This is a genomic window from Polynucleobacter sp. JS-Safj-400b-B2, from assembly GCF_018881975.1.
Lineage (GTDB): Bacteria > Pseudomonadota > Gammaproteobacteria > Burkholderiales > Burkholderiaceae > Polynucleobacter.
In genome coordinates this window covers 111896-168285 of the sequence record NZ_JACVPJ010000002.1, presented here as the reverse complement: position 1 = coordinate 168285, position 56390 = coordinate 111896, and the positions used below count along the sequence as shown (strand labels likewise).

Here is a 56390-nt window from a genome sequence, read left to right as displayed (position 1 = left end):
CCGGTGCGCTATATGGAGCGCACCCGAAGTTATTACTTGGGTTTGGGTTATGAGAACCCTTACGTATGGGCTCACTACATTGATGTGCCGTTTACCCCACTCAGAAAGCCGCTGACTCAGTCTGTAATAGGTTTAATTACTACAGCAGTTCCGTATGATCCTGATAAGGGGGCTCAAGGCCAGGGTGCACCCTACAATTCGGCGGCGAAGTTTTATCAGCCCTATCAAGAGCCTCTTGATGGAAATATAGATTTGCGTATTGCGCATGTAGGGGTTGATCGCAAGAATGCCAACATGGAAGATAGTCATTGCTGGTTTCCGCTGGACGCGGCGAAACGTGCAGTCGGAAGAATAAAGGCACTTTCACCAAATTTTTATGGTTTGCCTACCAATCGAAGTCAGCGTCATACATTAGAGATGGATGCCCCTCTCATTTTAGAAATGCTGAAAGCAGACGGTGTGGATGTGGCGATATTAATTCCGAATTGCCCAATCTGTCATCAGAGTCAAAGTTTGTTGGCGCGGTATCTGGAGTCTGCAGGCATTCCAACTGTGGTTATGGGTGCCGCTAAAGATATTGTGGAGCATTGCGGAGTGCCGCGATTTTTATTTAGTGACTTTCCATTAGGAAATGCAGCTGCAAGACCTAACGATACTATTTCACAGGATATCAATTTTGACTTAGCACTGCGTATTCTGGAGTCAGCTCCGGCTCCTCGAACAACAGTTCAATCACCACTGCAATGGTCATTAGACCCATCTTGGAAATTAGATTATTCAAATCTAGAAAAGCTGTCTTCACGAGAAATCGTACGATTACGTGAGGAGGCAGAGCAGGCGCGGATTACGGCGCGCGAACTCAGAGTCAGCAGCCTGGGGACTTAGGTTTGCCTCGTGAGCGAGTAAGCGCACAGGGCATGTAGTGCAGCACTAGCTTCGTTTTCTGGGAAGTTTTTTAGACAAGCTAAGGCCAGGTCAGCCTCACTTTTGGCTGCTGCTTGTGTGTAATCTAAAGCGCCCGAGTTTTGTACTGCAGCAAGGATTTGCGCAAACACATCATCTGGTAAATCTTGGTTTTGTTCAATGGCTGCGCGAACTAAAAAGCGCTCTTCGCTACTGCCGTTTTCAAGCAAGTAAATCAGTGGCAACGTAGGCTTGCCTTCGCGTAAATCATCACCAGCATTTTTACCCATCTGCGCAGCGTTTGCGGTGTAGTCCAGCAAGTCATCCATGAGTTGAAATGCCGTACCAATATGGCGACCGAATGCAGCAGCTTGTTCCCGCTGTACATTGGTAGCATTTGCCAGAATGGCGCCTAACTCAGTAGAAGCTTCGAAGAGCTTGGCTGTTTTGTAGCGGATGACTTGTAAGTAGCTGGCTTCATCTACTTCTGGATCATTCATATTGAGAAGTTGCAAAACTTCGCCTTCAGCAATCGTATTGGTTGCATCCGACAAGATTTGCATGACTCGGAGGTCATTTGGGCCAACCATCATTTGAAAGGCCCTGGAGTACAAGAAATCACCGACCAGAACGCTAGCGGCATTGCCAAAAGCAGCATTGGCTGTCTCTCGACCCCGTCTGAGGGTGGATTCATCAACTACATCATCATGAAGAAGGGTGGCCGTATGGATAAATTCGACAACAGCGGACATTTCCAGTGTGTGAGGCGTCTCCTTACCGTTAGCCAGGGCTTTGGCCACTAGCATCAGTAGAGCCGGCCTGACCCGTTTGCCGCCGGCCTGGATGATATAGCTTGAGATTTGGTCAATTAAGGCGACTTTTGAGGCCAAACGCTGATGGATGATCTCGTCTAAGGCCTTGAAATCTAAGGCAATTGGGGCCAAGATTTGGCTTAAGTCATTGATTTTGACAGTAGTCGTCATGCAAGATATAATAATGGGCTTAGCTAGTCCAGGGTGGATTAGCTTAAATGTAGATATTAATTGAGGTTTCAAACCATGTACGCGGTCATAAAAACCGGTGGCAAACAATATAAAGTTGCTGCAGGCGAAAAATTGAAAATAGAACAGATACCAGCGGAAATCGGCAGCGAAATCACTCTTGACCAAGTCCTCGCCGTTGGCGAAGGCGCTTCACTGAAATTAGGTGATCCATTGGTTAATGGTGCAGCTGTGATGGCCACTGTCGTCTCCCAGGGACGTCACGATAAAGTGACAATCTTTAAGATGCGCCGTCGCAAGCATTATCAAAAGCACCAAGGCCATCGTCAGAATTTCACTGAAATTTTGATTAACACGATTAAAGCCTAATTCAGGGTAGGAGAAAGATATGGCACAGAAAAAAGGCGGCGGCTCAACACGAAATGGCCGCGACTCAGAATCGAAACGCTTAGGCGTTAAGGTATTTGGCGGCGAGCATATTAATGCTGGCAGCATCATTATTCGTCAACGTGGCACACGTGTTCATCCGGGTGCAAACGTTGGTATTGGTAAGGATCACACTTTGTTCGCCTTGATTGACGGTCAAGTGGAATTCGGCGTTAAGGGTGCTTTGAAGAAGGCCCAAGTTTCAGTCTTGCCTCGTTCATAAGGCAGCCTGACTGAGATACGTTTGATTCAGATTTATTCCGAATTTAACTCTTAGGAACAGGCCTCGCTAAGCGAGGCCTTTTTTATTCATGAAATTTATAGACGAAGCACGTATTGAAGTGATTGCCGGGCAAGGTGGTGCCGGAAGCGCCTCTATGCGCCGCGAAAAATTCATTGAATTTGGCGGTCCTGATGGTGGCGACGGCGGCAAAGGCGGTAGCGTCTGGGCGATCGCCGATCGCAACATCAATACTTTGATTGATTACCGCTACGCGAAAACACACACTGCAAAAAATGGTGAGCCTGGTCGCGGCGCAGATTGCTACGGTCGTGCTGGTGATGATATCGAGTTGCGTATGCCGGTTGGCACGATCATTGCTGACTATGAAACCGGCGAGCCCATTGCTGACTTAACTACCCATGGCGAACGTCTTTGTTTGGCGCAGGGCGGTATTGGTGGTTGGGGCAATATTCACTTTAAGAGCAGTACGAATAGAGCGCCACGTCAAAAGACGAATGGCAAAGATGGTGAACGTCGAAAGCTGAAACTTGAACTAAAGGTTTTGGCTGACGTAGGTTTGCTGGGCATGCCGAATGCTGGTAAATCCACTTTGATTACTGCTGTGTCGAATGCTCGCCCAAAGATTGCTGACTATCCCTTTACAACACTGCATCCTAATTTGGGTGTAGTGCGCGTGGGAGCTGAACGAAGCTTTGTCATTGCTGACATTCCTGGTTTGATTGAGGGCGCAGCCGAAGGTGCTGGCCTAGGCCATCGTTTCTTAAGACACCTGCAGCGTACTGGCGTACTTTTACATCTGGTGGATGTTGCGCCATTTGATGAGAACGTAAATCCGGTAGCTGATGCCAATGCAATCGTGAATGAATTGCGTAAATACGATGAAGCTTTGGTTGAGAAGCCACGTTGGTTAGTCTTAAATAAAGTGGACATGATTCCTGAGGAAGATCGCAAGAAAGTAGTTGCAGACTTTATAAAGCGCTTTAAGTGGAAAGGCCCAGTATTTGAGATCTCGGCCTTAACGGGCTTAGGTTGCGACAAGCTTTGCTATTCTTTACAAGATTATTTGGACTCTGTACGTCGTGATCGTGATGATGCTGATGAGCGCGCTCAAGATCCACGTTATCAAGATCAGCCTGAAGATAAAAAACCAGATTAAATATTTGCTTGCCTTTTGCTATGAACGCTAAAAAAACTCAACGAATTGTTGTCAAAGTAGGTTCTAGCCTTGTTACCAATAATGGTGAAGGCTTAGATCATGCTGCGATTGCTATGTGGGCCGAGCAAATGGCAGGCCTGTTACAAGCTGGCCATGAGGTCTTGATGGTGAGTTCAGGCGCCATTGCTGAAGGTATGCAGCGTCTAGGTTGGACCAAGCGTCCACATGAGATCCATCAATTGCAAGCTGCAGCTGCAGTTGGACAGATGGGTTTGGTACAGGTTTATGAAAGCTGCTTTGCACGTTTTAATTTGCGTAGTGCTCAGATTTTGTTAACCAATGCAGACTTGGCTGATTCAGAACGCAATGCCAATGCAAGAGCAACTTTAGACACTCTTCTGAAGTTAGGCGTAGTTCCTATAATCAATGAGAACGACACCGTGGTAACCGATGAAATTAAATTCGGCGATAACGACAACCTTGCTGCTTTGGTAACGAATTTGATCCATGCTGATCTCTTGATAATTTTGACTGACCAGGGTGGACTATTTACTGCAGATCCACGTCAAAATCCAAACGCCACACTACTTACGGATGCTATTGCAGGAGATCCTGCCTTAGAAAAAATGGCCGGAGGTGCTGCTAGTGAGTTGAGCAAGGGCGGTATGTTAACCAAGGTATTGGCTGCAAAGATTGCTGTCAATACTGGCGCAGCGACAGTGATTGCTTCAGGGCACGAACCCAACGTACTAACTCGTCTAATTGCTGGCGAGAAAATTGGAACTCGCTTAAGCGCTAATTAGTCGAACTCTTACCGGGGTTTATATAGTTCCGTTTGAATTGGTTGGTTTAGTTCCGCCAGTAAATCCATTAGGGTTGAGCGACTGAAGAATTGTCTTGATACTCTTTTCTTGCGAAGTGAGGTTGCAAAATGCACCTTGAGCCAAAGCTGCTTGATATCGATTGGGCACATTACTTTGGATTGCGCGCCAATTAGATAGAGGATTTTCTCTCCAAGCATTATTCTCTAAGGTGCCGTATAGGCGCCACTGAAATGAATCGCAACGAATTCCTTCATATTGAGCTTGAACGCTACCGCTTGGGCTAGTCATCACCACGATATAGCGAGTTACTCCATCTGCGCCAATCAAGATCGAATTAGTATCTACAGCAAATTTAAAAATGGTATGTTGAGATACGTAAAAAGGTATTAGGGTTGCTTGGTTGGGTGGATTCAGAGGCATTGAAGTCGTACCTTCCTTGAATACCATGGGTGCAAAAGGATCAAGTCCGCTTTGCATTGGATCGCCTGCACAGGCAGATAGCCCCATACCAATAATGGCGGCGCAACAGCAAAGGTAAATACGTTTGAGGTAATAGGTCATTTAGAGAGGTCTTTTGGATTTTCATCTTCATTAGGGTGCTCTTGCGAGCCACCATAAAAAGATTGAATCAGGTCAAGAGGGGAACCCCAGGCAAGCTGCTGCATACGGATGCCGTGGGACAAGAAGCGGGCCAATTCGGAAAGTGCGAGCTGATAGACTTCGCGCTTAAAGCCAATTACTGCGTCCAATTGAATCCAGAAGGGGACCCAGCGCCAGGCATCAAATTCAGGATGTTCAGAGGCACGTAATTGAATATCACTATCTAAGCCCACTAGGCGCAGGAGAAACCAAATTTGTTTTTGGCCGCGATATGCAGCACGGTGCACTCTAGCGGAGTTTTGACGGCGTAAGTATTCCTCAGGGACATCGTAGCGAAGCCAATCCCTGGTGCGTCCAATAATTTGGACATGCTCCGGCAGTAAGCCAACCTCCTCTTGCAATTCGCGGTACATAGCCTGTTCAGGGCTTTCACCATGCTGAATCCCGCCTTGCGGGAACTGCCACGAATGCTGCCCAACGCGTTTTCCCCAGAAAACCTCGTTATGGCTGTTGAGGAGGACAATGCCGACATTCGGGCGATACCCTTCACGGTCAAGCATGATCGTGCCTCAAATCCTTTAAAATCAACGATTTGATTATATCCATACATGAAAGCCTCACAATCATTTCTCGCTACACTAAAAGAAGCCCCCTCAGACGCAGAGGTGGTTTCGCACAAACTCATGGTGCGTGCAGGTTTAATTCGCAAGCTTAGTGCGGGCATTTACAACTATTTGCCGTTGGGTTTGAAGGTTATTCGCAAGGTAGAAAACATCGTTCGCGAGGAAATGAATCGTGCAGGCGCAATTGAATTGCTAATGCCAATGATTCAGCCTGCTGAATTGTGGCAAGAGACTGGTCGTTGGGAAAAGATGGGTCCGGAGTTACTCAGAATCAAAGATCGTCATGATCGTGATTTCTTGATCCAGCCAACTTCTGAAGAAGTGATTACCGATTTAGCTCGTAATGAGATTAAGAGCTACAAGCAATTGCCAGTGAACTTCTATCAAATTCAGACCAAGTTTCGCGATGAGCGTCGTCCACGTTTCGGTATCATGCGTGGTCGTGAGTTCAGCATGAAAGATGCGTACTCATTCGACAAAGATGTTGAAGGCCTCAAGAAATCCTATCAAATAATGTTTGATGCTTATACCCGGATCTTTAAACGTATGGGTCTTGAGTTCCGCGCAGTGACTGCTGATAACGGTGCGATTGGTGGCTCAGGTAGTCAAGAGTTCCATGTGATTGCCGATACTGGTGAAGACGCAATTGTGTATTGCCCTAGCTCTGATTACGCCGCCAACCTAGAAGCGGCAGAGTCATTAGCTTTAATTGCTACCCGTGCTGCAGCCTCTGCACCGATGGTTAAAGTACCCACACCCGATAAGACTCATTGCGCAGATGTTGCGAAGTTCTTAAACACTCCACTTGAATCTACTGTGAAGTCATTATTGTTTGCAGCTGATCAAGAAAAAGGGTCAGCAAAACTCTTTATGTTGTTGGTGCGCGGCGATCACGAGCTCAATGAAGTCAAGGCTAGCAAGATTCCTGGCATGGCAGAGTCACGCTTTGCGACTGAAGCGGAAATTAAGCAGGCTTGTAATGCACCAGCGGGTTATTTAGGCCCTGTTGGAGTGAGTGCTGATGTGACCGTGGTTGCTGATCGTACGGTTGCCAATATGGCTGATTTTGTTTGTGGTGCTAACGATGCTGGACATCATTTGACTGGTGTGAACTGGGGCCGTGATTTGCCTGAGCCCTTGGTGTTGGATATTCGTAATGCAGTGATTGGTGATCCTTCACCTGATGGCAAAGGCGTTATCGATATTTGTCGTGGTATTGAGGTTGGACATGTATTCCAATTGGGCACGCGTTATTCAGAAGCGATGGGTTGTACTTACCTGGATCAACAGGGTAAAGCGCAGCCGATGGTGATGGGTTGTTACGGTATTGGGGTTACTCGCTTGCTTGGCGCTGCAATTGAACAGGGTCATGATGAGAAGGGTATTATTTGGCCAATCTCCATGGCACCATTTGAGGTGGTGATTTGTCCGATGGGTTACGAGAAATCAGAAGCGGTAAAGGTTGCATGTGATCAACTCCATGACGAGTTATTGGCTGCTGGCATTGATGTGATTTTGGATGACCGTAATGAGCGTCCAGGAGCGATGTTTGCTGACTGGGAGTTGATTGGCGCGCCATTTCGAGTGGTGATTGGCGACCGTGGCTTGGCAGATTCTCAGGTTGAATTTAAAGGCCGTACTGATGCTAAGTCTCAGAATATTCCGCTTGGCGATATCAAGGCAAAAGTCATTGCTGCAGTTCAAGCAGCAAAGAGCTTAGTTAATTAATTATTTCTTAAAGAGCCCGCCAATACCCTTGGCGGCTCCTTTTGCAGCCATGGTAGCCATGGTGCGCGCCATTTTTCCACCCTTGAATTGCTTCATCATGGTTTGCATTTGCTCGAACTGAGCTAGTAGGCGATTTACTTCTTGTACCTCTACTCCAGATCCAGCAGCAATGCGACGCTTACGACTGGCTTTGAGCAATTCAGGTTTTCTGCGTTCTTTAGGTGTCATGCTGTCAATAATTCCACGCATACGCGTAGTCTGTTTATCGGCATTACTGAGGTTTGCTTTGGAGGCCGCTTGGGCTACTTGACTTGGTAATTTGTCCATCAAGCTCGCCATGCCACCCATCTTTTGCATCTGCATAAGTTGATCCCGAAAATCCTCAAGATCAAAGCCGCCTTTAGAAATCTTGCTGGCTAACTTTTCTGCTTTGGCAACGTCAACGTGTTGTTGGGCTTGCTCAACCAAGGCCAGAATATCGCCCATACCCAGAATGCGGTTAGCCATACGTTCGGCATCAAATGCTTCCAGGCCGTCCATCTTTTCGGCAACGCCGATAAATTTAAGTGGAACACCAGTTACTTGGCGAACTGAGAGGGCTGCACCACCACGGGAGTCACCATCCAACTTCGTGAGAATCACGCCAGTGAGTGGGAGCGCTTCATGGAAGGCTTTAGCGGTATTGACGGCATCTTGACCGAGCATGGCATCAACAACAAATAAGGTCTCAATTGGATTGAGGCTGGCATGCAAAGTTTTGATTTCTTGCATGAGTACTTCATCAATGCCAAGACGTCCAGCTGTATCAACCAATACTACGTCAAAGTAATGACGGCGGGCCCAGTCAAGAGCGGCGAGTGCAATGTCATTCGGTTTTTGGTTAATGTCGCTTGGGAAAAACTCAGCACCAACTTGTTTGGTAACTGTCTCCAACTGCTCAATCGCGGCTGGACGATAGACGTCACAAGAAACAGTGAGAACTTTTTTCTCCTTTTTTTCTTGTAACCATTTGGCAAGTTTGCCAACGGAGGTCGTTTTACCAGCACCCTGCAAACCGGCCATCAATATTACTGCTGGAGGCTGGGTGGCTAGATTGAGTTCTCCGCTTTGATTGGTGTCACCCACCATGACCTGGGCAAGCTCGCGCTGTACGACACCAACAAGAGCTTGTCCAGGACTGAGGCTGCCAACCACTTCCTCGCCAAGGGCTTTAAATTTAATTTGTTCCAGTAAAGACTTCACTACCGGCAGCGCTACGTCGGCCTCCAATAAGGCTAAACGGATTTCCCGCAACATTTCTGCGGTATTGGCTTCAGTGAGGCGGGCTTGGCCTCGCATTGTTTTAACAACGCGAGATAGGCGGTCGGTGAGGTTTTCTAGCATTTATCGATTAGACTTTCCAGATGGATATTTTAGGTTACTCAAGTTACGGATGGCTGCCTTCCGTACTTTATTTAGCGCTTTTGCTTGTTTTGAGCTTCAAAGCCAAGAGCGGCGTGGAGTCTGGGCTTTCAAGCGGGCTGGTGCAGGCGGCAATTTTTGTGATTTTGGTGATTCATGGGGTGCAATTGCATGACTCAGTGTTCACTCCACGAGGCTTTGTATTTGGCTTTGCGCAAGATTTGTCCTTAATTGCCTGGGTTGGACTGGCTTTTTATTGGTTTCAATCTTGGTTTTTGCCGATCTCTAGCTTACGTTGGATGGCCTTAATGTTTGCGTTGATTTGCGCAGCCCTTCCTAATATTTTTCCAGGTACCTTAATTTCACCTAAGGCTGTTTCTGATCCTTGGTTTAAGGGGCATTTTGTAGTCGCTACGGTTTCAGTTGGTTTGCTGAGTCTGGCAGCGATGCATGCCATGCTGATGAGTGTTCAGGATCGCGCTCTACATCGTCAATTAGCTATTGTTCCTAATGGCCGCCTAGCCCATTGGTTAGAGGATTTACCTCCGCTAATGACAATGGAAAGTCTTTTATTCAATTTGCTTTATGTTGGCTTTGCGCTTTTGAGTCTGACGGTGTTTTCGGGACTACTCTTCTCGCAGACCTTATTTGGCAAACCCCTCGTTTTTGACCACAAAACCATTTTTGCTTTGGTCTCTTGGTTTTTGTTTGCTGGTTTATTAATAGCACGCTGGCGAGTAGGGCTTCGTGGCAGAGCTGCCATTCGATGGGTGTTAAGTGCCTACACCGCTCTGCTGCTTGCCTATGTTGGTAGTCGCTTTGTGCTTGAAGTTATTTTACAGAGGGCTTAATCCTTGTTTAAGTGGCTTTTATTATTTGCAGGTGTTGGACTTTTATATCTCTGGATTAAAGGCAAAAAGCAGGCGGAACTCAATACAGGAAATTCTTCCAAACCCAATAAAAATAAGCCTGAGAAGGTAGCTGCTGCGCCTGAGGCAATGATGCAATGCCAGTACTGCAAAGTACATCTGCCTAAGTCGGAGGCTATTTTTTTCGACGATCGTTTCTATTGCTCAAAAGAACATCTTCAAGCATTGGATTCAAAGGGCTGGGTTGGTGATGCGTGCTGGCGTATTTCACCCAATCAAAATGAGAGACCGGAGAACATTCAACCTGATTTAGCGGTTATTCATCACATCAGTCTTCCGCCGGGTGAATTTAGAAATCAATCGTCTAGCCATCACATCGTTGATTTTTTCCAAAATAAGCTTGACCCAAATGGACATCCTTATTTTGCGGAGATTGCCGATCAAAAAGTATCCAGCCATTTTTTAATTACGCGCTCAGGCGAGTTAATCCAGTTTGTATCGACCCAGGACAAAGCCTGGCATGCAGGCAAGTCGAATTTTCAGGGTCGTGAAAAGTGCAATGACTTTTCTATTGGTATTGAGCTGGAGGGGGATGGCGATACGCCATTCGAAGCTGCGCAGTATTTGGTCTTGGCAAAGCTTATTCAAAAACTGACGAGCACATATCCACTTTTGCAATTTGCCGGGCATAGCGACATCGCGCCCGATCGCAAAATAGATCCTGGAATTTCTTTTGATTGGAAAAAGTTCCAAAAAGAGACAGCAACTCCGATGGAGAAACTGCCTTTTGGCGTAAGTCCTCGATAAGCTCTTTTTGTATGTGAGCGTACGCTTACTTTTTTAGCCTTTGTATAAAAGGGCTAAAAATTCCGCACCAAAATGACCCCAAAATAAGTAGAAAACTTAGTAAAAGTACTAATAAATATTTGTCATAAATGGCTTACCAATTATCAAATATTTCCCTATACTTAGTGCCTAACGCGCTTCAAGACACTAAATGTAGTGTCTGAATCCAGCAATACCCCATTGTTTTTTAATGATATTTTGTCCAAATAACTATATATAAGCAGGAGCAACATGACATACGCCAATCCACAGACAGCAGGCCAGCCAGCTGGAGCGAATAATTCAGGAATGAGTCCTGCGGGGGCGGTAAATCAAGCCCCTTCTGCCAGCTTTGTGGCTGGTGGTGTTGGTGGCAACCAGGCAACCCAATTGTCTGACTACAAAATTATTCGTCGCAACGGTTCAGTTGTGGCGTTTGAGCCATCCAAAATTGCTATTGCTGTCACTAAGGCATTTCTAGCGGTTAATGGCGGTCAAGGTGCAGCATCTGCGCGTGTTCGCGAGCAGGTGGAGCAATTGACCCATTCAGTTGTGCGCGCATTGTTGCGTAGCCGTCCAAATGGCGGAACTTTCCACATTGAAGATATCCAAGACCAAGTTGAATTGGCTTTGATGCGTAGTGGTGAGCACAACGTTGCTCGTGCTTACGTTCTCTATCGTGAAAAGCGTAACCAAGAGCGTGCAGCACAGCAAGAAGTTTCACAAGAGGCTCAAACAGGTAACCAGGCTGGTGAGTCTGGTATCAAGGTAACTGACAATGGTGTCGAGAAGTGGCTTGATATGGCTGCTTTGCGTACTGTGATCGAGGCAGCTTGCGAAGGTTTGGGCACTCACATTGATGCGAGCCCAATCATTACTGAAACCATCAAGAATTTGTACGATGGCGTGCCTATGGCGCAAGTGTATGACTCCGCTATTTTGGCTTCACGTACCTTGATTGAAAAAGATCCTGCGTATAGCCAAGTAACAGCGCGCATCTTAATGCACGTGATTCGTAAAGAAATTTTTGGCAAGGAAGTATTGCAAGGCGACACACAGGCTGAGTACAGCACTTATTTCGCTAAGTACATCAATGAGGGTATCTCTGCTGAGTTGTTGGACCCACGTATGCGTGAGTTTGACTTACCGCGCTTGGCTGCTGCATTGAACGCCAGCCGTGACTTGCAGTTCAACTATCTCGGCTTGCAAACTTTGTATGACCGCTATTTCTTGCATATTGAAGAGCGTCGCATTGAAATGCCACAGGCATTCTTCATGCGCGTTGCAATGGGCTTGTCTTTGAATGAGATGGACCGTGAGCGTCGTGCAATTGAGTTCTATGAAATCCTGTCTACATTTGATTTCATGTCCAGCACCCCGACTTTGTTCAATTCAGCAACCACCCGTCCACAGCTCTCTAGCTGCTACTTGACGACGGTAGATGATGATTTGGATGGTATCTACGAAGCATTGAAAGAAAACGCTTTGTTATCTAAGTTCGCAGGCGGCTTAGGTAATGACTGGACTAACGTTCGTGCATTGGGTAGCCATATCAAAGGCACCAACGGTAAATCACAAGGTGTTGTGCCATTCTTGAAGGTAGTGAATGACACTGCAGTTGCTGTAAACCAAGGCGGTAAGCGTAAGGGTGCAGTTTGTGCGTATCTGGAAACATGGCACTTGGATATCGAAGAGTTCTTGGAGTTGCGTAAGAACACTGGTGACGACCGTCGCCGTACCCACGATATGAATACCTCCAACTGGATTCCTGACTTGTTCATGAAGCGTGTAATGGAGGGTGGCGATTGGACTTTGTTCTCACCATCTAACACTCCAGATTTGCATGACAAATTCGGCAGAGCGTTTGAAGAGGCTTATGTTGCCTACGAGCAAAAAGCGGATCGTGGCGAATTGAAGCCATTCCGCCGTATTCCAGCGCAGCAATTGTGGCGCAAGATGCTCGGTATGTTGTTTGAAACCGGTCATCCATGGATCACTTTCAAAGACCCTTGCAACATCCGTAGCCCACAGCAGCACATTGGCGTAGTTCACTCATCTAACCTCTGTACTGAGATCACTCTCAATACCAATGAGACCGAGATTGCAGTTTGTAACTTGGGTTCCGTGAATTTAACCGCTCACATGACTACAGATGCCAATGGCAAGATGATCTTGGATCACGAGAAGCTCCAAAAAACAGTACGCACTGCAATGCGTATGTTGGATAACGTGATTGATATCAATTACTACGCTGTAGCTAAAGCGCGTAATTCGAACTTAAAGCACCGTCCAGTCGGTATGGGCATCATGGGCTTCCAGGATTGCTTGCATATGCAACGTATTCCTTACGCAAGTGACGAGGCTGTGAAGTTTGCTGACTCTTCAATGGAAGCGGTTTGCTACTACGCTTACCAAGCATCCAACGAATTGGCAGCTGAGCGCGGCGTTTACAGTACCTACAAGGGTTCTTTATGGGATCGCGGCATCCTCCCACAGGATTCAGTAGCAATGTTGGCAGCTGAACGCGGTGGTTATGTTGAGGTAGATAACTCTTCTACTATGGATTGGAGCGGCTTGCGCGCAAGCATCAAGCAACACGGTATGCGTAACTCCAATTGCGTAGCGATTGCACCAACAGCAACGATTTCCAATATTATTGGTGTATCAGCTTGTATCGAGCCAACTTTCCAAAACTTGTTTGTGAAATCTAACCTTTCTGGCGAATTCACAGTGGTAAATGAGTACTTGGTGCGTGATTTGAAAGATCGCGGCCTTTGGGATGAGGTCATGATTGCCGACTTGAAGTACTTTGATGGCACTTTATCGAAGATCGATCGTATTCCTCAAGATTTGCGTGATTTGTACGCAACTGCCTTTGAGGTTGAGCCAAGCTGGTTGGTTGAAGCAGCTTCCCGTCGTCAAAAGTGGATTGACCAAGCTCAGTCACTCAATATCTACATGGGTGGCGCTTCTGGTAAGAAATTGGATGACACGTACAAGTTAGCTTGGTTACGTGGCTTGAAGACAACTTATTACCTCCGCACGATGGCTGCAACCCACGTTGAGAAATCAACTGTTGCCAGCGGTCAATTGAATTCTGTTTCAAGTGGTGGCGGCGTGAATGGAACGGATGCTGCTGCGGCAGCTCAAGAAGCGGATGGTCCAGTTTGCACAATGCGTCCAGGTGATGCTGGTTTCGAAGAATGTGAAGCATGCCAATAAGCCGTTTGCTTATTGGTTATTAATACAAGAATTAGGAGAGAGTTATGTTGAATTGGGAAGAGGAAGTTGCTCCAGCGCTGGCGAAAGCTGGCCTTGCACCGCAGCCGGTAGCAGTGGAGCCACAACGTCCACAACCAGATCAAGTTGCAATGGCGCCGCAAACTGCTGCACCTGCATCAGTACAGGTTGCCAATTTATCTGGTGGCACAGCCTTGCGTGTTAACGCTGCCGATAAGCGTGTGATTAATGCAAAAACTGACGTAAATCAGTTGGTGCCTTTCAAATACAAGTGGGCTTGGGAGAAGTATTTGGCCGGTTGTGCAAATCACTGGATGCCACAAGAGATCAATATGAATCGCGATATCGCGCTTTGGAAAGATCCAAATGGCCTGACAGAAGATGAGCGACGCATTATTAAGCGCAACCTTGGTTTCTTTACGACTGCTGACTCTTTAGCCGCAAACAATATTGTTTTGGGTACATATCGCCACATTACTGCCCCAGAATGCCGCCAATACCTATTGCGCCAGGCTTTCGAGGAGGCGATTCATACCCATGCATACCAATATATTGTTGAATCTTTGGGCTTAGATCAGTCCGAAATTTTTAATGCGTACAACGAGATTGAGTCAATTCGCGCCAAAGATCAGTTCTTAATTCCCTTTATTGATGTCTTAACTGATCCAAATTTCAAGACTGGAACATTAGAAGCCGATCAAAAACTACTTCGTTCGCTGATTGTTTTTGCTTGCGTGATGGAAGGTTTGTTCTTTTATGTTGGTTTTACGCAAATACTTGCAATGGGTCGTCAAAACAAAATGACGGGTGCTGCTGAGCAGTATCAATACATCCTGCGCGATGAGTCTATGCACTGCAATTTCGGCATCGATTTGATTAACCAAATTAAGCTGGAGAACCCACAGTTATGGACTTCCGAGTTTAAAGACGAGATCAAATCTATCTTCGAAAAAGCAGTCGAATTGGAGTACCGTTATGCTGAAGATACGATGCCTCGCGGAGTGCTCGGATTGAACGCTCCGATGTTCAAAGGTTACCTAAGATACATCTGTAATCGCAGATGTTTGCAAATAGGACTTGACGCGATGTTCCCAAATGAAGAGAATCCATTTCCATGGATGTCAGAAATGATTGATCTGAAAAAAGAGCGAAACTTTTTTGAGACACGCGTTATTGAGTATCAAACCGGTGGTGCGCTTAGTTGGGAGTAGTGGGGTAGTAGCAAAGCGCGTAACTGGCTAATTAGGAGATTAGACGGTTGGATAGTTTTAGAAGTCAGCAAAACCAGACTCAAATCCGAAAACCCTTGCTTAAGGGTGCCTGGGCTATTCTCTCTATTTTTTCCAACGTATTTAAGAAGCCGTTGTCCTTCGGGGCCACGGCTTTTTTTCCAGGATTCATTAGCGTGCAGCACTTAGCATCAAGCCGCGCGCCGATGAATGGCTCGCTCGTCAGATCCAAGAGGTTGCAAAACCAGGCGGAAATGAGTGGTCGGGTCTTCTTAATGTAGTTTGTACTAATCCTCACGTGAAGGAGCAATACTATGGCAATCGCCAAGAAAAAACCTGCTGCAAAGAAACCAGCTGCTAAAAAAGTAGCTGCAAAGAAGCCTGCTGCAAAAAAAGTAGCTCGTAAAGTAGCTGCAAAGAAGCCTGCTGCTAAAAAAGTAGCTCGTAAAGTAGCTGCAAAGAAGCCTGCTGCAAAAAAAGTAGCTCGTAAAGTAGCTGCAAAGAAGCCTGCTGCAAAAAAAGTAGCTCGTAAAGTAGCTGCAAAGAAGCCTGCTGCTAAAAAAGTAGCTCGTAAAGTAGTAAAAAAAAAGTAAGTAAGCCTGCTGCGAAGAAAGCGAGCTCTGCTGTAAAAAAGCTCGCGGCTAAGAAAGCTGCACCAGCGACTAGTGCGTTGAATCCTGCCGCTGCTTGGCCCTTCCCAACTGGCACACGTCCATAAGCTTCGGCTTCAGACGAGTGTTACTAGAAGGGGTCTCTCACGAGACCCCTTTTTTATTGCCTAAAGTTTGATTGACTCAGATTCGAGTCGGGCGCAAATAAAGCGCTTAGAAGCTAAAGCCAAACGCTGTTTTGAATTGCTCTGCGATTTGATCTTTGCTGAGTTGGTGGTTTTGTGGGCCTTGATGGGTAATTTTGATTGAACCCATTAGGCTAGCAAGGCGGCCAGTCGTTTCCCAATCCATGCCATTCTCTAAGCCAAACAACAATCCACCGCGGAAGGCATCGCCACAGCCCGTTGGATCAACTACTTTTGCTGCTGGTACTGGTGGAATGGCTATGCATTTACCTTCAAAGTAGATGTCCGCACCTTCAGCACCTTTGGTGACAATGAGTGCCTTAACGCGCTCGGCTACTTTGGTCAAACTTAAACCTGTTCTTTGAGAAAGCATCTCCCCCTCATAGTCGTTTACCGCTAGGAAGCTCGCAATATCAACCAATTCGAGAAGCTCTGGACCGTTAAACATTGGTAACCCTTGGCCTGGATCAAAGATAAAAGGAATGTTGGCGTCAGCCAATTGATGGCAGTGCTCCCACATACCTTGGCGCCCATCGGGTGCAACGATTCCTAATTTAGCCGGTCCCTTAGCATTCTTGCTACGTTCTGCCACAACTGCGGAGACTTGGTTGAGGTGAGACTCGCCCATGGCGCCTGGATGAAATGCGGTGATTTGATTATTGGCTTGATCCGTTGTGATCATCGCTTGTGCCGTAAAGGCATTTTCAATCTGGCGAATATGACTCGCATCAATCATGAGTTGTTCAAGGCGATTCATGTACGGGGCAGCATCACCACCAACCGTAGCCATGATGATTGGGTCGCCACCCAAGAGATTGAGGTTATAGGCGATATTGCCAGCGCAACCGCCGAATTCTCGACGCATGGTTGGTACAAGGAAGGCTACGTTCAGGATATGAATCTGCTCTGGCAGGATTTGATCGGCAAATTTGCCTTCAAAGTTCATGATGGTGTCGTAGGCGATAGAGCCACAGATCAAGCTAGACATAAATTACTTTCTGTACAGGGTAAATATGATGTTGGTGGATGAAATTAAGGGTAGAGCACTCGAACACGATAGCCAGCAGCATTCTGCGGCAATGCAATTGGCAATTCAACCTGCAGAATTTCGCCAGAAGGAATACCTTTTCTCAAAAAATCAGGATGTGCATCTTGCCAGACCTTAGGAAGCCATTCTTGCGGAGTAAATTGCAGTGATTTAATTTCAGATTCCTCTGCATCAGTCAGAGTAATTTCTATATTTGGTGGCAAAACGGTAATCGCTAGACGATTTTGTATCTCAACTTGCAACACAGATTGATTTGCAGGGCTTTTAAGCCCATCTCGCGCGTTTTCTGGTGCAAGGGTAGCTAAAGTTATTTTCCAAGCGGCAAAATCGCTTACAGCGCGATCTAAACATCCTAGTGCAGTACAAAGTTTTGCATCAATGCGTTGTAAAAGGTGAAACGCATGAACAGAAATTGAGTTCGATGAATTATCAATTCGTGGGGCTACTGCTGGAAGCAATGAATTTCGAGAAAGATGTTCTCCGAATACGAGCAACAACAGTAATAAAGCAGCGTAGAGAGCTAGCTTAAGACTTTTTTTTTGAGCAGGTGCAGCAAAAGCAACTTCTTGATGACTGTGCTTGTCCTGATTTAATGTTCCATGCAAGCAAACCCAGCCTTCGCTCTCTTTCCATACGGAGAGTGCGAGCCATTGGCTATAAGTCGCAATCACTTCCTCTGCTTGGCGGGCAAGTACGCCCGATAAAACAATTCTTCCACCTAATTTCATTTTATTAACCAATGCAGGAGCAAGAACTTGCAGTGGATTGGCCAAAATATTGGCCATCACGATGTCATATTTAGTTTCTGCAGCAAGTTCTACTGCGCCTTCGTTGGGAAGTACAAAGCGAATGGTCGTATTGTTGATTTCTGCATTGCTGCGCGCTGCAACCATGGCTTGAGGATCAATATCCGTGCCAATAACCGGACTGCAGCCTAATTTAGCTGCGGCAATAGCCAGAATTCCTGAGCCGCAACCGTAATCCAGCAAACTTTGATTCTGCAAATCGGTTTGTTGCTCAAGCCAAAGCAGGCACAAATGCGTAGTGGGGTGACTGCCTGTACCAAAGGCGAGGCCTGGGTCAACGGCGAGACAAATTGCATTGGGATCGCTCGGCGCATCATGCCAAGAAGGCACTACCCAGATACGTTCGCCAATCTGAATAGGTGCAAATTGACTTTGGGTTAAGCGAACCCAGTCTTGCTCTTCAACGGTTATTTCTTGAGGGGGGCTTAGATGAAAGCCTGCTTCTTTGAGAGAGGCAAGAAGTTCGGGAATAAATTCTGCACTTCCAGATGCATCAATTTCAGGATTAAAGAGGGCGGTTACTGACGATCTGTCCCATGCTTGTACTTCTGGATGAAGTCCAGGCTCTCCGTATAGTGGGTTTTCATCATAGCCACCAGCAGCGTCATCTTCAACTGTGACAGATAAGGCGCCCAAGTCTAAAAGCACATCACCCAAAGGCTCAGCGGTTTCAGCGGCTACCGTGAATACCAGTTCACGATAGGACATGAGATGCTCGCATTAAACGTATCAACTGCATTAGTTAGGATTTACCGCGACTTGCAGCTTGCTCTTCTAGGCGATGTTCCAAGTAGTGAATGCTAGTACCGCCTTCAATGAAGTTCGGATCTAGCATTAACTCACGATGGAGTGGGACGTTGGTTGTAATGCCGTCAATCACCATCTCAGAGAGTGCAATTTGCATGCGGCGAATCGCTTGCTCACGCGTATTGCCATAAGAAATCAACTTGCCAATCATGGAGTCATAGTTTGATGGAACCACGTAACCACTGTAGGCATGAGAGTCGACGCGAATACCAGGACCGCCAGGCATATGGAATGAGCCAATTTTTCCTGGGCTCGGGGTGAACTTGAATGGATCTTCGGCATTTAAGCGGCATTCAATCGCATGACCACGGAAAACAATGTCTTTTTGGCAATAACTGAGTTTGAGGCCAGCAGCGATACGAATTTGTTCTTGAACAATATCCACACCAGTAATCATTTCAGTAACGGGGTGCTCAACTTGAACGCGGGTATTCATCTCAATGAAGAAGAATTCGCCATCTTCGTAGAGAAACTCAAATGTTCCAGCGCCACGGTAGCCAATCTTGCGACAGGCTTCCGCACAACGTTCACCAATTTTAGCGATCAAGCGACGATCAATGCCTGGTGCAGGGGCTTCCTCGATCACTTTTTGATGGCGACGTTGCATAGAGCAGTCGCGCTCACCCAACCAAATGGCATTGCCATGGGTGTCTGCCAAAATTTGTATCTCTACATGGCGAGGTTTTTCTAAAAACTTCTCCATATAGACTTCTGGATTACCAAAAGCACGGCCGGCTTCTTCCCTGGTCATATTGACCGCATTGATGAGTGCAGCTTCAGTGTGCACCACTCGCATTCCGCGACCACCACCACCACCAGCAGCTTTGATAATTACCGGATACCCAACTTTTTTTGCTGTCGCAATAATTTCTTTTGGGTCCTCAGGAAGGGCGCCTTCTGATCCAGGTACGCAAGGCACGCCAGCTTTAATCATGGCGCGTTTTGCCGAAACCTTGTCACCCATTAAGCGAATGGATGCAGCTGTAGGGCCAATGAAAGCAAAACCAGATTTCTCAACACGCTCTGCAAAGTCGGCGTTTTCTGAAAGGAAGCCATAGCCAGGATGAATTGCTTCTGCATCGGTAACTTCAGCTGCAGAAATAATGGCTGGCATATTAAGGTAGCTCAGCGGGGATGGCGCTGGGCCGATACAAACTGCTTCATCGGCAAGCTTTACATATTTCGCTTCTTTATCTGCAGTGGAGTACACCACAACAGTTTTAATTCCCAACTCGCGGCATGCGCGTTGGATACGGAGAGCAATTTCTCCCCGATTGGCAATCAGAATCTTATCGAACATGTCGGCTCTGAGTTAAGTAACGGTGAATTGGAATAAATCTAAAGATCATCAAGAATGCAGTTTCATTAACCGATGATGAAAAGTGGCTGGTCAAATTCAACGCCTTGACCGTTTTCGCAGAGAATTTCTTTGATCACACCAGCTTGCTCGGATTCGATCTCATTAAGCAGCTTCATGGCTTCGATAATGCAAAGGGTTTGGCCTACTTTTACTGTATCGCCAATATTGACGAAGTTCGGAGATTCTGGATTTGGCGCACGATAGAAGGTGCCTACCATTGGCGAGCGAGCAACAAAACCCGTTTCAACCGCTGGTGCCTCAACAGCAATTTCAGCTGGAGCGCTTGCTACCGGTGAAGCTTGCATGGCTTGAGCAGGTGCTGGGCTGGCATAAACCATATGACCAACTGGAGCAGCAGATCCCGCGTTGACAATGCGAACGCGATCTTCGCCTTCATTTACTTCGAGTTCTGAAATGCCTGATTCAGATACCAAATCGATCAAGGTTTTTAGTTTTCTCAGATCCATACGAGTGCTTCCTCTCTTGTAATTCTTTAAATAGTTTTACTTCTGTAAGCGAGCGATGGCTGCTTGCAGAGCTAGCTCATAGCCAATCGCGCCAAGACCACAAATAACCCCAGTAGCAATATCGGACAAATAGGAGTGTTTGCGGAATTCTTCACGCTGATGAATATTGGATAGATGAACTTCCGTAAAGGGAATTGCTACCCCAGCCAAGACATCACGCAGGGCAACGCTGGTATGGGTAAAGGCGCCTGGGTTAATAATGATGAAATCAACCCCATCTAATTTGGCTTTTTGAATGCGGTCTATTAACTCACCTTCATGATTGCTTTGATAGGTGCCAAGATCGACAGACTGGGCTTTGGCTAGCTCCCCGAGCTTTTCATGAATGTCTTCCAGGGTAGTTTTGCCGTAAACATCGGGTTCACGGGTGCCTAATAGATTTAGGTTTGGACCCTGAATTACGAGAATTGAAGCTTTTTTCGACATAGATCCCTGTTTTTAGAGGCAGTTAAGCTTAAATTGCTAAATAACTTCATGCTCGAATGCTGCTAATGACAAGTATACCTTTTTAAGGGTTGATCAAGGCTCAAAAATTGCTTTGAAAAGAGGATTATTCCAGACCTTTAAAAGCAAGTAGTGAAAAATACTGAATTTATTGCTTATTAATTAGGCAGATTATAAAGACAGTTCAGAAGTAAAAATTCATTAAAAATGGCTATAAAGCAGATTTAATTGCACTTCTGATGTCATCTTCGCTTATCTTTCCTAATTTGCTATATGTTGCTTTGCCCTTAGCATTAATAATGATGGTGTAAGGAAGGGCGCCCTGGGAATTTCCCAACTGCTTAGATAAGTTACTTCCTTCAAGACCGCCAATCACGATTGGATAGCTAACGGGTGTTTTTGAGAGAAATTCACGAATATTAGAGGGTGAATCGATGCCAATGCCAACAAATAAGACATTTTGCTGCGAAAACTCTTGTTGGAGCTTGTCTAAGGTGGGCATTTCTTCAACACAAGGTGGACACCAGGAGGCCCAAAAGTTCACCACCAGGATTTTCCCTTCCCATTTTTGGGTATCGACGCTTTTACCGTCTGGAGTTTGCCAAGAATTTGCAAAAAATGCCTTTACAGCCGGGTCGCTTGCTAAGCCAGTCTTGTAAATCCACTGCGAAGTCAGAACGCCTCCAAGGAGGGCTAAAAGACTTATTGAGACGATGATGATCCACTGTCTGCGGTTCATTGCAACTCCTTCGCTAAAATTCGCTAATGCATATACATATCTTGGGCATTTGCGGTACTTTCATGGGCGGCATTGCCGCAATTGCGAGGCAAGCTGGACATCGCGTTACCGGTTGCGATGCCAACGTGTATCCACCAATGAGCACACAGCTTGAAGCTCAAGGCATCGAACTGATTGAGGGATTCTCACCTAACCAATTATCTCAGTTTGAGACCATGCCTGATTTATTTGTCATTGGCAATGTGGTCTCTCGCGGAAATCCCTTGATGGAGGCAATACTCAATCAAGGACTACCTTATATTTCTGGGCCACAGTGGTTGGGTGAACAAGTTTTATATGGAAGACATGTTCTAGCTGTTGCAGGTACGCACGGTAAGACAACTACATCAGCAATGTTGACTTGGATTTTGGAATTTAACGGTTACAAACCTGGCTATCTCATCGGTGGTGTGCCCCTCAATTTCACGGTCTCTGCTCGTTTAGGAGAGAGTCAATATTTTGTTATCGAGGCTGATGAATACGATACCGCTTTCTTTGATAAGCGCAGTAAGTTTGTGCATTACCGCCCACGCACTGCCTTGCTGAATAATTTAGAGTTTGATCACGCTGATATTTTTTCTGACCTTGCAGCCATCGAAACCCAATTTCATCATTTAGTTCGTACCGTTCCTAGTGATGGCTTATTAGTAGTGAATGGCGAAGAACCGGCGCTAGCAAGTGTGATGACGCGTGGCGCTTGGGCCCCTGTTGAGCGCTTTGGCCAAGAGTTAACCAATGAATGGTCATTGATTTCACAAGAGGGTGATGGCCTTATTGTGCGCAAGTCAGGCAATGAGGTTGCCTCAGTGAAATGGGCGCCAGATTCTGGGGTGATGGGCAGACACAATCAACTCAATGCGCTTGCAGCCATTGCTTGTGCAAATCACCTTGGTATTTCTCCAACAGATTCTGCGCGTGCTTTAGCTGAGTTCAAGAATGTAAAACGTCGCCTAGAAACTATTGGTGTTGTAAATGACATTACGGTCTATGACGATTTTGCGCATCATCCAACAGCAATCACAACGACTGTTGATGGTCTGCGTCGTCGTGTTGGTAAAGCGCGTATCTTGGCGGTATTAGAGCCACGTTCGAATACGATGAAGCTTGGCGTAATGAAGGCTCAGCTACCTGGAAGTCTTTTGGCTGCTGATAAAGTTTTTGCTTATGGCGCTAAAGCCGGAAAAGAATCTTTAGGTTGGGATTTAGCGGAGGTTTTATCTCCACTTAATACAAAGGAGCAGGGTAAGGCACATGCTTTCGATGATCTCGATACCTTAGTGAAGGCGGTTGCACAAGAGGCAAAACCAGGGGATCACATTTTGGTAATGAGTAACGGCGGTTTTGGTGGCGTGCATCAAAAAATATTAAAAGCTATTTCGGCGCATCAGAAATAAAAAAGCAACAACAAATAAAAAAAGAAAGTAAATCATGGGTGATAGATTAAAAGATAAAGTGGCCATCATTACCGGCGCCGCTAAGGGTATTGGGTTCGCTACAGCCCAGCGCTTTGCACAAGAAGGTGCAAAAGTCATCATTGCTGATATCAACCTTGAGGCGGTAAATGGTGCGGTTGCGCAAATACTTAATGCAGAAGGCTATGCCATGAATGTTACTGATCGCGCCAGCATTCAGTCGGTAGTGGATCAGGTAATGCAAAAACATGGACGTATTGACATCTTGATTAATAACGCCGGTATTACTCAAGATGCGCGCTTAGTGAAGATGACTGAAGCGCAGTTTGATACTGTGATCGATGTTAATTTAAAGGGTGTATTTAACTGCACCCAACTAATCGTGCCACACATGCTTGAAGCCGGTTCTGGCGCAGTGGTAAATGCCTCTAGCGTAGTGGGTCTCTATGGTAATTTCGGACAAACTAATTATTCGGCCACTAAATTTGGAGTGATTGGTTTTACAAAAACATGGGCGCGTGAATTAGGCCCTAAAGGCATTCGAGTAAATGCGGTTTGTCCTGGCTTTATTGCCACCGAAATGGTCAAAGCAATGCCAGAAAATATTTTGAAAGATATTGAAAAGCGTAGTTGGCTTGGGCGCTTGGGTACTCCAACAGAAATGGCTAACGTGTATTTATTCTTAGCGAGCGATGAAGCGAGCTATGTCAATGGGGTGGCATTAGAGGCCAGCGGCGGGATTTCGCTCTAAGCATGAATCTCTTATACGAAGAAGGTGGCGATATTAAGATCGCTACGGTCCAGTCTGCTTCAGGCTCTGGGGATACTGAGTCTTGGCAGGCAACCAGTCTTTCTGGAAAAAAGATCAAGCTCAAGACAAAGGAAGTATGGCTGCGTTTTGAAAAGCCAGATGCTCAAGCCGCAATGGATGAGGCCAATACCCTGACTGCAGATATTGATTTGCAGTTTCTTTGGGATTGTGCGCCTGATGAAGAGTTTGGTTTAGTTGATGTGGCACATGAGTACTTTGGTTCGCAAGCTAGCATTGCTCAACAAGTTGGGCTTGCGATCGCTTTACAAGGTGCGCCAGTATATTTTCGCCGCAAGGGTCGTGGTCGCTTTCAGAGGGCGCCACAAGAGCAGTTACAGGCAGGCCTAGCTGCTTTAGAGCGTAAGCAAAAAGAACTTGAACAACAAGTGGCCTGGCAGCAAGAATTGGTAGAGGGCACCTTCCCTGAGGTTCTGAAGTCTTTAGCCAAGCAATTACTTTTTTCACCAGATAAAAATACCTCGGCTTACAAAGCTCTGGTTGCTGCTTGCACGCAGACCGGCGAATCTCCAGCGCAACTCTTAATCCGTTGTGGTGCGATTGATTCGCCTTTGGCTTATCACCAAGGGATGTTCCTGAAAAGCCATTTCCCTAATGGTTCGGATCACAACCCGGCTATTAGCATTGATCAATCGGCATATGCATCAACGGTTGCTGAGCTACCTCTTGCTCAGGTCCAGGCATTCTCCATTGATGATGCCGGCACTACCGAGATTGACGATGCCCTGTCAGTCACACCAATTGATGGTGGTCATCGGGTGGGTATTCATATCGCTGCGCCTGGCTTGGCGATCACTAAAGATGATCCATTGGATCAAGTGGCGCGTAACCGGATGTCCACGGTATATTTTCCGGGCGACAAAATTACGATGTTGCCCGATTCAGTCATTGAGCAATTTTCATTAGATGAGGGTATACCAAGGCCGGCTCTATCGATCTATGTTGATATTGATGAGCAAGGCATTGCCAATCGAGACAGTCTGCAAATGCGTGCTGAAATGGTCCCAATGGCAGCTAACTTACGTCTAGAGGATATTGAGCATCTTGTGAGCGAAGAGAGTCTACTTGATGAGGGCGCAAACTATCCCTATCGCAAAGAGCTAGCGACTTTGTGGCAGGCTGCCAAACACCTGCATGCAGGACGACAAGAAAAGCGCTTAGCAAATGGTTTGCGTGCTGAGCAGTTAGGCCTTATTGATCCCAATGCGCTAGCGAGAGACTTTCATTTTCAGATTCGGGATGTTGATGGCGTAAAGCGTGTTGAAATCGTGCCACGTCAACGCGGATCTATTTTGGATACCATCGTTGCAGAATGGATGATTTTCTGCAATAGCGCTTCTGGGCAATTACTGGCAGATCATGGTCTTCCAGGTTTATTTAGAACCCAGAAGGGTTGGGGCCCATTACGAACTCGGATGCAAACTACCCCAGGGCCACATGAGGGTTTAGGTTTGGACTATTACGCATGGTGTACTTCTCCCTTGCGTCGATATTCTGATTTGGTAAATCAATGGCAGTTGATTGCGCTTGCAAAACATGGGGTAACTGCCAAAATGGTTGCTCCTTTCCCGCCACGTGATGCAACCTTAATGGGCATCGCTGCTGATTTCGAATCTTGCTATCAAGCGTATGGTGAATTTCAGGATCGATTGGAAAAGTACTGGTGTTTGCGTTGGATCACTCAAGACGGTGAATCGAAGTCAGTGTATGTTCGTCACCTAAAGGAAGGTATGTCTAGAGTGGAATTGGTTCCCTTACATTTACCTATTCCTGAGTTAGCTACCCATCCACGTATGACTCGTGCCGAGGTAGTGATTGCAGATGTCGATTTGCTGCAACTGAGTGCCGGTGTTCGTGTGCTCGAGATTGAAGCAAAGGCTGACGCTCCTGAAAAGGCTATAGAGCCGGAGTCCTCAGATGCTCCCAAAGAAGATGCTAGCTCAGATTAAATCGCTAGAATTTCCATTGCCCGCAAGACTGAGTCGGGCCTTGCGTTACCTGCATACGGCTTGGAGTCGCTATCCTTTTCGATTTGCCTTGTGCGTTTCGATTCTGATTCACATTCTTTTCCTATCGTTTCGTTGGGGCGTTACCGAGATCCAGAATCGCAGACTCAACACCCCCTTGAGCGTTGTATTGGTAAATGCCAGTAATAAAACTCCCCCTCAGAAAGCAAACAAGTTAGCGCAGGCTGATTTGCAGGGTGGCGGTAAAACAGAAAATCAAGAAGCTACCGCAATGCATCGTGCCAGATTAGGTGCGGAAGCTCGACTTGAGGTTTTAGAAAAACAGCAAAAGCAAATGCTCGCAAAGTTAGATGAGCAGCGCGCTCGTTCAGGTGGTCGAAAGAGTGGGGATGAACAAAAAATTACTCCCCAGCTGAATTCTTTAGAGGCTGAGTTGGCTAAACGGTTACAGGCTGATGGCAAGGAACCAAGGCGTAAGGTATTAACGGGCGCCAATACGAAGGCAGTTACCTTCGCACACTACTACGATGCTATGCGCCAAAAGATTGAGGCTTATGGGAGCGTATTTTTCCCAAGGGCGAATGGACGGCCCTTGTATGGAAGTTTGGTAATCGTGGTCAGTGTTGATAATCAAGGCAGAATCACGACCAATGCCCAAGGTAAGGATGGACTCTCTATTGGGCGCAGTTCCGGCAACCCTGAGCTAGACCGTCAGGCAATAGCCATTGTGAGAGCCTCAGCGCCATTTGGTCCTTTTCCATCAGAAATGCGTAATCAAATCGATGTTTTGGATTGGATCTCTACTTTTGAGTTCACGCGCGATGGCGTGGATCGTCTAGAACTACGTCATTAAAGCAATTTAACTAACTTCATAAATTCGCTTATTCTGTAGTCATTATGAGCTCCACTAATACCGCCTCCTTGCATACGGATCCAAGCCTCTTTGCTGGCGTAGACGTTTATGCTGTTGCCGGCCATCCTATTGCTCACAGTAAGTCTCCAGCAATACATCAACGTTTTGCAGAGCAAGCCAAGCAGCGTATGCACTATGGCCGTCTTCAGCCTGAGATAGGATCATTTGCCCAAGCAGCTAAATCTTTTTTTGCTGCAGGCGGCAAAGGTATGAACGTCACTGTGCCATTCAAGCTTGATGCCCAAAATCTAGCCGATGTATTAACCCCGCGCGCGCAATTGGCGGGTGCTGTGAATACTTTGTGGAAAACAGAGGGTAAGATTTTTGGTGACAACACGGATGGTGCTGGTCTAGTGCGTGATTTGCTTGCACAAGGCATTGCACTCCATAGCGCCCGCATTTTATTGATTGGTGCTGGTGGGGCTGCCCGTGGTGTGATTGGCCCATTGCTGGAACAGTCACCTAATTCCCTCATCATTGCCAATCGATCAAGCGCAAAAGCCGATGAGTTGGTAAAGCTCTTTGCAGATTTGGCTGGGTCACGCGAAGTAGCTCTGGAATCTCGCACATTAGCGGAACTAGAAGATGCTGCAAAAACCCAATATCCATTTGATTTGGTGATTAATGCCACTGCTGCAGGCTTGACTGATGAATCTCCTTTGACGCTTAAGGCAGTGGCTAATATTTTTGTGCCCAGCTCATTCGCGTATGACATGGTGTACGGTAAAACTACTGCCTTTATGCAACAGGCCCTGCTGCGCGGTGCACGAGTCAGTGACGGTCTTGGGATGTTGGTTGAGCAAGCGGCTGATGCATTTTTACTTTGGCGGGGCGCGCAACTTGCGACTGCTATAGACTCTCGCGCAGTCTTGGCGGAGTTACGTAGTTAATTTGCTCTAATGCGCTGGCTTCTTTATCCAGTGAAATGTTTGCTAGCAGGGTTTGTGGCTATGCAAATCTTTTTCGCGCTCCAAATTGCTTTATGGATCGGCTTAGATCCCGGCAGTACTGCGTTTCAGAGGGCTGAGCGCTGGCGTTTATGTACCTGGCATTGGAGTTGTTCTTTGCAGTCCAAATGGACGCCTTATGACAAGATATCCAATAATCTCAAGCGTGCCGTTTTAGTTAGCGAAGACGATATCTTCTTTCAGCATAAAGGTGTGCGAGTTGAGGATATGCAAAAAGCTTGGCAGAAAAATCAACAGCAGAATCAACAAAAAACCCAAGCGGGCAATAAATCTAAGGCGGTTTTACGGGGTGGGTCCACCATTACGCAGCAGCTAGCAAAAAATTTGTTTCTATCATCAGAGCAAAACTATTTACGTAAGGGTCAAGAGCTCATCATTACTGGACTCTTAGAACTAACGCTCTCAAAGCAGAGATTATTTGAGATTTATCTTAATTCGGTAGAGTGGGGTGAGGGCATTTTTGGGGTTGGTGCTGCCTCTCAACACTATTACGCCTCGACTCCAGCGGGACTGGGTCGGGAGCAAGCTGCTGCTCTAGCTTCGGCCCTGCCGGCACCTAAGTGTTTTGATAAGCAGCAGTATTGCCGTCGTGGAAGTATTAACTATTCTGCTCGACAAGAATTTATCTTGGAGAATATGGATCGGGTAGCTTTAGCGCCTTACCCTAAAAGCGGAACAAGTAAATAAAGAAAATAAATTATTTGCTTGCAGCAGCCCTTAGTGCATCACGAGTAATCGTCGCAACTGTTCTGGCGGCCTCTGCAAAATCAGCTCCTGAGCTAGCATACAGAATGGCTCTTGAGGAATTAATGATCATTCCAGTTCCTGGCTTGCCTGCTATTTTTCCAGCGCTGACTGTGGCATCAATATCGCCGCCTTGTGCGCCGATCCCAGGGATCAACAAAGGCATTTCACCAACAATGGCGCGTACTTTAGCAATTTCTTCTGGGAAGGTTGCGCCGACCACCAAGCTGATCTGGCCAGAGCTATTCCACTGTTGTGCAGCCAGTTTGGCTATATGCAGATAAAGAGGCGCGCCATTAGGTGCCACATTCAGAAACTGTAAATCAGATCCACCGGGATTGGATGTACGACACAGCACAATAACCCCTTTGCCTGAATGTTTTAGGTAGGGCTCAATCGTGTCAAACCCCATATAAGGATTCACGGTTACTGCATCAGCGCCGTAACGATCAAAGGCCTCGAGAGCGTAATGATCCGCAGTGCTGCCAATATCCCCACGCTTGGAATCCAGAATTACCGGGATATGAGGGTATTTATCTTTGAGGTGCTTGATGAGCTTTTCTAACTGAGCCTCTGCTCTTTGAGAGGCAAAGTAGGCAAATTGGGGTTTGAAGGCGCAGACCAAATCCGCGGTCGCATCGGCGATTTCTCGACAGAACTCATAGATAGCCTCGGGGCTCCCCTGTAGGGCTTGGGGTAAGCGCTTTGGGTCTGGGTCAAAACCAACGCACAGCATGCTGCCTTGGGAAGCCCATGCGGACTGGAGTTGCTGGTTAAAGGTATTTGAGCGAGAGTTCATTGGATTTGGCTTATTTTAGTGAAACTATCATGTCCTATAGGATAAACTAGCGCACATTCCTTAGGAGTTCACCATGATCAACTTGTTCGTCCTGCAAAATGGCCGCCTCTCTCAAGAGCAAGTCGAAGATCGCAATGAATTGTTGCAATATGCCAATCCTATCTGGATTGATGTGGTTGATCCAGAGGAAGAGGAATTAATCTGGATTAAAGAGGCGTTCGGCGTACTTTTGCCAGAATTGGATGACTTGGGTGACTTAGAAGCCTCTGCTCGTTATTTTGAAGCAGATGATGGCCACCTCCATATTCGTACCGATTTCTTATTGGATGAAGAAGAAACCTCTCGCAACGTTCGAGTGGCTTTCGTTCTCACCAAGCAAGTGCTGTTCTCTATTCATGACGAAGATTTGCCAGTGTTCCGTTTGGTCCGCTTGCGTGCACGTTTGCGTCCTGGTTCTGTTAGCAATGCAAAAGACGTATTGCTGGATTTGTATTCAACTGATGCCGAGTATTCTGCCGATGCTTTGGAAGAGGTTTATGAAAACCTGGAGCAAGCTGGTAAGCGAGTACTCTCTGACAGTATTAATGATGCCGATGCTGCAGAGGTCTTGGAGACTATTGCGAAAGAGGAGGATACCAACGGACGTATTCGTCGTAATGTGATGGATACCCGTAGAGCCTTGTCTTTTCTAATGCGCAGCAAACTATTATCGGATGAGCAGCAAGAAGAAGCGCGTCAAATTTTGCGTGACATTGATTCGTTGGAAAACCATACCGCTTTCTTATTCGATAAGATTAACTTCTTGATGGATGCAACCGTCGGCTTCATTAACTTGAACCAGTCCAAGATTATTAAGATCTTCTCGGTGGTATCCGTAGCTTTAATGCCACCAACACTACTAGCAAGTATTTGGGGTATGAACTATAAACATATGCCCGAGTTAGATGTTACTTGGGGTTATCCAATGGCGATTGTTGCAATGGTTATTTCAGCAATCATCCCACTTTGGTACTTCCACAGCAAAGGCTGGATGAAGTAATTGGGGCATTAGTGCATTAGTAATCGGCAGTATGAATATGTGCTTAACTTCTGAGTAGGGCAATTAACTCAGTCAGCGCAAATTCCACTGCCTGTTGCCTGATCGTTTGACGATCGCCGTCAAAGTGCATGGTTTTAGCTAAGACTTGATTCTCGGTAGCCCAACCAAAACAGACCGTTCCCACGGGTTTTTCTACTGAGCCACCTGATGGCCCTGCTACGCCGGTAATGGAAATGGCCACATTGCTCCCTGAATTCATGCGGGCACCTTCAGCCATGGCCATGGCTACTTGCTCACTTACTGCTCCATGAGACTCAATTAGCTTGGCCGGAACATCAAGGCACTCCGTTTTGGCTTCATTGCTATAAGTGATGTAGCCACGCTCAAACCACTCACTGGAGCCCGCTAACTCGGTCAGGGTAGCGCAAACAAGGCCACCAGTGCAAGATTCCGCTAACGATACCGTCCAATTTCTAGAAAGCAAAATCTGAGCCAGGGTTTTAGTAAGGTCGCTTGCGTTCATAAGGCTCATGATTTAATCAAGAATTGTATTAAAGCCATTACGAGCAGCGTACAGAACGCAGCAGCAAGATCGTCAATCACAATCCCAAATCCACGCCACAGTATTTGAAGGTAGCTTGAGTGTTGAGTGGCATTACTCGCAGTATTCTTAAAGTGACGATCAATGATTCCAATAGGACCAGGTTTCATTGCATCAAAATAGCGGAATAGTACAAAAGCAATGATCTGCATCCAAATATTGGTTGGCATGATGAAGATCAGTATCAACCAAAAGGCAACAATTTCATCCCAAACTATCCCACCAAAATCTTTCTTACCTAACTCTTCGCTGACATAGCCACAGATCCAGCAGCCGAGCAAAATGCCACCGCCAATAATCCACAGGAAATCTTCGGTGCTAAGAAAGTATTCTCCCGCTAGAAAGGCTGCCCAAGCCCAGAGCGTGCCTGCAGTGCCAGGAGCTACAGGGCTTAAGCCGCTACCAAAGCCAAAAGCAAGTGTCCGGTTGGCGGTTTGAAAAACCCATTTAAAGTTTGGTTGCACTTGTGTAGAAGGCTCAATATTAGTCATGATGCAAAGTGATCGAATGAGTTGAGAAAAGGGGCTGCTTGTAAATCACTCAGAAGAGTGCCGGAGGCATCTAGTAAATATACCTTTGCTTGACTATCTCTTTTTGGAAGTATTTTTCCAATGAGGGTTAATGGTAAGTTGAGCGACTTACTGATTGCTTGAATTTTGTCGCGCTGACTTGAGGGTGCTGTAAAGCAAAGTTCGTAATCATCACCGCCGCACGCAGCAAATTGATTTTGAATAGCCAAGTCTTGCTTTTGAAGTGTGATGGATTTTGGTAATTTATCCAAAGCAATTTCTGCATCGACATGTGACTGCTTCAATATATGACCTAAGTCACCTAGCAATCCATCAGAGACATCCAGCGCTGCAGTGGCAACATTTCTTAGCTGTACACCCAATTCAACTCGTGCCATTGGTTGATGCATGCGGTGTTCGACTTGCTGCAAATCTTCACTAGACAGATTGATTTCATGACGCAGTGCAGCAAGAGACAGTCTTGCATCTCCAACCGTGCCAGAGACCCAAACGTCATCACCTGGCTTTGCGCCGGATCGACGAATGGCTTTCCCGGTGGGGATGGCACCAAAAGCGGTGATTGAGATGGTGAGGGGACCTGCAGTGGTGTCGCCACCAATCAGGGGGCAGGAATACTCTTTAGCAATTGCAAAAAGCCCCTTAGAAAAACCCGCTAGCCAGGCCTCGTCTACTGCTGGTAGCGCAATGGCCAAGGTAAATCCTAGGGGTCTAGCACCCATGGCAGAGAGGTCTGAAAGGTTGACTGCTAGGGCTTTTCGGGCTAATTGGGCGGGATCGGCACCTACAAAAAAGTGCCTACCCTCAACCAACATATCACTGGTAATGGCAATTTCTTCATTTACTGGCGGTTTGATTAGGGCGCAGTCATCGCCAATACCCAAGGTAATTGCTTCATCTGCGTTGGTGCGCAAGGAATCCGCACTTGTTTTAAAGAAACGATCGATTAGGTCAAATTCACCGAGGGGGGTGGAGCGAGAAGACATGCCCCATTTTATGGCGGTTATGAAGTCAATGCCCGAGAGGAATAGAATTGAAGTCTTATAAGTCTTAGATAAATGAAGATAAGACAAAACTTAGCGAGTTAGTGAATGAGCAAAGAAAATAGTAAAGAGCAACAAATTGCAGCCTTAAGAGAGGCGGCCCTGCAATATCACGAGTTTCCGACTCCGGGCAAAATTGAAATTGCACCTACAAAACAATTAACCAATCAACGAGACTTAGCGCTGGCATACACGCCTGGTGTTGCGGCTCCTTGCGAAGAGATTGTTAAAGATCCGGCGAATGCTTTTAAGTACACCGCACGCGGAAATTTAGTTGGCGTTATTACCAACGGTACAGCTGTTTTAGGTTTGGGAAATATCGGACCACTAGCAAGTAAGCCTGTGATGGAGGGTAAAGCAGTTCTTTTTAAGAAGTTTGCTGGTATTGACGTTTTCGATATTGAAGTAAATGAAAACGATCCTGATAAGTTGGTAGAAATTATTGCAGCACTGGAGCCAACGTTTGGCGGCATTAATTTAGAAGACATTAAGGCGCCTGACTGTTTTGTAGTCGAGCGCAAGTTGCAAGCACGCATGAAGATTCCGGTCTTTCACGATGATCAACACGGTACAGCGATTGTGGTTGCAGCCGCCATCATCAATGGTTTGAAGGTAGTTGGTAAAAAGGTAGAAGAAGTGAAGCTCGTTACTTCTGGAGCAGGTGCTGCTGCCCTAGCCTGTTTAGATCTATTGGTTGATTTAGGTATCCAGCGTAAAAATATTTGGGTTACTGACTTAGCCGGCGTTGCTTACAAAGGCCGTAAAGAATTGATGGATCCAGAGAAGGAGCCATTCTGCCAAGATACCGATTTGCGCACACTCGACCAAGCTATTGAAGGCGCGGATATTTTCCTAGGTCTTTCGGCTGGCGGAGTACTCAAGCAAGATATGGTGAAGAAGATGGCGCCTAAGCCATTGGTGTATGCCTTAGCAAACCCCACTCCTGAAATCTTGCCTGAGGAAGTAAAAGCTGTTCGTCCAGATGCGGTGATGGCAACCGGCCGAACTGATTATCCAAACCAAGTGAATAACGTTTTGTGTTTCCCATTCATCTTCCGCGGTGCTTTGGATGTGGGTGCAACAACGATTACTCGTGGCATGGAAGTGGCAGCTGTAAAGGCTGTGGCGGAGTTGGCTCAAGCGGAGCAGAGCGAAGTAGTTGCCTCTGTTTACGGTATTGAGAACCTATCCTTTGGCCCAGAGTACCTCATTCCAAAACCATTTGACCCACGCCTTATTACAGTTATTGCTCCTGCAGTTGCTAAGGCAGCCATGGATGATGGCGTCGCGTCACGTCCGATTAAAGATTTCGATGCGTATCGCAATCAGTTGCAGCAGTTTGTTTACCACTCAGGTACTTTGATGAAGCCGCTCTTTAGTATTGCGAAGCGCGTACCAGCAAATCAAAAACGTATTGTGTTTGCCGAGGGCGAAGATGAGCGTGTATTGCGTGCAGTGCAGATCGTCATTGATGAGAATCTCGCAACCCCAATCCTAATTGGTCGCCCAGCCGTAATCGAACATCGTATCGAGAAGTTTGGTCTGCGTATGAAAGCAGGCGACGACTTTGAAATTGTGAATCCAGAGAATGATTCGCGCTTCCGTGATTTCTGGCAAACCTACCTAGCTCTGACTGAGCGCAAGGGTGTGACACAGTCGTTTGCTAAGTTAGAAGTGCGTCGCCGCAATAGTTTGATTGGTAGCCTTTTGATTCAAAAAGGTATGGCCGACGGCATGATTTCTGGCACGGTCGGTAATATTGCTACGCACTTGAAATATATTGATGAAGTGATTGGGCATGAGCCTGGTGCAAATGTTTATGGCGCAATGTCTGGTTTGATTTTGCCAGGTCGACAAGTGTTCTTGGTAGATACACATATCAATCTTGACCCTACTGCAGAACAGTTAGCGGATCTCAGTCTCATGGCCGCAAGAGAAATGCGAAAGTTAGGGCTAGCTCCTAAAGTGGCATTACTATCCCATTCCAATTTTGGTTCAAGCAATGCGCCATCTGCAGTCAAAATGCGCGAAGTGTTGGCATTGCTTCAGAAAGCGGATCCAACTTTAGAGGTTGATGGAGAAATGCATGGCGATAGCGCTTTGGATGCAAGCATTCGTGAGGGTGCGGTATCATCATCTCCATTGAAAGGTGATGCTAATTTGCTGGTATTGCCAAATATCGATGCAGCAAATATTTCCTATAACTTGTTAAAAACCGCTGCCGGTAATGGCATTTCAATTGGCCCATTGTTATTGGGTGTTGCTAAGCCAATTCATATTCTCACTCCGGCCGCAACTGTGCGCCGTATTGTGAATGTGACAACTTTGGCGGTTGTTGAGGCAGCAAGTAATGCCAGGGGCATTTCTTAAGAATTGGTAATTTATGTAAGTTAGTAATAACTTACATAAATTATTTCTATATAAATCAGTGCTTTACATAAAATACACTGTATTTGGGCTTGATTTGATGGCGTGTTACGGGTAATCTAGCACCCATCATGAATAATCGCTCTGAAAACAGCAATACAGCCAGCTTCGATGAACATAGCCGTGCTGAAAGTTGGGATAGCAATGATCGACTGGAAACCGAATCATCCGCTGCCAACATTTATGCCGAAGGTGGTTTATCTCGTTTACAAACCTATGCAGCAAATCAAGTTTCGGGAAAAAAAGTGACAGCTTCTTGGCGTGCCGCTTTGGCCGTTCGTGATGCCGGACCGCCGGCAATGTTGCGCAGTGTGCGCCCTAATATTGTTCAATCTATTCGTGCTTTCCGCACTCCTGACTTACAGGAAGCGGCTACTGAATTGGGTCAGCACTTTATTTATGCCAATTGCGCCAATGCTATGACTAAAGGTGAAGTATTGGAGTCTATTGCGATTGCTTACTCATTTACTAAGCAGCAGGCAAAAAATTACGATCCTTTGTTAGATGCTTTGACGACTACGGTAGACAAATCTGGCCCACAGCCCGGATTCGTGGTGGTTCTTGAAGGTTTGCCATGCACTCAGAAGTTTGACAAAGAAGCTCGTGAAACGCTTTTAGATGTTTTCCGCGATGCCGTTGATTTCTGGGCTGAGCGCCGCACACCATATCGCGTCTTCTACTCTTTTGCTTAATCGCTAAAGTCTTAGAAGCGGATTTGAAGCACTACAAATCGCCTCTACTTGAGGCGATTTTGCATTTCAGGGTTCCATACGCTATGCACCGCTGTAATGGCTACCACACCTGCCGTTTCAGTCCTTAGCACCCGCTCCCCTAGTGAAACTAATTGGTAGCCGGTAGCCTCTGCCTGAGCCTCTTCTTCAGGGGAGTGACCGCCTTCGGGCCCAATCATGAGGACGATATCTTGAGGGTCATTTTCTATCAACACGGAATACATACTTTTGGTAGCATCAGGACTAAGAAGTAACTTAAGGACAGGTTTTGGAGTTGCCTTTAAGTAAGCTTCGAATGTTTGGATAGGCTCTAGGCTTGCAAAGACAGTGCGGTCGCATTGCTCGCATGCAGCTTGAATAATCCCCTCCCAGTGGGCGAGGCGTTTTTGAGCACGCTCTAAATCGCTCGAACGTGTGAGTTTGAGGATAGATCGCTCACATTGCATCGGAGCAATATTTTGAGCGCCTGTTTCTACCGCTTTTTCAACAATCCAGTCCATTTTGTCGCCGCCAGCCAGTCCCTGCGCCAAAGTAATGGCATATGGGGTCTCTCGATGGGTATCAGTACGTATATCCGTTAACTGAACTTGACCTGTTTTTCCGCTCAAAGAGAGGAGTTCCGCCTTGGCAATTTGGCCATTTCCATCAAATACTGGGAAAAATTCCCCAATTTGGATACGCCTTACGCGTAGATGGTGAGCAACCTCGGGCGTGAGGGTTGTTGGCTTTTGGGATTCCCATGGTCCGGGAAGATAAAATTGAGGCATTACTGAAATATAGCCAATTAATTTTCCAGAGACCACTTTTACGATGTCAAACCTTCAAATTCGCATGGCCAATGCCATCCGCGCCTTATCCATGGATGCAGTACAGCAGGCAAATTCAGGACACCCTGGAATGCCAATGGGTATGGCAGATATAGCTGTTGGTCTTTGGAATGAGCATTTAAAACATAACCCAACAGATCCGCATTGGATTGATCGCGATCGTTTTGTTTTATCGAATGGTCACGGATCCATGTTGCTGTATTCACTCTTGCATCTTTCTGGTTACGACTTGCCGATTGAAGAGTTGAAAAATTTCCGTCAATTGCACAGCAAAACTCCAGGACATCCTGAGTATGGAATTACTCCCGGCGTAGAAACAACTACGGGTCCATTGGGTCAAGGAATTTCGAATGCAGTAGGAATGGCGCTTGCTGAAAAATTATTAGCAGAAGAATTTAATCGTCCTGGCTTTAATATCGTTGATCACTTCACCTATGTATTTTTGGGTGATGGCTGTTTGATGGAAGGTATTAGTCATGAAGTCTGTTCATTGGCTGGCACACTCAAGCTCAATAAGTTAATTGCATTATGGGATGACAACGGCATCTCGATTGATGGCAAGGTTGTTTCTTGGTTTAACGAAGATACCCCTAAGCGTTTTGAGGCTTATGGTTGGAATGTGATTCGGGCTGTTGATGGGCATGATGCAGAAGCTGTATCTGCCGCGATTGCCAAGGCTAAAAAGAGTGATAAGCCAACTCTGATCTGCTGCAAGACCGCGATTGGTCAAGGCTCACCCAATATGGCTGGTAGCGACAAGGTACACGGCTCCCCATTGGGTGCGACAGAAATTGCAGCTACTCGTGTTGCCTTGAATTGGCCTTATGCACCATTTGAAATTCCGAAAGATATTTATGCGGCATGGGATTTTAAAAAGCGTGGTCAAGCTGCTGAGCACGATTGGAATAAAGAATTTCAGAAGTACAAAAACAAATTTCCAGAACTTGCTGCTGAATTGCAGCGTCGTATGGCAGGAGATCTATCCAAAGATTTTTCATCGACATTAAATGCGTATTTAAAAACTTGCCAGACTAAGGCGGAGACTATTGCGACTCGTAAAGCCAGTCAAAATGCAATCGAAGCTTTGGCACCTGCGTTACCAGAATTTATGGGCGGCTCTGCTGACTTAACCGGATCAAACTTAACCAATTGGTCTTCATGCAAACCAGTACGGGGTGATCAGTGGGGGAACCATATTAATTACGGTGTGCGTGAATTTGGTATGAGTGCCATCATGAATGGTATTGCCCTCCATGGTGGTTATATTCCATTTGGTGGCACGTTCTTAACGTTCTCAGACTACAGTCGTAACGCTCTGCGTATGGCTGCTTTGATGAAGTTGCGCAGTATTTTTGTCTTTACTCATGACTCCATTGGTTTGGGTGAAGATGGCCCAACCCATCAGTCTGTAGAGCATGTTGCTAGCTTACGTCTTATTCCGAACCTCATGGTTTGGCGTCCTTGCGACACCACGGAGAGCGCTGTAGCCTGGGGTTCAGCCATTGAGCGTAAAAATGGGCCGAGCGCTTTGATTTTTAGCCGTCAGAACTGTCCATTTGTATCTCGTACAGCAGCGCAAATTAAAGATATTGCGCGCGGTGGTTATGTATTGCGTGATCCATCTGGCAAGATTGATGCAGTCATTATTGCCACCGGTTCTGAAATTGCTCTTGCATTACAAACTGCACAGCAGTTAGAAAAAGAAGGTTTGGGAGTTCGAGTAGTTTCGATACCTTCAACGACCGTCTTCGATCAACAAGACGCTGCGTATAAAGCAAAGGTGTTACCCGCGAATATTCCTCGCATTGCGGTTGAAGCTGGTGTGAGTGATTTCTGGTGGAAGTATGGTTGTGCAGCCGTTCATGGAGTAGATACTTTCGGCGAGTCCGCACCGGCACCAGTCTTGTACGAATATTTTGGTTTAACTGCCGATCAGATTGCGAAGACGGTTAAAGAATGTATTGCAAAGAAATAAAGCAAAGTACGAAATAAATTTAATATTAGCAAGGGAAAATAAATGACAATTCGTGTCGCAATTAATGGTTATGGGCGTATTGGCCGCATGGTATTACGCGCCCTGTATGAAGATCAGGTAAACGGTAAGCCACGTCGTGATATCGAGATCGTCGCAATTAATGCCATGGGTGATATTGCGATTAACGCGCACCTTACAAAATATGACTCCGCGCATGGTCGCTTCCCAGCAGATGTGTCTGTTGATGGTGATTGCATGGTGGTTAATGGCGATCGCATCAAAATGTTTTGCACCCGTAATCCTGCTGAAACCCCATGGGGTGAATTAGGCGTTGATTTGGTTTTGGAATGTACTGGTAAGTTCACTTCAAAAGAAAAGGCCATGATTCATATCGAGCAGGGCGCGAAGAAGGTATTGATTTCTGCTCCTGGTGAAAAAGACGTGGATGCAACCATTGTGTATGGCGTAAACCAAAATGTATTAAAGCCAAGCGATGTGGTGGTTTCTAATGCAAGCTGCACAACAAACTGTTTAGCCCCATTGGTTAAGCCACTTCTCGAAAAGATTGGTATTGAATCTGGTTTGATGACTACGATTCATGCATTTACTAATGACCAAGTATTAACGGATGTGTATCACAAGGATATGCGTCGTGCTCGTTCTGCTGTTACCAGCATGATTCCAACTAAGACTGGTGCAGCTAAAGCGGTTGGTTTGGTTCTGCCAGCTTTAGCAGGTCGCTTTGATGGCTTTGCAATGCGCGTGCCAGTGATTAACGTTTCTGTTGTTGACTTAACTTTTGCAGCAAGTCGTGCGACAAGCGTCGATGAAGTGAACTCCATTCTCAAGGCTGCCAGCGAAGGTGAGCTTAAAGGGATTTTGGGCTTCAATACATTGCCATTGGTTTCTATCGACTTTAACCATGATCCGCGCCCAAGTATTTATGACGCTTCCCAAACCCGCGTATCTGCCGATGGCAAATTGGTGAAGGTATTGGCTTGGTATGACAACGAGTGGGGTTATTCAGTACAAATGCTCAATGCTGCTGAAGCATTGATGGCTGTAAAGTAAGAAAAATAGATAAGATCATCTAAAAGTATTTAAGTGTTGTTAAAATACGCTTAAATATTGTTTTTGGTCTTAATTGTGTAAAAAAGACCTCAAATTGAGGTCTTTTTTGCGTCTTAGTGGTTAAAAAACGCTTATTTTGGCTGTTTTACTTAGTTTGTTTATTACGGCAATTCTTCTTTTGGCAATGACCGTACATAGCTAAAGCGTGTTCCTGGAGTTTAAAACCGAGGTTTTTGGCTATGTCCCGCTGCCTTTTTTCAATGGCTTCATCCATAAACTCCTCAACATGGCCGCAATCAATGCAAACTAAGTGGTCGTGGTGTTGGCCTTCGTTCAGCTCATAGATGGCCCTACTATCACCCTTGCTGGACTCAAAATGACTGCGTAAAAGCAGTCCAGCTCGCTCAAACTGTGTAAGTACCCGATACACCGTTGCCAGGCCAATCTCCTTATCTTCTTTGGCCAAGGCCATAAAGACGTCTTCAGCGCTAAAGTGGGTGCCACCGTTTTGATGAAAAAAATCCAGGATTTTCATCCTTGGCCCAGTCGCTTTTAGGCCAATATCTCGTAAATCTTCAGGGGTGCGGTTTTGGGTCATATTTATGGCATTGGGAGCTAAAATCAATGTCTTAATGATACGGTCAACCATGCAAAATTGCCTTGAACTTTTTACTCGCTTTTTGAACCCGGTTTTGAAGGGTGCCCTTTCCCCTGTTCGATTAGGAATGATGTCCCTCGCTCTATTGGGTTTACTAGGGGTGGTTGGTTGCACTTCTGCAGTGGATGAAACCCAACGCGCTTGGATGAATAAGATTTTTAGACCTTATGTACCTGACGTTGTGCAGGGAAATTTTATTTCTAGCGAGCAGTATTCCAAATTGCAATTAGGAATGACGCGTGAGCAAGTACGTCAAATTTTAGGTACGCCTTTGCTGGCAAGTTACTTCCATGCCAATCGCTGGGATTACATTTTTGAATTCAAGCGCGCTGGACAGTCAATGGGTAAAGAGCGTCATGTCACAGTCTATTTTGATGGTGACAAGGTTATTAAGTTTGAAGGTGATGCGTTGCCAACCGAAGTTGAGATGGTTGCAGAAATCGATAACTACTCCAAGACAAAGCGCTCATTCTGGGAAGTGATTACTGGATCTAATAAGCCACCCGTTACGCCACCATTACAGCAGCCAGAGTATTTGGTACCAAGCAAGACTGACAATTTATCAGCAGGTACGCCCATACCTGCAGCCGCACCTGCAGCCAATGCGAGCGGCTCATTCTGGGACTTTTTTAGTTTTTCAAATAAGCAGCCAGATGCACAGTCTCCGGAGCTTGGACCCGGCACATTAAATGATGTGCCTAAAGCAGCTGATCCGAAATAATAGAAATCACTTTTGTATTGATGCCAAGATGACTGTTTTGGCTCACTTGAATAAGAAGCGAAGAAACGCATGATGAAGATTGCAATTGCAGGGGCAACAGGACGTATGGGCAAGATGCTGATTGAGGCTGTCCTCAATACGGCTGATACTCAATTGGTTGGAGCCCTCGAACATACTACTTGTTCACAATTAGGTGAGGATGCCGGTGCATTCTTAGGAAAAAAAACGGGCGTATTGATTTCGTCTGACGTAGCTCAAGTGTTGGCGAATGCAGAGTTTTTGATTGACTTCACTAGGCCCGAAGCCACAATGGCCCACTTAGCTATTGCCGAAAAGACGGGTACCAAAATGATTATTGGTACTACAGGCCTGACAGTTGAACAAATAGCTGGTCTGAAAAAAGCTTCTGCAAAATTGGCGATTGTGTTTGCACCCAATATGAGTGTCGGTGTAAATGCTACTTTTAAGCTTCTTGAGATTGCTGCCAAGATGCTCAATCAAGGGTATGACATTGAAATTATTGAAGCTCACCATAAGCATAAGGTGGATGCTCCTTCAGGAACTGCGCTCAAGATGGGCGAAGTGATTGCGGATGCATTAGGTGAAAAGCTGGATGATGTTGCTGTTTATGCGCGTGAAGGCCATACCGGTGAGCGTAAAGAGGGTTCGATCGGTTTTGCCACTATTCGTGGTGGTGATATCGTCGGTGATCACACTGTTTTATTTGCTGGCGATGGCGAGCGTATTGAAATCAGCCACAAGTCTTCAAGCCGTCAGTCTTATGCCCAAGGTTCATTGCGTGCTGCACGCTTCTTACAAAACCAAAGCAGTGGCTTATTCGACATGCAAGATGTTCTTGGCTTGCGTAAGTAAAAGTCAATCAATTAAAAAATAGAAGAAAAGAGTTGTCGAAGAATGAGTAAGGATTATGACTACCGCAGTATTGAAGCGGCAGCGCAAGCTGATTGGGAAGCTGCGCAAGTCTATCAAGTAGCAGAGAACGCAGTGGACGCACAAGGTAAGAAAAAGCCAAAGTATTACGCTTGTTCTATGTTGCCTTACCCATCTGGCAAGCTCCACATGGGCCACGTACGCAACTACACCATCAATGATGTCATGGCGCGTCAACTTCGCATGCAGGGCTACAACGTTCTCATGCCAATGGGTTGGGATGCTTTTGGTATGCCGGCTGAGAATGCGGCGATTCAGAATAAAGTGCCTCCAGCGAAATGGACCTACGACAACATTGCTTATATGAAAAAGCAAATGGCTGCGATGGGTTTGGCGATTGACTGGTCACGAGAAGTCGCAACCTGTAGTCCTGATTACTATCGTTGGAACCAGTGGCTGTTCCTAAAGATACTGGAAAAAGGTATCGCCTATCGCAAGACTCAAGTAGTTAATTGGGATCCAATTGATCAAACCGTTTTAGCGAACGAGCAGGTGATTGATGGCCGCGGCTGGCGCTCAGGTGCATTGGTTGAAAAGCGCGAGATTCCTGGTTACTACTTCAATATCACCGCTTATGCAGAGCAATTACTTTCTGGCTTAGATGGTTTGGGTTGGCCTGAACGCGTTAAAACAATGCAGCAAAACTGGATCGGTAAAAGTCGTGGTGTACGTTTTGCTTTTAAGCACGAGATTGCCGATGACCATGGTAATTTCATTCAAGATGGCCTGCTCTATGTATTTACTACCCGCGCAGATACCATCATGGGCGTTACATTCTGTGCGGTAGCGGCCGAACATCCTTTGGCAACCCAAGCAGCTGCCAATAATCCAGCGCTCACTGCATTCATTGACAAATGCAAAACCGGTAGTGTGATGGAGGCCGACTTAGCTACCCAAGAAAAAGAGGGAATGTTTACTGGTTTGTATGTCACGCATCCGTTGACGCATGAACCTGTACCTGTTTGGGTTGGTAACTACGTATTGATGTCTTATGGCGACGGCGCAGTGATGGGTGTACCCGCTCATGATGAGCGCGACTTTGCTTTTGCGCTCAAGTACGAATTGCCAATTAAACAAGTGATTGCGCTTCAAGGCGAATCGCCTATGTTTAATACCACTCGCTGGGAAGATTGGTATGCCCAAAAAGAGGGTGTCGTTTGCTTTAATAGTGCTCAGTTTGACGGCTTATCGCATGATGAAGCAGTGAGTGCTGTTGCGAAAGAATTAGAAAAGCTTGGTATTGGTGAAATCAAAACTACCTATCGCTTGCGCGATTGGGGAATTTCTCGTCAGCGCTATTGGGGCACACCGATTCCGATTATTCATTGTGGTGATGAGAGCAACCCTGGCTGTGGAGCTGTACCTGTACCAGAGGCAGATCTGCCAGTAGTGTTGCCGGAAGATTGTGTGCCAGATGGCAGCGGTAATCCGCTGAATAAACGCGCTGACTTCTTAAATGTCAAATGTCCGAAGTGCGGCAAGCCTGCACGTCGTGAAACTGACACTATGGATACTTTTGTAGATTCCTCTTGGTATTTCATGCGTTATACCGGTCCAAATGCTAAGACCATGGTGGATGAGCGCAATGAATATTGGATGCCAATGGATCAATACATTGGCGGCATTGAGCATGCGATTTTGCATCTTCTCTATGCGCGTTTCTGGACCAAGGTGATGCGTGATCTCAATCTCATCACATTTGATGAGCCGTTCCAGAATTTGCTGACCCAAGGCATGGTTCTCAATGAGACCTATTACTCTGAAGATGCTTCAGGTAAAAAAACTTGGCTTAATCCTCTCGATGTGGAATTGGATCTGGATGAAAAAGGCCGCCCTCAAGGCGCTAAGCTTATTGGTGACGCTTCAAAAACACCAGTCATCATTGGTGGCGTTGAGAAGATGTCTAAGAGTAAGAACAATGGCGTTGATCCTCAAGCTTTGATTGATCAATATGGCGCTGATACCGCGCGCCTATTTGTGATGTTTGCTGCCCCGCCTGAGCAACAGTTGGAGTGGTCTGGTGCTGGTGTTGATGGCGCCTCTCGTTTTTTACGTAGAGTTTGGATGTATTCCAGTAGTCACGCTAGTGCTCTGCGTGATGCATCGGATACCTTGCCTAGCAGCTTGAGCGATGCTGAAAAAGAATTGCGTCGTGAAGTTCATACCATCTTGAAGCAAGCTAACTTTGACTATCAACGTCGTCAGTACAACACGGTTGTTTCTGCTGCGATGAAAATGCTCAATATACTTGAGCCGATCAAGCTCGACCAGAATGCCGCGATTAGCGCGCCGGTCTTGCGTGAATGCCTGAGTATCTTGTTGCGTGTTCTCTATCCAGTAGTTCCACACATGACCCACGTGTTGTGGAAAGATCTTGGCTACACCAAGACTTTTGGCCCCTTACTTGATGTCCCTTGGCCTTCTGTAGATGAAGCAGCCTTGGTTCAAACAGAGTTAACTTTGATGCTGCAGATTAACGGTAAGTTACGTGGTGACATTAAGGTGCCTGTCGATGCAAGCAAGGAGCAGGTTGAAGCCTTGGCTTTACAAAGTGAGCCTGCACAAAAGGCGCTTAATGGTGCTGCACCCAAGAAGGTCATTGTGGTGCCTGGACGTTTAGTCAATATTGTTGCTTGAATAGAAAAAAGAGATATGAGAGTAAATTCACTGCGTCGCGCAATGCTAGGCTTAATCGCTACTGCTCCAGTAATGGGGTTGATCGCATGCGGCTATCGCTTGCGCGGTATGGTGGATTTACCTTTCAAGGTCATTGCTATTACTGGAAATCCATCGCCACCTTTGCGTGCAGATTTGCAGACAGCGATTTTGACTGGTACGGATGCGAAAGTAGCCATTAATCCTAAAGATGCAGATCTGATCTTGGAGATTACCAACGATATTAATGGCCGTGAGATTTTGGCATACAACTCTAATGGTCAGGTATCTGCTTATCGACTTAATATTCGGGTTGGCTTTAGAGCTTATGACCTAGCTGGGGCTGAAGTAGTACCTGAGGCGGAGATTTATATGACTCGGGATATTGACTTTACAGTTTCTACTGTTTTGGCTACTGATGTACAGATCCAGCAATTCTTAACCTTGATGCGTAAAGATTTGGCGATCCAAATCTTACGTCGCGTTGCTGCTGCAGCAAGAGCACCGCAAGCAAGAGCATTTTAGAGATGAACTAAGGCATGGTTAAAGTTGATGCCTTGCAAGTGCACCTCAAGTCTTTGAGCTCTGGCGGTGCTATGTTGCCGCTATATGTATTTAGTGGTGATGAACCATTGCTCATGATGGAGGCTATGGATCAGTTGCGCTCAGCCGCTAAAAAACAAAACTTTACTGAACGCGAAGTCCTATTGCAAGAGCGAGGATTTGATTGGAGCGCTCTACTCAATGCTGGTCAGACGATGTCCTTGTTTGGTGATAAGCGTTGGGTTGAGTTGCGCATTCCGACTGGTAAGCCGGGTCGCGATGGGGCTGATGCACTAAAGCAGTTCGCATCTCAAATCGCTGCTCAGCCTATGGGGTCAGACGGTCCGGATACAGTTGTCTGTATTGTGTTGCCCCGCTTAGATGGTAAGACTAAGACTTCCGCGTGGTTTAGTGCTTTAGATGATGCTGGTATGGCGATTCAGATTGATTCTTTGGATCGCAGTCACTTGCCACAGTGGATTTCTGGACGATTGAAGCGCCAGGATCAGGAAGTAGAGTCTGGTCCTGAAGGGCAGCGCGCACTTGAATTTATCGCTGATCAAGTAGAGGGTAATTTAATTGCTGCCCATCAAGAGATTCTGAAATTAGGCTTGCTCTATCCCACTGGCAAGTTGAGCGAAGAGCAAATTCGTTCCTCTATTCTGAAAGTAGCGCGTTACAACGTTTTTGAATTAACTGAAGCCATGCTTGCTGGAGATCTGGCTAGGTTAAATCGCATGCTAGACGGCTTAAGGGGTGAGGGTGAGCCACTGGTATTGATTCTATGGAGCGTAACTGAGGAGCTTCGGATACTATCTAAACTCAAGGCAGCAAGTGATGCTGGTGAGTCTGTACAGAGTCTGATGCGCGCTAATCGGATTTGGGGCAATAAAGAGCGTTTATACCCAGCAGCCTTGAGAAGAGTTCAGCCTCTGAAGTTGCGCAGAGCAATGCAGGTTGCTGCCGGGTTAGATCGCCAAGTAAAAGGTTTGCATGCTGCAGAGTTGCCAGCAGATCCTTGGGATGGTTTGCGTTTAGTGGGAAATTTATTGCGTTGAGTAGTGCATATAAAAATTAGTGAATTTGAGAGTAACTAGAAAGTAATTAGAGAGCAATAAGAGAGCAAGAAATGAGTTCAGCTATAAAAGAAATAATGCAAGATATTGGCATGCGAGCACGAGCAGCATCGCGGGCAATGGCGCGCGCATCTAGTGAGCAAAAAAATCAAGCCTTATTACATATTGCTACAGCTATTCGTCAAAAAGCAGATGAGATTCAGAAGATTAATCAGGTAGATGTTGAGCGCGCAAAAGTAAATGGACAAGATGCAGCCTTTGTTGATCGCCTAACTATGACATCTAAAACAATTGAAACCATGGCTTTGGGTTTAGAGCAAATCGTTTCTTTGGATGATCCGATTGGAAAAATATCCGCCTTACAAAAGCAAGCATCTGGAATTGAGTTGGGTCAGATGCGTGTTCCACTGGGTGTCATTGGCATCATTTACGAATCGCGTCCTAACGTCACTATTGACGCTGCCGCTTTGTGCTTAAAGTCAGGTAATGCGGTGATCTTGCGGGGTGGTTCTGAAGCAATTGATTCAAATACTTTTTTGGCGCAAATTATTCAAGAGGGCTTGGCTGCTGCTGGGTTACCTAAGGACGCAGTGCAAGTAGTCACAACAACGGATCGTAGTGCTGTTGGCGAAATGATCACCATGACGCAATATATTGATGTCATAGTGCCACGTGGTGGTAAGAGCTTGATCGCGCGCTTGATGGCTGAGGCGCGGGTGCCAATGATTAAGCACCTGGATGGTATTTGTCATACCTATATCGATGCAGATGCTGATGTCGCTATGGCAGTAAAGGTTTGCGATAACGCCAAGACGCAACGCTATGCTCCTTGTAATGCGATGGAGACATTGCTGGTTAATCAAGAGATTGCACAGAAAGTATTGCCAACCCTTTGCAAGATTTATCAGGATAAGGGTGTGGAGCTACGGGTTGATGGCCTAACTCGCAAAACACTAGAAGCAAATGGATTTCAGAATTTAGTGGATGCCAAAGAAGAAGACTGGCAGACTGAGTACTTAGCACCCATATTGTCAATTAAGACCGTTGCAAACATTGATGAGGCGATGAATCATATTGAGCAATACGGTAGTAAGCATACTGATGCCATCATTACCAATAACAAGGCACAGGCTGACCGATTCTTGCGTGAAGTCGATAGCGCCAGTGTGATGGTCAATGCTAGCACTCGCTTTGCGGATGGCTTTGAATATGGGCTAGGTGCTGAAATCGGTATTTCGAATGACAAGCTACATGCCCGTGGTCCTGTTGGGTTAGATGGTTTAACCTCATTGAAGTATGTGGTGATGGGTCATGGCGAGATTCGTACCTAAAGTTAATAGATAAATAGAGCAAATTACATATGAGCAACGCTTACCTCTGGGTAAAAACCTTTCACATCGTATTTATCACCTCCTGGTTTGCCGGATTATTTTATCTGCCCAGAATTTTTGTGAACTTGGCTGAGGAGAAAAACGCCGAAGCTTATGCCCGTTTATTAGGTATGGCCGACCGCCTATTTCGATTCATGACTATTTTGGCAGTACCAGCCGTATTACTGGGTCTAACGCTGTGGCTTTATTTCGGTATTGGTGCTGGTGATGTTTGGATGCATGCCAAATTATTCTTTGTGATCTTGGTGATTGGTTATCACCATGCTTGTTTGAGCTTGCTCAAGAAATTTCGTGCCGGCGTAAATAAGCGATCCGGAGTTTGGTTTCGTTGGTTTAACGAAGTACCGGTCATCTTGCTAGTGATTATTGTGGCTTTGGTGTTGTTTAAGCTGTAAGACCGACCTAATAATATTTGTTTTATTTTTAATCCCCCTATTTAAAGACTGTTAGCCCCATGAGATTTTTTGTTGTTTGCCCAGGCGGCTTAGAAGTGCCGCTTGCCCAGGAGTTGGCAGAGATTGCTGGACGCCCAGAATGTAAGGCTTTGGGGGCATGGGTAATTGATCCTACTCCGACTAGCCCGACTGGTGGTGTTGGTCTTGCTGCACCGATTTCTGCTGCCATGGCGCTGAACTTGCACTCCCGTATCGCGAGTCGAGTGTTATTGCAAATGGCGCAAGCCCCTTATAGACAAGAGGATGATTTATATAAATTGGCTAGCGGTTTAGCTTGGGAAGAGTGGTTTACCTCTAAGCAAACTTTACGTGTCGATGTGACAGCACACCGTTCCCCATTGAAGAGTTTAAATTTTGCAACGCTCAAGATTAAAGATGCCATCGTTGATCGTTTGCGTGATGTAACTGGCGATCGTCCCAGTATCGATACCGCCTTTCCGGATGTTCGTGTGCAGGCGCATTTGACTGCCACTCAAGTTACCATTTATTTAGATACTTCAGGTGAAGCATTGTTTAAGCGGGGCTGGCGTGATGAAAAGGGTGATGCTCCCCTCAAGGAAAACTTAGCCGCCGGCATCTTGTCAATTACTGCCTGGAAACCAGGACAAGCTTTATTTGATCCCATGTGCGGTAGCGGCACTTTCTTAATTGAGGCTGCACAGATGGCATTAGCCATTCCTCCTGGAGCAATTCGTGCCGGGATGTATGGTGACGATGCTAAGCCGAGCCGCTTAGCTTATCGTCCTTTAATCACCTCTGCTCATGGTTTTGGATTTCAGAGACTCAAGCCATTTAATGATGCTGCAGAACAAAAGCGCTGGGTAGACTTAAAAGAAGCCGCACTTGCTTTGATGCTAGAAAAGCGTAAGCAGCACCCTAGCGTTGAGTCCTTAAAAATTTCTGGTGGCGATATTAATGAGAAATTGGTATCGATGTTTAAGGGTAATTGGCAAAGAGCCCAATTACCAGATCAGCCCATAGTTCGTCAGGTTGATGCTTTGGCAGCGAAAGCGCCAGGTAATTTGAGTGAGGGTGTGATGCTATTAAACCCTCCTTATGGCGAGCGCCTGGTGATTAAAGGTGGACGTGGTCAGGATCGCGCCTCTATTCAAGAGGAAAATTACGATGATGAGCCTGATAATCGTTTTGAGTTGAACTTAGAGACTGGGCGTCAAAGCGCTAAGCGCTCTAGTCGTGAGTCATTGAAGAAGCTTCAAGCTCAAGAAGAGCAGGATCCAAAGTTTGTTGAGTTTTTACGTCAGTTTGGACAACATCTTAAAGAGGATTTTGGTGGGTGGAATATCTTTGTGCTGACTGCAGATATGGCGCTGCCAGGCCAATTGCGTATTAAAGAATCTAAACGCACGCCTTTATTCAATGGCCCATTGGAGTGTCGTTTGTTCAAGTTTGAGATGCATGCTAAGCGACCAGCTTAAGGTAAGCAAAAACCTTAAAATAAGAGTGAGCTTATTGCAGCTAAATTCAAGTAGCTAGAAATATTCGGAGATTAAAGCAATGGAATTTAAAACGTATATGTGTTTGATTTGTGGCTGGGTTTATGACGAAGCCGCTGGTTTGCCTGATGAAGGCATTGCACCGGGAACTCTCTGGAAAGATGTTCCTATGAATTGGACCTGTCCAGAGTGCGGTGCTCGTAAAGAAGATTTTGAAATGATGGCGATTTAATTTATTAAATTCGAAAAAAATAATGGCAAAAGTAGATCAAAACGAAGCGCTTTTTGAGCGCGCACAAAAGACTATCCCTGGGGGTGTTAATTCTCCAGTGAGGGCTTTTCGTCAGGTGGGCGGAGTTCCCCGTTTTGTATCTAAAGCCAAAGGCCCTTATTTTTGGGATGCAAACGATCAGCGCTATATTGATTTAATCATGTCATGGGGCCCCATGATTGTGGGCCATGCAAATCCTGAGGTAGTGACTGCAGTTCAAAAAGCGGCTGAAACCAGTTTTAGTTATGGCGCACCTACCGAGGGTGAAATTGAGCTAGCTGAGCAAATTTGCGCTTTGATGCCCAGTGTTGAGCAAGTACGTATGGTGTCTAGCGGCACTGAGGCGACGATGAGTGCCTTGCGCTTAGCCCGTGGGTATACCGGTCGTGATTTGATTATCAAGTTTGAGGGCTGCTATCACGGACATGCTGACAGCTTATTGGTAAAGGCAGGATCAGGCTTACTTACCTTTGCGGACTCTACGCAAAATGCACCATCTTCTGGTGGTGTTCCACAAGATTTGGTGAAACACACTTTGGTGTTGCCATATAACGATGTAGAAGCAATTGAAGAAGTCTTTAAAAAGCAGGGCGATCAAATTGCTGCAGTCATCATTGAGCCCATTGCTGGCAATATGAATTTGATTAAACCTTCAAAAGAGTTCTTATCAGCTATTCGAAGTCTGACAAGCAAGCATGGCGCTGTATTAATTTATGACGAAGTTATGACTGGTTTTAGGGTGGCCTTAGGTGGCGCTCAGTCTTTACAAGGCATCACCCCTGACCTCACTTGTTTAGGCAAGGTTATGGGTGGCGGTATGCCTATGGCAGCGTTTGGTGGCAAGAAAGAAATCATGTCTAAGTTAGCCCCGCTAGGTAATGTGTACCAGGCAGGCACTCTTTCTGGTAATCCGGTAGCTGTAGCTGCAGGCCTAAAAACTTTAGAGATCATTTCTAGAGAAGGTTTTTATGAATGCTTAACTGGTCAGACCCAGAAGTTAATGGTTGGTTTGAAGCAGGCTGCAGATAAAGCAAACATTCCATTTGCTGTTGATAGTGAAGGCGGTATGTTTGGGTTTTACTTTACCAATCAAGTTCCTACTTCATTTGAAGCGGTGACTAAATCCAATATTGATGCGTTTAAGAAATTCTTTCACCTCATGTTAGATGAAGGTGTTTATTTGGCGCCTTCAGCATATGAAGCAGGTTTTACTTCGATTGCGCATGACAATGCAGTGGTCGAGGCGATCATTGCTGCCGCTGAGAGATCATTCAAAAAACTTTAAACTTTAAGAAAAAGTTTTTAATTCCAAGAGGAAATTACATTCGAAGTGGGTGGTCATAGCCACTCACCTGAATGATCTCTAATTTCTTACTGTCTTTATTGGAGCCTGAGATTTCTAGGGCAGTGAGTTTTCCACCCCATACGCAGCCAGTATCTAAACCAATGACATTATGTTGGCGCAGTAAGCCTAATGTAGACCAATGACCAAAGTAGGTCAGAACGTCTTGAGTTTTTCTGTTGGGGACTGTAAACCAGGGAATATAGCCTTTGGGACCTTGTTCTAAGCCCTCTTTACTCTCAAATTCCATTCGACCTGCGGGTGTGCAAAAACGCATTCTAGTGAGCGCATTGGTGATGACTCGCAGGCGCTCATAACCCTTTAGCTTATTACTCCACCTGTTTGGTGTATTGCCATACATATTGGCGAGAAAATCCTTGTATGACTTACCTCGCAAAGTTTTTTCAACTTCGTGCGCACATTCGATTGTTTGCTGTAAGTCCCACTGTGGTAGAACGCCAGCATGTACTGTGAGAACATTGCCGTTGCTTAAAGCTAGGGGACGATTACGCACCCAGTGAATGAGTTCTTTTCGATCTGGCGCTGATAGGATGGGATTTACGGTGTCTAAGCCCTTGGGCTTACGAAGCCCGGCATCGATTGTTAAGAGATGTAAATCATGATTACCAAGAATGCATTCGGCACGACCTGACTCCTGTAAGGATTTGAGTTTACGTAATGCACCGAGAGAATCGGGACCGCGATTGACTAAATCCCCCAAAAAAATCATCTTTGATTTTTGGGGAAGTTTTTTGAGGAGGGCTTTGAGGGATGGTGCGCAGCCTTGCACATCACCCACGGCATAAATCTTGCTCATACCTTATCTTAAAGCGGAACTGTGAACGGAGTGTGAATAAGCTTGGATGAGCCTATAGATTAAGTAACTTTTTTGACTACGCTATAACGCACTAAGGTATTTTTACGTGCCTCATCATGATCAACTACTGGAAGTGGGTAATCTCGACCAAGCACCACACCAGCTGCCTCAAGCTCAATATGACCAGCCTTCCAGGGCGCATGGATCGATTTCTTGGAGAGTTTTTCCAGATGAGGCAGGTAACGTTTGATGAATTTGCCGTCCGGATCAAATTTTTCTGACTGGGTTATCGGGTTGAAGATGCGGAAGTAGGGCTGGGCATCACATCCAGATGAGGAGGCCCACTGCCAACCGCCATTATTCGATGACAGCTCAAAGTCATTGAGGTGTTCTGCAAAATAAGCCTCACCCCAGCGCCAATCAATCCCCAAATCCTTTGTTAGAAAGCTCGCCACTACCATGCGTAGGCGGTTATGCATATAGCCACTTTGATTCAGTTGATGCATGGCTGCGTCAACCAGAGGGTAACCCGTTTTACCTTCACACCAAGAGGCGAATAATTTATTAGCTTTGGCGCCAGACTCCCAAATGATATTGTCATAGTCTGGTTTAAAAGCAGCTCCACTTGCTAAACGCGGATGATTGGCCAAAATCATGAAATAAAAATCTCGCCATATGAGTTCACTTAACCAAATGGTTGCCCCCATGCTACCGGCGAGCATGCGACGATGTGCTTCACGCACTAAACCTCTTATGGACAACATACCAAAGCGTAAATGGGTAGATAGATAACTGACGCCTTTGATTGCTGGAAAGTCTCTACCAACTTGATACTGATCGATGCGCGGCAGGAAGTCTTCTAAAAAATATTGACCACCCTCTGAGCCAGGCCGCAGATAGCTCTCAATGCCGGTAGCACAAAATCCCATCGACTCTAGAGAAGGAAAAACTTCATCCAGTTTTTTGGGGATCGCTGCTAATTGACCTGGCTTTGGATTGCATTCATAGGCAGCAAGATCTTTGTCTTGGAGGGTCTTGAGCCAATTATTTTTATACGGTGTAAATATAGAAAAGACCGTATTAGAGTTGGTGAGAATTTCTTTTTTCTCAAAAATAACTTGATCCTTAAAACTCTCAAAACGAATACCTATTTTTTCTAAAGTAGCAGCAACAGTTGCATCTCGTTCAATTGCCGAAGGTTCGTAGTCATGATTGATAAAAACAGCTTCAGTACCTAATTCTTTAGCGATTTCTGGAATACATTCTGTGGGTTTGCCAAAGCGAACAATGAGTCCGCCACCTTGCTTACGAAGCTCATTTTCTATTTGCTTTAGACCTTGCCAGATAAAATCCACGCGGCGGTCGTGCTTTAAGCCTTTGGGGTCTAATTCACCTTTAATAAGGGGTTTGAGGATGTCCGTATCAAAGATAAAAGCGAGCCAAACCTTCTCACTTTCCTTGAGAGCGTGGTGAAGGGCGGCATTGTCATAAAGACGGAGGTCACGGCGGAGCCAAACAAGAGCTTTTTGCATACTCTCTATCTTATGGTTTATTACTAAAAAGCGCTTGAATGCGGGCTAATTTCTGTAAAATAGCCCTATATGTCTACGGCCAAAAAAGCCTTCAATACCTCAGACCTAGCGTCATCGCCAGAGTCTTCAATTTCTTTTTCTGCTGACCGTCTTGCAAATCAGTTCTTGGTTGCCATGCCCGGCATGGTGGACCCTAATTTTGCAGGTTCTCTGATCTATCTCTTTGAGCATACTGATAGAGGGGCAATGGGCCTGGTAGTAAATCGACCAACAGAAGTGGACCTGAAAACCCTCTTTGACAAAATTGAATTGAAGCTAGAAATTGCGCCTTTACTAAACCAACCAGTCTATTTTGGTGGCCCTGTTCAGGTTGAGCGCGGTTTTGTATTGCATGAGTCTGATTCACTATCTCCTTATAGCTCCTCTTTAATTATTCCTGGAGGTTTAACTATGACAACCTCCAAAGACGTTCTTGAGGCAGTTGCTATCGGTAAGGGGCCTGAACATTTTTTGATGACTTTAGGGTATTCCGGCTGGGGTGCTGGTCAACTTGAGGAAGAAATCACCTTGAACGGTTGGATGAATGTACCGCTAGCACGTGAACAAATGATTGAGATCATTTTCAATACGCCATCAAGCCAACGTTATGAAAAGGCCGTGAGCTATCTAGGTTTTGATTTGTCTCATCTTTCTGGGGAGGCTGGGCATGCCTAACCCATTGACTGTACTATCTTTTGATTTTGGAACTCGCAGAGTAGGTGTAGCGGTTGGTAATTCAATGACGCAGTCAGGCCAAGCTTTAAAGACTATTGCTGCATCAAGTGGCGATGCATTGTTTAAAGATATAGAGATCCTGATAGCAGAGTGGCGGCCAGACCAATTGGTGGTTGGAAAGCCAACTTATCCAGATGGAACATCACATGAAATGACGGCTAAAGCAGTCCGCTTTGGCAATCAGTTGCATGGACGCTTTCGTTTGCCGGTGCATTGGGTAGACGAGCGCTATACATCGGTAGTTTTAGAGAGTAGTTCAGAGATGCATGACAATCTAGATGCTCATTCTGCCGTTTTAATTTTGGAGCAGTATTTTGCTGAGCAAGCTGCAAAGTTTCTGAGCTAGAAATTGTCGTAAGAATGAGACCTTATACACGTACCGGACTAAAGAATGAATGCTGAACAGTTATACGGAAAATTACTAGAGAATCTCCGCAACAGAAAACAAGATGACGCTTTTGAGCTTGCAGGTCTCGCTATGGGAGGCGCTTGGATTGCAGAGCGTTTGGCTAGTGATTTAGGTCTTCCTCACTTTGGAGTGATTAACGTTGCTTTTCATCGGGACGATTATGCGGAGAAAGGTATGAAAGCTTCACGTACGGCTAGCACAATGACTACTCATTTACCTTTTGATGTGAACGGTGCCAATGTGATTTTGATTGATGATGTTTTGTTAACTGGTAGAACTGTTCGCGCTGCTTTGAATGAGTTATTTGATTTTGGTAGACCCGCCCAAGTGGAGCTGATGGTCTTGGCAGATAGAGGAAATCGAGAATTGCCGGTGGACGCAGATTTCGCAGGTGAGAAGGTAGAGGTTCCAGAAAACCAGATTTTGGTTTTAGAGAAAGATAACGCTGGCAATTTCAGCTTTCAGCTTGAGGGGCGCGAATAATGAGTCAGCTGGTAAATCAATTTAATTCGGCTGGAGAGTTAACGCATCTTTTGACACTAGAGGGTCTTCCAAAGGAGCAAATTCTCCATATTTTGGATACTGCACAACAGTTTGTGAGTGTGACTGATCCAGCACGCGAGGTAAAGAAGGTGCCTTTACTTCGTGGCAAAAGTGTATTCAACCTGTTTTTCGAAAACTCTACTCGCACTAGAACCACTTTTGAAATTGCTGCAAAGCGTTTATCTGCCGATGTGATTAATTTAGATATTTCTACTTCTTCTACCGCTAAGGGCGAGAGCTTGCTAGATACGATTGATAACTTAGTGGCAATGCAGGCTGACATTTTTGTTGTGCGTCATAGTGTTTCTAAAGCCCCCATTGAGATTGCAAGCCATATTCCACCGCATGTTCATGTAGTCAATGCTGGTGATGGTAGTCATCAGCATCCAACCCAAGGTTTATTGGATATGTACACGATGCGCCACTTTAAGAAAAGCTTCAAAGGCTTGAAGGTGGCAATTGTGGGTGACATTGTTCACAGCCGTGTTGCTAAATCGAATATTCATGCACTCACGACTTTAGGGTGTGAAGAGATTCGAGTGATTGGTCCGGAAAGCTTACTTCCAAGTGATTTAGATATGTTGGGTGTGAAAGTCTTCCATAGTATGGAAGAGGGTTTAAAAGATGTTGATGTGGTGATGACATTGCGTATCCAAAAGGAGCGCATGGAAGCTGGGCAAGTTCCCGAGGGCGATGCATTCTTTAAGCAATATGGTTTAACGCCTACACGTTTGGCCTTGGCTAAGTCAGACGCAATAGTCATGCACCCTGGTCCCATGAATCGTGGCGTCGAAATTGACTCGATTGTTGCTGATGGTCCGCAATCCGTCATTTTGAATCAAGTCACCTTTGGCATTGCTGTGCGCATGGCTGTAATGTCGATAGTTGCAGGCAATTAAGTTCACAAGCATGCAGTCAAAAAAACGTTGGTTGATTTTGTCGCATGGCTTCAATATGGATGGCCGCGCAGCGAGCCAAACGATTACCGACAAGATGCCGTATTTACTTGAGGCTGGCATTCAGCCGATTGTCTTTAGCGCTATCACCGGCATTAAAGATCAACGCTTCCCTCATCGCCAATTTTTAGCCTGGGGTCCTGCCGCATTTCGGTTTGATTTTCGTCACTGGATTGCCAATCAGCATGGCCGCGGTTTTTTATATAAATTACTGACTAGAACTGTTTCATTATTGTTGGCCCCATTGATTGGTCTTGAAAAGCTGTGCCTAGGCTATTCCAGTCAATGGTCATGGGCAATGCCTGCGTTTATTCATGGGTTAGGACTCATTCGT

At 46.0% G+C, this 56390-nt stretch carries 53 protein-coding genes and 3 pseudogenes (2 of these 56 running past the window's edge); 37 read left to right on the top strand and 19 right to left on the bottom strand.

Going from position 1 to position 56390, the window contains the following annotated elements; all coding sequences use genetic code 11:
- Window positions 1-885, top strand: partial view of a reductase gene (locus ICN48_RS02790; protein ID WP_216152230.1) — the 3' portion only. The gene continues 45 nt to the left of window position 1, outside the view; the window shows 885 of its 930 coding nt (coding positions 46-930); the start codon falls outside the window, past its left edge; it ends in the stop codon at window positions 883-885.
- Here the strand turns inward: ICN48_RS02790 and ICN48_RS02785 are convergent.
- Window positions 882-1886 carry a polyprenyl synthetase family protein gene (locus tag ICN48_RS02785; protein ID WP_216152229.1) on the bottom strand — a complete coding sequence of 335 codons (1005 nt, stop codon included), beginning with the start codon at window positions 1884-1886 and terminating at the stop codon, window positions 882-884. The two genes, ICN48_RS02790 and ICN48_RS02785, sit on opposite strands and share 4 nt — an antisense overlap.
- A gap of 75 nt (window positions 1887-1961) precedes the next feature.
- Here ICN48_RS02785 and rplU point away from each other — a divergent pair, with 75 nt between their 5' ends.
- The 4 genes and pseudogenes from rplU to proB all read left to right on the top strand — a co-directional run.
- Window positions 1962-2273: a 50S ribosomal protein L21 gene (rplU, locus tag ICN48_RS02780; RefSeq protein ID WP_011902040.1), complete on the top strand. Its 312-nt coding sequence runs from the start codon at window positions 1962-1964 to the stop codon at window positions 2271-2273.
- A gap of 19 nt (window positions 2274-2292) precedes the next feature.
- On the top strand, window positions 2293-2553 hold the full coding sequence (gene rpmA, locus ICN48_RS02775; RefSeq protein ID WP_011902041.1) for a 50S ribosomal protein L27: 261 nt from the start codon (window positions 2293-2295) through the stop codon (window positions 2551-2553).
- A gap of 88 nt (window positions 2554-2641) precedes the next feature.
- Window positions 2642-3730: a GTPase ObgE gene (obgE, locus tag ICN48_RS02770; RefSeq protein WP_216152228.1), complete on the top strand. Its 1089-nt coding sequence runs from the start codon at window positions 2642-2644 to the stop codon at window positions 3728-3730.
- A 20-nt stretch (window positions 3731-3750) separates the two neighbouring features.
- A pseudogene (gene proB, locus ICN48_RS02765) lies at window positions 3751-4527 on the top strand (glutamate 5-kinase); the annotation flags it as partial.
- Window positions 4528-4551: 24 nt separating this feature from the next.
- Here the strand turns inward: proB and ICN48_RS02760 are convergent.
- Window positions 4552-5115, bottom strand: a complete 564-nt coding sequence (locus tag ICN48_RS02760) for a CNP1-like family protein (RefSeq protein ID WP_216152226.1) — start codon at window positions 5113-5115, stop codon at window positions 4552-4554.
- Window positions 5112-5714 (bottom strand): RNA pyrophosphohydrolase, encoded by a 603-nt coding sequence (locus ICN48_RS02755; protein WP_216152225.1) that lies wholly within the window; start codon window positions 5712-5714, stop codon window positions 5112-5114. The genes ICN48_RS02760 and ICN48_RS02755 overlap by 4 nt, the downstream gene beginning before the upstream one ends.
- A 48-nt stretch (window positions 5715-5762) precedes the next feature.
- Here ICN48_RS02755 and ICN48_RS02750 point away from each other — a divergent pair, with 48 nt between their 5' ends.
- On the top strand, window positions 5763-7505 hold the full coding sequence (locus ICN48_RS02750) for a proline--tRNA ligase (RefSeq protein ID WP_216152224.1): 1743 nt from the start codon (window positions 5763-5765) through the stop codon (window positions 7503-7505).
- Here ICN48_RS02750 and ffh read toward each other — a convergent pair whose 3' ends face one another.
- A complete protein-coding gene (gene ffh / locus ICN48_RS02745) occupies window positions 7506-8888 on the bottom strand; it encodes a signal recognition particle protein (RefSeq protein WP_216152223.1) in 1383 nt (460 codons plus the stop codon). It lies immediately after the preceding gene.
- A 20-nt stretch (window positions 8889-8908) separates the two neighbouring features.
- Between ffh and ICN48_RS02740 the strand changes: the two genes are divergently transcribed.
- From ICN48_RS02740 to ICN48_RS02720, 5 genes and pseudogenes are all read left to right on the top strand, one after another.
- A complete protein-coding gene (locus ICN48_RS02740) occupies window positions 8909-9757 on the top strand; it encodes an inner membrane protein YpjD (protein WP_216152222.1) in 849 nt (282 codons plus the stop codon).
- Window positions 9758-9760: 3 nt separating this feature from the next.
- On the top strand, window positions 9761-10582 hold the full coding sequence (gene ampD / locus ICN48_RS02735; RefSeq protein ID WP_255539434.1) for a 1,6-anhydro-N-acetylmuramyl-L-alanine amidase AmpD: 822 nt from the start codon (window positions 9761-9763) through the stop codon (window positions 10580-10582).
- Window positions 10583-10909: 327 nt separating this feature from the next.
- Window positions 10910-13822: a ribonucleoside-diphosphate reductase subunit alpha gene (locus ICN48_RS02730; protein WP_370624131.1), complete on the top strand. Its 2913-nt coding sequence runs from the start codon at window positions 10910-10912 to the stop codon at window positions 13820-13822.
- Between the two features lie 44 nt (window positions 13823-13866).
- Complete coding sequence (locus tag ICN48_RS02725) at window positions 13867-15051, top strand: ribonucleotide-diphosphate reductase subunit beta (protein ID WP_216152220.1); 1185 nt, start codon at window positions 13867-13869, stop codon at window positions 15049-15051.
- A 338-nt stretch (window positions 15052-15389) separates the two neighbouring features.
- Window positions 15390-15787: pseudogene (locus ICN48_RS02720) on the top strand (histone); the annotation flags it as partial.
- A gap of 106 nt (window positions 15788-15893) precedes the next feature.
- Here the strand turns inward: ICN48_RS02720 and ICN48_RS02715 are convergent.
- From ICN48_RS02715 to ICN48_RS02690, 7 genes and pseudogenes are all read right to left on the bottom strand, one after another.
- The gene (locus ICN48_RS02715) at window positions 15894-16853 is read right to left on the bottom strand and encodes a carbohydrate kinase family protein (RefSeq protein ID WP_216152219.1); all 960 of its coding nucleotides are present in this window, start codon (window positions 16851-16853) and stop codon (window positions 15894-15896) included.
- A gap of 44 nt (window positions 16854-16897) precedes the next feature.
- Window positions 16898-17518: a DUF3426 domain-containing protein gene (locus tag ICN48_RS13805; protein WP_370624130.1), complete on the bottom strand. Its 621-nt coding sequence runs from the start codon at window positions 17516-17518 to the stop codon at window positions 16898-16900.
- Window positions 17507-18427 (bottom strand): annotated as a pseudogene (prmA, locus tag ICN48_RS13800) (50S ribosomal protein L11 methyltransferase); the annotation flags it as partial. The pseudogene prmA and the gene ICN48_RS13805, both read right to left, overlap by 12 nt.
- Window positions 18428-18461: 34 nt before the next feature.
- A complete protein-coding gene (gene accC, locus ICN48_RS02705; RefSeq protein ID WP_216152217.1) occupies window positions 18462-19826 on the bottom strand; it encodes an acetyl-CoA carboxylase biotin carboxylase subunit in 1365 nt (454 codons plus the stop codon).
- Window positions 19827-19891: 65 nt separating this feature from the next.
- Window positions 19892-20353, bottom strand: a complete 462-nt coding sequence (gene accB, locus ICN48_RS02700) for an acetyl-CoA carboxylase biotin carboxyl carrier protein (RefSeq protein WP_216152216.1) — start codon at window positions 20351-20353, stop codon at window positions 19892-19894.
- A 36-nt stretch (window positions 20354-20389) separates the two neighbouring features.
- A complete protein-coding gene (gene aroQ, locus ICN48_RS02695; protein ID WP_216152215.1) occupies window positions 20390-20839 on the bottom strand; it encodes a type II 3-dehydroquinate dehydratase in 450 nt (149 codons plus the stop codon).
- A 229-nt stretch (window positions 20840-21068) separates the two neighbouring features.
- Entirely contained in the window at window positions 21069-21596 is a 528-nt protein-coding gene (locus ICN48_RS02690; RefSeq protein ID WP_216152214.1) for a TlpA disulfide reductase family protein, read from the bottom strand.
- A gap of 26 nt (window positions 21597-21622) precedes the next feature.
- On the opposite strand from ICN48_RS02690, the gene mpl reads away from it, so the two are divergent.
- The 6 genes from mpl to mtgA are packed head-to-tail and all read left to right on the top strand — an operon-like array spanning window position 21623 to window position 28411.
- A complete protein-coding gene (mpl, locus tag ICN48_RS02685) occupies window positions 21623-23029 on the top strand; it encodes a UDP-N-acetylmuramate:L-alanyl-gamma-D-glutamyl-meso-diaminopimelate ligase (protein ID WP_216152213.1) in 1407 nt (468 codons plus the stop codon).
- 34 nt (window positions 23030-23063) lie between these two features.
- Window positions 23064-23798 (top strand): 3-oxoacyl-ACP reductase FabG, encoded by a 735-nt coding sequence (fabG, locus tag ICN48_RS02680; protein WP_216152212.1) that lies wholly within the window; start codon window positions 23064-23066, stop codon window positions 23796-23798.
- A gap of 2 nt (window positions 23799-23800) precedes the next feature.
- The gene (locus ICN48_RS02675; protein WP_216152211.1) at window positions 23801-25825 is read left to right on the top strand and encodes a ribonuclease catalytic domain-containing protein; all 2025 of its coding nucleotides are present in this window, start codon (window positions 23801-23803) and stop codon (window positions 25823-25825) included.
- Window positions 25794-26696: an energy transducer TonB gene (locus ICN48_RS02670; RefSeq protein ID WP_255539433.1), complete on the top strand. Its 903-nt coding sequence runs from the start codon at window positions 25794-25796 to the stop codon at window positions 26694-26696. The genes ICN48_RS02675 and ICN48_RS02670 overlap by 32 nt, the downstream gene beginning before the upstream one ends.
- A 44-nt stretch (window positions 26697-26740) precedes the next feature.
- Window positions 26741-27646 carry a shikimate dehydrogenase gene (gene aroE / locus ICN48_RS02665; protein WP_216152210.1) on the top strand — a complete coding sequence of 302 codons (906 nt, stop codon included), beginning with the start codon at window positions 26741-26743 and terminating at the stop codon, window positions 27644-27646.
- A gap of 9 nt (window positions 27647-27655) precedes the next feature.
- Window positions 27656-28411, top strand: a complete 756-nt coding sequence (gene mtgA / locus ICN48_RS02660) for a monofunctional biosynthetic peptidoglycan transglycosylase (RefSeq protein ID WP_216152209.1) — start codon at window positions 27656-27658, stop codon at window positions 28409-28411.
- 10 nt (window positions 28412-28421) lie between these two features.
- Here the strand turns inward: mtgA and pyrF are convergent, their stop codons facing one another.
- Window positions 28422-29267, bottom strand: a complete 846-nt coding sequence (gene pyrF / locus ICN48_RS02655; RefSeq protein WP_216152208.1) for an orotidine-5'-phosphate decarboxylase — start codon at window positions 29265-29267, stop codon at window positions 28422-28424.
- A 73-nt stretch (window positions 29268-29340) separates the two neighbouring features.
- Between pyrF and corA the strand changes: the two genes are divergently transcribed.
- Window positions 29341-30306, top strand: a complete 966-nt coding sequence (corA, locus tag ICN48_RS02650) for a magnesium/cobalt transporter CorA (protein WP_216152207.1) — start codon at window positions 29341-29343, stop codon at window positions 30304-30306.
- A gap of 43 nt (window positions 30307-30349) precedes the next feature.
- On the opposite strand, the gene ICN48_RS02645 is transcribed toward corA, so the two are convergent.
- Genes ICN48_RS02645 through thiL form a run of 3 tightly spaced genes read right to left on the bottom strand, consistent with a single transcriptional unit; the run spans window position 30350 to window position 32420 of the window.
- The gene (locus ICN48_RS02645; RefSeq protein WP_216152206.1) at window positions 30350-30838 is read right to left on the bottom strand and encodes a CinA family protein; all 489 of its coding nucleotides are present in this window, start codon (window positions 30836-30838) and stop codon (window positions 30350-30352) included.
- Window positions 30835-31398 carry a phosphatidylglycerophosphatase A gene (locus ICN48_RS02640; RefSeq protein WP_216152205.1) on the bottom strand — a complete coding sequence of 188 codons (564 nt, stop codon included), beginning with the start codon at window positions 31396-31398 and terminating at the stop codon, window positions 30835-30837. Before ICN48_RS02640 ends, ICN48_RS02645 begins: the two co-directional genes overlap by 4 nt.
- Complete coding sequence (thiL, locus tag ICN48_RS02635) at window positions 31395-32420, bottom strand: thiamine-phosphate kinase (protein ID WP_216152204.1); 1026 nt, start codon at window positions 32418-32420, stop codon at window positions 31395-31397. Before thiL ends, ICN48_RS02640 begins: the two co-directional genes overlap by 4 nt.
- 105 nt (window positions 32421-32525) lie before the next feature.
- Here thiL and ICN48_RS02630 point away from each other — a divergent pair, with 105 nt between their 5' ends.
- Both ICN48_RS02630 and ICN48_RS02625 read left to right on the top strand, forming a co-directional pair.
- A complete protein-coding gene (locus ICN48_RS02630; protein WP_216152203.1) occupies window positions 32526-34847 on the top strand; it encodes an NADP-dependent malic enzyme in 2322 nt (773 codons plus the stop codon).
- A gap of 128 nt (window positions 34848-34975) precedes the next feature.
- Complete coding sequence (locus ICN48_RS02625) at window positions 34976-35596, top strand: barstar family protein (RefSeq protein WP_215321414.1); 621 nt, start codon at window positions 34976-34978, stop codon at window positions 35594-35596.
- Between the two features lie 44 nt (window positions 35597-35640).
- Here ICN48_RS02625 and ICN48_RS02620 read toward each other — a convergent pair whose 3' ends face one another.
- Window positions 35641-36402, bottom strand: a complete 762-nt coding sequence (locus ICN48_RS02620; RefSeq protein WP_216152202.1) for a 16S rRNA (uracil(1498)-N(3))-methyltransferase — start codon at window positions 36400-36402, stop codon at window positions 35641-35643.
- 43 nt (window positions 36403-36445) lie between these two features.
- Between ICN48_RS02620 and tkt the strand changes: the two genes are divergently transcribed.
- Together tkt and gap are read left to right on the top strand one after the other, a co-directional pair.
- Window positions 36446-38437 carry a transketolase gene (gene tkt, locus ICN48_RS02615; RefSeq protein WP_223146597.1) on the top strand — a complete coding sequence of 664 codons (1992 nt, stop codon included), beginning with the start codon at window positions 36446-36448 and terminating at the stop codon, window positions 38435-38437.
- 42 nt (window positions 38438-38479) lie between these two features.
- Entirely contained in the window at window positions 38480-39508 is a 1029-nt protein-coding gene (gene gap, locus ICN48_RS02610; protein WP_216152201.1) for a type I glyceraldehyde-3-phosphate dehydrogenase, read from the top strand.
- Window positions 39509-39653: 145 nt separating this feature from the next.
- Here the strand turns inward: gap and fur are convergent, their stop codons facing one another.
- Complete coding sequence (fur, locus tag ICN48_RS02605; RefSeq protein WP_216152382.1) at window positions 39654-40106, bottom strand: ferric iron uptake transcriptional regulator; 453 nt, start codon at window positions 40104-40106, stop codon at window positions 39654-39656.
- Window positions 40107-40233: 127 nt separating this feature from the next.
- On the opposite strand from fur, the gene ICN48_RS02600 reads away from it, so the two are divergent.
- From ICN48_RS02600 to hemL, 10 genes are all read left to right on the top strand, one after another.
- Window positions 40234-40887: an outer membrane protein assembly factor BamE gene (locus ICN48_RS02600; RefSeq protein WP_255539432.1), complete on the top strand. Its 654-nt coding sequence runs from the start codon at window positions 40234-40236 to the stop codon at window positions 40885-40887.
- A gap of 72 nt (window positions 40888-40959) precedes the next feature.
- Window positions 40960-41760: a 4-hydroxy-tetrahydrodipicolinate reductase gene (gene dapB / locus ICN48_RS02595; RefSeq protein WP_216152380.1), complete on the top strand. Its 801-nt coding sequence runs from the start codon at window positions 40960-40962 to the stop codon at window positions 41758-41760.
- 42 nt (window positions 41761-41802) lie between these two features.
- A complete protein-coding gene (gene leuS / locus ICN48_RS02590) occupies window positions 41803-44475 on the top strand; it encodes a leucine--tRNA ligase (RefSeq protein ID WP_216152200.1) in 2673 nt (890 codons plus the stop codon).
- A gap of 15 nt (window positions 44476-44490) precedes the next feature.
- On the top strand, window positions 44491-45018 hold the full coding sequence (gene lptE / locus ICN48_RS02585; protein WP_216152199.1) for an LPS assembly lipoprotein LptE: 528 nt from the start codon (window positions 44491-44493) through the stop codon (window positions 45016-45018).
- 14 nt (window positions 45019-45032) lie between these two features.
- Complete coding sequence (holA, locus tag ICN48_RS02580) at window positions 45033-46094, top strand: DNA polymerase III subunit delta (RefSeq protein ID WP_216152198.1); 1062 nt, start codon at window positions 45033-45035, stop codon at window positions 46092-46094.
- 71 nt (window positions 46095-46165) lie between these two features.
- Entirely contained in the window at window positions 46166-47443 is a 1278-nt protein-coding gene (locus ICN48_RS02575) for a glutamate-5-semialdehyde dehydrogenase (RefSeq protein WP_216152197.1), read from the top strand.
- Window positions 47444-47472: 29 nt separating this feature from the next.
- The gene (locus ICN48_RS02570; protein WP_216152196.1) at window positions 47473-47898 is read left to right on the top strand and encodes a CopD family protein; all 426 of its coding nucleotides are present in this window, start codon (window positions 47473-47475) and stop codon (window positions 47896-47898) included.
- A 59-nt stretch (window positions 47899-47957) separates the two neighbouring features.
- On the top strand, window positions 47958-49394 hold the full coding sequence (locus tag ICN48_RS02565; RefSeq protein ID WP_216152195.1) for a class I SAM-dependent RNA methyltransferase: 1437 nt from the start codon (window positions 47958-47960) through the stop codon (window positions 49392-49394).
- A 79-nt stretch (window positions 49395-49473) separates the two neighbouring features.
- A complete protein-coding gene (locus ICN48_RS02560; RefSeq protein WP_071464595.1) occupies window positions 49474-49644 on the top strand; it encodes a rubredoxin in 171 nt (56 codons plus the stop codon).
- A 22-nt stretch (window positions 49645-49666) separates the two neighbouring features.
- Window positions 49667-50968, top strand: coding sequence for a glutamate-1-semialdehyde 2,1-aminomutase (gene hemL, locus ICN48_RS02555; RefSeq protein WP_216152194.1), 1302 nt, complete (start codon window positions 49667-49669; stop codon window positions 50966-50968).
- A 34-nt stretch (window positions 50969-51002) separates the two neighbouring features.
- On the opposite strand, the gene ICN48_RS02550 is transcribed toward hemL, so the two are convergent.
- Window positions 51003-51842 (bottom strand): symmetrical bis(5'-nucleosyl)-tetraphosphatase, encoded by an 840-nt coding sequence (locus tag ICN48_RS02550; RefSeq protein ID WP_216152193.1) that lies wholly within the window; start codon window positions 51840-51842, stop codon window positions 51003-51005.
- A 59-nt stretch (window positions 51843-51901) separates the two neighbouring features.
- Window positions 51902-53374, bottom strand: a complete 1473-nt coding sequence (locus ICN48_RS02545; RefSeq protein ID WP_216152192.1) for a deoxyribodipyrimidine photo-lyase — start codon at window positions 53372-53374, stop codon at window positions 51902-51904.
- A gap of 69 nt (window positions 53375-53443) precedes the next feature.
- Here ICN48_RS02545 and ICN48_RS02540 point away from each other — a divergent pair, with 69 nt between their 5' ends.
- The 5 genes in view from ICN48_RS02540 to ICN48_RS02520 are tightly spaced (at most 45 nt apart) and all read left to right on the top strand, a layout consistent with a single transcriptional unit that may run on beyond the window.
- Window positions 53444-54088 carry a YqgE/AlgH family protein gene (locus ICN48_RS02540; protein ID WP_216152191.1) on the top strand — a complete coding sequence of 215 codons (645 nt, stop codon included), beginning with the start codon at window positions 53444-53446 and terminating at the stop codon, window positions 54086-54088.
- Entirely contained in the window at window positions 54081-54494 is a 414-nt protein-coding gene (ruvX, locus tag ICN48_RS02535) for a Holliday junction resolvase RuvX (protein ID WP_216152190.1), read from the top strand. The genes ICN48_RS02540 and ruvX overlap by 8 nt, the downstream gene beginning before the upstream one ends.
- A 45-nt stretch (window positions 54495-54539) precedes the next feature.
- Window positions 54540-55040, top strand: a complete 501-nt coding sequence (pyrR, locus tag ICN48_RS02530; RefSeq protein ID WP_216152189.1) for a bifunctional pyr operon transcriptional regulator/uracil phosphoribosyltransferase PyrR — start codon at window positions 54540-54542, stop codon at window positions 55038-55040.
- On the top strand, window positions 55040-55999 hold the full coding sequence (locus ICN48_RS02525) for an aspartate carbamoyltransferase catalytic subunit (protein WP_216152188.1): 960 nt from the start codon (window positions 55040-55042) through the stop codon (window positions 55997-55999). Before pyrR ends, ICN48_RS02525 begins: the two co-directional genes overlap by 1 nt.
- 10 nt (window positions 56000-56009) lie before the next feature.
- Window positions 56010-56390, top strand: the beginning of a protein-coding gene (locus ICN48_RS02520) for a hypothetical protein (protein ID WP_216152187.1). 942 nt of this gene lie beyond the right edge of the window; 381 of the gene's 1323 nt are visible here — the first part of the coding sequence; it begins with the start codon at window positions 56010-56012; its stop codon lies off the right edge, out of view.

What these genes read in the sequence shown, in the direction of transcription:
- ICN48_RS02545 (WP_216152192.1), bottom strand. Translation starts at nt 53,374, where the DNA reads ATGCAAAAAGCTCTTGTTTGGCTCCGCCGTGACCTCCGTCTTTATGAC.
- ruvX (WP_216152190.1), top strand. Translation starts at nt 54,081, where the DNA reads ATGCCTAACCCATTGACTGTACTATCTTTTGATTTTGGAACTCGCAGA.
- ICN48_RS02755 (WP_216152225.1), bottom strand. Translation starts at nt 5,714, where the DNA reads ATGCTTGACCGTGAAGGGTATCGCCCGAATGTCGGCATTGTCCTCCTC.
- aroQ (WP_216152215.1), bottom strand. Translation starts at nt 20,839, where the DNA reads ATGTCGAAAAAAGCTTCAATTCTCGTAATTCAGGGTCCAAACCTAAAT.
- ICN48_RS02560 (WP_071464595.1), top strand. Translation starts at nt 49,474, where the DNA reads ATGGAATTTAAAACGTATATGTGTTTGATTTGTGGCTGGGTTTATGAC.
- ICN48_RS02620 (WP_216152202.1), bottom strand. Translation starts at nt 36,402, where the DNA reads ATGCCTCAATTTTATCTTCCCGGACCATGGGAATCCCAAAAGCCAACA.
- ffh (WP_216152223.1), bottom strand. Translation starts at nt 8,888, where the DNA reads ATGCTAGAAAACCTCACCGACCGCCTATCTCGCGTTGTTAAAACAATG.
- ICN48_RS02540 (WP_216152191.1), top strand. Translation starts at nt 53,444, where the DNA reads ATGTCTACGGCCAAAAAAGCCTTCAATACCTCAGACCTAGCGTCATCG.
- obgE (WP_216152228.1), top strand. Translation starts at nt 2,642, where the DNA reads ATGAAATTTATAGACGAAGCACGTATTGAAGTGATTGCCGGGCAAGGT.
- thiL (WP_216152204.1), bottom strand. Translation starts at nt 32,420, where the DNA reads ATGTCTTCTCGCTCCACCCCCCTCGGTGAATTTGACCTAATCGATCGT.
- ICN48_RS02740 (WP_216152222.1), top strand. Translation starts at nt 8,909, where the DNA reads ATGGATATTTTAGGTTACTCAAGTTACGGATGGCTGCCTTCCGTACTT.
- accC (WP_216152217.1), bottom strand. Translation starts at nt 19,826, where the DNA reads ATGTTCGATAAGATTCTGATTGCCAATCGGGGAGAAATTGCTCTCCGT.
- ICN48_RS02575 (WP_216152197.1), top strand. Translation starts at nt 46,166, where the DNA reads ATGAGTTCAGCTATAAAAGAAATAATGCAAGATATTGGCATGCGAGCA.
- fur (WP_216152382.1), bottom strand. Translation starts at nt 40,106, where the DNA reads ATGACCCAAAACCGCACCCCTGAAGATTTACGAGATATTGGCCTAAAA.
- hemL (WP_216152194.1), top strand. Translation starts at nt 49,667, where the DNA reads ATGGCAAAAGTAGATCAAAACGAAGCGCTTTTTGAGCGCGCACAAAAG.
- ICN48_RS02785 (WP_216152229.1), bottom strand. Translation starts at nt 1,886, where the DNA reads ATGACGACTACTGTCAAAATCAATGACTTAAGCCAAATCTTGGCCCCA.
- rpmA (WP_011902041.1), top strand. Translation starts at nt 2,293, where the DNA reads ATGGCACAGAAAAAAGGCGGCGGCTCAACACGAAATGGCCGCGACTCA.
- tkt (WP_223146597.1), top strand. Translation starts at nt 36,446, where the DNA reads ATGTCAAACCTTCAAATTCGCATGGCCAATGCCATCCGCGCCTTATCC.
- ICN48_RS02645 (WP_216152206.1), bottom strand. Translation starts at nt 30,838, where the DNA reads ATGAGCCTTATGAACGCAAGCGACCTTACTAAAACCCTGGCTCAGATT.
- ICN48_RS02725 (WP_216152220.1), top strand. Translation starts at nt 13,867, where the DNA reads ATGTTGAATTGGGAAGAGGAAGTTGCTCCAGCGCTGGCGAAAGCTGGC.
- aroE (WP_216152210.1), top strand. Translation starts at nt 26,741, where the DNA reads ATGAGCTCCACTAATACCGCCTCCTTGCATACGGATCCAAGCCTCTTT.
- pyrF (WP_216152208.1), bottom strand. Translation starts at nt 29,267, where the DNA reads ATGAACTCTCGCTCAAATACCTTTAACCAGCAACTCCAGTCCGCATGG.
- ICN48_RS02670 (WP_255539433.1), top strand. Translation starts at nt 25,794, where the DNA reads ATGCTCCCAAAGAAGATGCTAGCTCAGATTAAATCGCTAGAATTTCCA.
- lptE (WP_216152199.1), top strand. Translation starts at nt 44,491, where the DNA reads ATGAGAGTAAATTCACTGCGTCGCGCAATGCTAGGCTTAATCGCTACT.
- ICN48_RS02625 (WP_215321414.1), top strand. Translation starts at nt 34,976, where the DNA reads ATGAATAATCGCTCTGAAAACAGCAATACAGCCAGCTTCGATGAACAT.
- rplU (WP_011902040.1), top strand. Translation starts at nt 1,962, where the DNA reads ATGTACGCGGTCATAAAAACCGGTGGCAAACAATATAAAGTTGCTGCA.
- mpl (WP_216152213.1), top strand. Translation starts at nt 21,623, where the DNA reads ATGCATATACATATCTTGGGCATTTGCGGTACTTTCATGGGCGGCATT.
- ICN48_RS02690 (WP_216152214.1), bottom strand. Translation starts at nt 21,596, where the DNA reads ATGAACCGCAGACAGTGGATCATCATCGTCTCAATAAGTCTTTTAGCC.
- fabG (WP_216152212.1), top strand. Translation starts at nt 23,064, where the DNA reads ATGGGTGATAGATTAAAAGATAAAGTGGCCATCATTACCGGCGCCGCT.
- ICN48_RS02630 (WP_216152203.1), top strand. Translation starts at nt 32,526, where the DNA reads ATGAGCAAAGAAAATAGTAAAGAGCAACAAATTGCAGCCTTAAGAGAG.
- leuS (WP_216152200.1), top strand. Translation starts at nt 41,803, where the DNA reads ATGAGTAAGGATTATGACTACCGCAGTATTGAAGCGGCAGCGCAAGCT.
- ICN48_RS02750 (WP_216152224.1), top strand. Translation starts at nt 5,763, where the DNA reads ATGAAAGCCTCACAATCATTTCTCGCTACACTAAAAGAAGCCCCCTCA.
- ICN48_RS02760 (WP_216152226.1), bottom strand. Translation starts at nt 5,115, where the DNA reads ATGACCTATTACCTCAAACGTATTTACCTTTGCTGTTGCGCCGCCATT.
- gap (WP_216152201.1), top strand. Translation starts at nt 38,480, where the DNA reads ATGACAATTCGTGTCGCAATTAATGGTTATGGGCGTATTGGCCGCATG.
- ICN48_RS02570 (WP_216152196.1), top strand. Translation starts at nt 47,473, where the DNA reads ATGAGCAACGCTTACCTCTGGGTAAAAACCTTTCACATCGTATTTATC.
- corA (WP_216152207.1), top strand. Translation starts at nt 29,341, where the DNA reads ATGATCAACTTGTTCGTCCTGCAAAATGGCCGCCTCTCTCAAGAGCAA.
- pyrR (WP_216152189.1), top strand. Translation starts at nt 54,540, where the DNA reads ATGAATGCTGAACAGTTATACGGAAAATTACTAGAGAATCTCCGCAAC.
- ICN48_RS02525 (WP_216152188.1), top strand. Translation starts at nt 55,040, where the DNA reads ATGAGTCAGCTGGTAAATCAATTTAATTCGGCTGGAGAGTTAACGCAT.
- ICN48_RS02715 (WP_216152219.1), bottom strand. Translation starts at nt 16,853, where the DNA reads ATGTCTAGCTTGATCTGTGGCTCTATCGCCTACGACACCATCATGAAC.
- dapB (WP_216152380.1), top strand. Translation starts at nt 40,960, where the DNA reads ATGAAGATTGCAATTGCAGGGGCAACAGGACGTATGGGCAAGATGCTG.
- ICN48_RS02600 (WP_255539432.1), top strand. Translation starts at nt 40,234, where the DNA reads ATGATGTCCCTCGCTCTATTGGGTTTACTAGGGGTGGTTGGTTGCACT.
- mtgA (WP_216152209.1), top strand. Translation starts at nt 27,656, where the DNA reads ATGCGCTGGCTTCTTTATCCAGTGAAATGTTTGCTAGCAGGGTTTGTG.
- ICN48_RS02640 (WP_216152205.1), bottom strand. Translation starts at nt 31,398, where the DNA reads ATGACTAATATTGAGCCTTCTACACAAGTGCAACCAAACTTTAAATGG.
- ICN48_RS02675 (WP_216152211.1), top strand. Translation starts at nt 23,801, where the DNA reads ATGAATCTCTTATACGAAGAAGGTGGCGATATTAAGATCGCTACGGTC.
- ICN48_RS02730 (WP_370624131.1), top strand. Translation starts at nt 10,910, where the DNA reads ATGAGTCCTGCGGGGGCGGTAAATCAAGCCCCTTCTGCCAGCTTTGTG.
- accB (WP_216152216.1), bottom strand. Translation starts at nt 20,353, where the DNA reads ATGGATCTGAGAAAACTAAAAACCTTGATCGATTTGGTATCTGAATCA.
- ICN48_RS02565 (WP_216152195.1), top strand. Translation starts at nt 47,958, where the DNA reads ATGAGATTTTTTGTTGTTTGCCCAGGCGGCTTAGAAGTGCCGCTTGCC.
- holA (WP_216152198.1), top strand. Translation starts at nt 45,033, where the DNA reads ATGGTTAAAGTTGATGCCTTGCAAGTGCACCTCAAGTCTTTGAGCTCT.
- ICN48_RS02550 (WP_216152193.1), bottom strand. Translation starts at nt 51,842, where the DNA reads ATGAGCAAGATTTATGCCGTGGGTGATGTGCAAGGCTGCGCACCATCC.